This is a genomic window from Variovorax atrisoli (assembly GCF_014195185.1).
Lineage (GTDB): Bacteria > Pseudomonadota > Gammaproteobacteria > Burkholderiales > Burkholderiaceae_C > Variovorax > Variovorax atrisoli.
On sequence record NZ_JACIBG010000004.1, the window covers coordinates 507,554 to 564,262 of the forward strand.

The 56,709-nt window shown below is 68.6% G+C and carries 50 protein-coding genes (2 of these 50 only partly in view); 10 read left to right on the forward strand and 40 right to left on the reverse strand.

The features are described 5' to 3' along the window. The 17 genes from FHY06_RS17495 to FHY06_RS17575 all read right to left on the reverse strand — a co-directional run. On the reverse strand, positions 1-473 hold the 5' portion of the coding sequence (locus FHY06_RS17495) for an Hcp family type VI secretion system effector (RefSeq protein ID WP_019658414.1). 10 nt of this gene lie to the left of the window's left edge; 473 of the gene's 483 nt are visible here — the first part of the coding sequence; its start codon is at positions 471-473; its stop codon lies beyond the left edge, outside the window. Positions 474-522: 49 nt separating this feature from the next. Continuing rightward, a complete protein-coding gene (gene tssC, locus FHY06_RS17500) occupies positions 523-2,031 on the reverse strand; it encodes a type VI secretion system contractile sheath large subunit (RefSeq protein WP_019658415.1) in 1,509 nt (502 codons plus the stop codon). Between the two features lie 30 nt (positions 2,032-2,061). Next, positions 2,062-2,631 (reverse strand): type VI secretion system contractile sheath small subunit, encoded by a 570-nt coding sequence (gene tssB / locus FHY06_RS17505; RefSeq protein ID WP_019658416.1) that lies wholly within the window; start codon positions 2,629-2,631, stop codon positions 2,062-2,064. A gap of 81 nt (positions 2,632-2,712) precedes the next feature. Continuing rightward, positions 2,713-3,810: a type VI secretion system protein TssA gene (gene tssA, locus FHY06_RS17510; RefSeq protein WP_184605894.1), complete on the reverse strand. Its 1,098-nt coding sequence runs from the start codon at positions 3,808-3,810 to the stop codon at positions 2,713-2,715. 152 nt (positions 3,811-3,962) lie between these two features. Next, positions 3,963-5,144 carry a fumarylacetoacetate hydrolase family protein gene (locus FHY06_RS17515; protein WP_184605895.1) on the reverse strand — a complete coding sequence of 394 codons (1,182 nt, stop codon included), beginning with the start codon at positions 5,142-5,144 and terminating at the stop codon, positions 3,963-3,965. A gap of 100 nt (positions 5,145-5,244) precedes the next feature. Further along, a complete protein-coding gene (locus FHY06_RS17520; protein ID WP_184605896.1) occupies positions 5,245-8,997 on the reverse strand; it encodes a molybdopterin cofactor-binding domain-containing protein in 3,753 nt (1,250 codons plus the stop codon). Between the two features lie 49 nt (positions 8,998-9,046). Then, positions 9,047-9,547 (reverse strand): (2Fe-2S)-binding protein, encoded by a 501-nt coding sequence (locus FHY06_RS17525; protein ID WP_132800284.1) that lies wholly within the window; start codon positions 9,545-9,547, stop codon positions 9,047-9,049. Further along, positions 9,525-10,694: an ABC transporter substrate-binding protein gene (locus FHY06_RS17530; protein ID WP_260310493.1), complete on the reverse strand. Its 1,170-nt coding sequence runs from the start codon at positions 10,692-10,694 to the stop codon at positions 9,525-9,527. The genes FHY06_RS17525 and FHY06_RS17530 overlap by 23 nt, the downstream gene beginning before the upstream one ends. Before the next feature lie 55 nt (positions 10,695-10,749). Continuing rightward, positions 10,750-11,475 carry a bifunctional nicotinamidase/pyrazinamidase gene (pncA, locus tag FHY06_RS17535; protein WP_126184187.1) on the reverse strand — a complete coding sequence of 242 codons (726 nt, stop codon included), beginning with the start codon at positions 11,473-11,475 and terminating at the stop codon, positions 10,750-10,752. 162 nt (positions 11,476-11,637) lie between these two features. Further along, complete coding sequence (locus tag FHY06_RS17540) at positions 11,638-12,372, reverse strand: ABC transporter ATP-binding protein (RefSeq protein ID WP_126184188.1); 735 nt, start codon at positions 12,370-12,372, stop codon at positions 11,638-11,640. A 61-nt stretch (positions 12,373-12,433) separates the two neighbouring features. Next, the gene (locus FHY06_RS17545) at positions 12,434-13,222 is read right to left on the reverse strand and encodes an ABC transporter ATP-binding protein (RefSeq protein ID WP_132751848.1); all 789 of its coding nucleotides are present in this window, start codon (positions 13,220-13,222) and stop codon (positions 12,434-12,436) included. Continuing rightward, complete coding sequence (locus FHY06_RS17550) at positions 13,219-15,159, reverse strand: ABC transporter permease (RefSeq protein WP_184605897.1); 1,941 nt, start codon at positions 15,157-15,159, stop codon at positions 13,219-13,221. The genes FHY06_RS17545 and FHY06_RS17550 overlap by 4 nt, the downstream gene beginning before the upstream one ends. Positions 15,160-15,306: 147 nt before the next feature. Next, positions 15,307-16,512, reverse strand: a complete 1,206-nt coding sequence (locus FHY06_RS17555; protein WP_019658426.1) for an ABC transporter substrate-binding protein — start codon at positions 16,510-16,512, stop codon at positions 15,307-15,309. A gap of 79 nt (positions 16,513-16,591) precedes the next feature. Next, on the reverse strand, positions 16,592-17,176 hold the full coding sequence (locus FHY06_RS17560) for an amino acid synthesis family protein (RefSeq protein WP_184605898.1): 585 nt from the start codon (positions 17,174-17,176) through the stop codon (positions 16,592-16,594). Between the two features lie 36 nt (positions 17,177-17,212). Then, on the reverse strand, positions 17,213-17,854 hold the full coding sequence (locus FHY06_RS17565) for an amino acid synthesis family protein (RefSeq protein WP_019658428.1): 642 nt from the start codon (positions 17,852-17,854) through the stop codon (positions 17,213-17,215). 21 nt (positions 17,855-17,875) lie between these two features. Then, positions 17,876-18,793 carry a UPF0280 family protein gene (locus FHY06_RS17570; RefSeq protein WP_132751847.1) on the reverse strand — a complete coding sequence of 306 codons (918 nt, stop codon included), beginning with the start codon at positions 18,791-18,793 and terminating at the stop codon, positions 17,876-17,878. Between the two features lie 2 nt (positions 18,794-18,795). Continuing rightward, a complete protein-coding gene (locus tag FHY06_RS17575) occupies positions 18,796-20,409 on the reverse strand; it encodes a hypothetical protein (protein ID WP_019658430.1) in 1,614 nt (537 codons plus the stop codon). Between the two features lie 323 nt (positions 20,410-20,732). Between FHY06_RS17575 and FHY06_RS17580 the strand changes: the two genes are divergently transcribed. From FHY06_RS17580 to FHY06_RS17590, 3 genes are all read left to right on the forward strand, one after another. Next, a complete protein-coding gene (locus FHY06_RS17580) occupies positions 20,733-21,506 on the forward strand; it encodes a ferredoxin--NADP reductase (protein ID WP_019658431.1) in 774 nt (257 codons plus the stop codon). Positions 21,507-21,612: 106 nt separating this feature from the next. Further along, positions 21,613-22,380 carry a TetR/AcrR family transcriptional regulator gene (locus FHY06_RS17585; RefSeq protein ID WP_126184192.1) on the forward strand — a complete coding sequence of 256 codons (768 nt, stop codon included), beginning with the start codon at positions 21,613-21,615 and terminating at the stop codon, positions 22,378-22,380. Then, positions 22,335-23,534 (forward strand): amidohydrolase family protein, encoded by a 1,200-nt coding sequence (locus tag FHY06_RS17590; protein WP_019658433.1) that lies wholly within the window; start codon positions 22,335-22,337, stop codon positions 23,532-23,534. Before FHY06_RS17585 ends, FHY06_RS17590 begins: the two co-directional genes overlap by 46 nt. 30 nt (positions 23,535-23,564) lie before the next feature. Here FHY06_RS17590 and FHY06_RS17595 read toward each other — a convergent pair whose 3' ends face one another. From FHY06_RS17595 to metH, 4 genes are read right to left on the reverse strand one after another with little or no spacing between them, the layout of a single operon-like run. Further along, positions 23,565-23,975 carry a GtrA family protein gene (locus FHY06_RS17595; protein WP_019658434.1) on the reverse strand — a complete coding sequence of 137 codons (411 nt, stop codon included), beginning with the start codon at positions 23,973-23,975 and terminating at the stop codon, positions 23,565-23,567. After that, positions 23,972-24,991: a glycosyltransferase family 2 protein gene (locus FHY06_RS17600; protein ID WP_184605899.1), complete on the reverse strand. Its 1,020-nt coding sequence runs from the start codon at positions 24,989-24,991 to the stop codon at positions 23,972-23,974. Before FHY06_RS17600 ends, FHY06_RS17595 begins: the two co-directional genes overlap by 4 nt. After that, the gene (locus tag FHY06_RS17605; RefSeq protein WP_184605900.1) at positions 24,988-26,802 is read right to left on the reverse strand and encodes an ArnT family glycosyltransferase; all 1,815 of its coding nucleotides are present in this window, start codon (positions 26,800-26,802) and stop codon (positions 24,988-24,990) included. Before FHY06_RS17605 ends, FHY06_RS17600 begins: the two co-directional genes overlap by 4 nt. Positions 26,803-26,854: 52 nt before the next feature. After that, entirely contained in the window at positions 26,855-29,593 is a 2,739-nt protein-coding gene (metH, locus tag FHY06_RS17610) for a methionine synthase (protein WP_080647970.1), read from the reverse strand. 296 nt (positions 29,594-29,889) lie between these two features. Here metH and FHY06_RS17615 point away from each other — a divergent pair, with 296 nt between their 5' ends. Together FHY06_RS17615 and FHY06_RS17620 are read left to right on the forward strand one after the other, a co-directional pair. Further along, positions 29,890-30,807, forward strand: a complete 918-nt coding sequence (locus FHY06_RS17615) for an esterase/lipase family protein (RefSeq protein ID WP_184605901.1) — start codon at positions 29,890-29,892, stop codon at positions 30,805-30,807. A gap of 7 nt (positions 30,808-30,814) precedes the next feature. Then, positions 30,815-31,744 carry a lipase secretion chaperone gene (locus FHY06_RS17620; RefSeq protein ID WP_184605902.1) on the forward strand — a complete coding sequence of 310 codons (930 nt, stop codon included), beginning with the start codon at positions 30,815-30,817 and terminating at the stop codon, positions 31,742-31,744. A 25-nt stretch (positions 31,745-31,769) separates the two neighbouring features. Here FHY06_RS17620 and FHY06_RS17625 read toward each other — a convergent pair whose 3' ends face one another. Further along, the gene (locus FHY06_RS17625; protein WP_132751842.1) at positions 31,770-32,210 is read right to left on the reverse strand and encodes a PACE efflux transporter; all 441 of its coding nucleotides are present in this window, start codon (positions 32,208-32,210) and stop codon (positions 31,770-31,772) included. A 101-nt stretch (positions 32,211-32,311) separates the two neighbouring features. On the opposite strand from FHY06_RS17625, the gene FHY06_RS17630 reads away from it, so the two are divergent. The 3 genes from FHY06_RS17630 (at position 32,312) to FHY06_RS17640 (ending at position 35,038) form a co-directional block, all read left to right on the forward strand. Continuing rightward, the gene (locus FHY06_RS17630; protein WP_126184197.1) at positions 32,312-33,253 is read left to right on the forward strand and encodes a LysR family transcriptional regulator; all 942 of its coding nucleotides are present in this window, start codon (positions 32,312-32,314) and stop codon (positions 33,251-33,253) included. A 33-nt stretch (positions 33,254-33,286) separates the two neighbouring features. Then, positions 33,287-33,901, forward strand: a complete 615-nt coding sequence (locus FHY06_RS17635; RefSeq protein WP_184605903.1) for a TetR/AcrR family transcriptional regulator — start codon at positions 33,287-33,289, stop codon at positions 33,899-33,901. A gap of 90 nt (positions 33,902-33,991) precedes the next feature. After that, positions 33,992-35,038 (forward strand): NADPH-dependent curcumin/dihydrocurcumin reductase, encoded by a 1,047-nt coding sequence (locus tag FHY06_RS17640; RefSeq protein ID WP_184605904.1) that lies wholly within the window; start codon positions 33,992-33,994, stop codon positions 35,036-35,038. A gap of 27 nt (positions 35,039-35,065) precedes the next feature. Here the strand turns inward: FHY06_RS17640 and FHY06_RS17645 are convergent, their stop codons facing one another. The 15 genes from FHY06_RS17645 to FHY06_RS17715 all read right to left on the reverse strand — a co-directional run bounded on the left by FHY06_RS17645 (position 35,066) and on the right by FHY06_RS17715 (position 50,902). Continuing rightward, positions 35,066-35,800, reverse strand: a complete 735-nt coding sequence (locus tag FHY06_RS17645) for an SH3 domain-containing protein (RefSeq protein ID WP_019658444.1) — start codon at positions 35,798-35,800, stop codon at positions 35,066-35,068. A gap of 249 nt (positions 35,801-36,049) precedes the next feature. Then, a complete protein-coding gene (locus tag FHY06_RS17650; RefSeq protein WP_019658445.1) occupies positions 36,050-37,102 on the reverse strand; it encodes a homocysteine S-methyltransferase family protein in 1,053 nt (350 codons plus the stop codon). Positions 37,103-37,236: 134 nt separating this feature from the next. Further along, positions 37,237-38,052, reverse strand: a complete 816-nt coding sequence (hutG, locus tag FHY06_RS17655) for an N-formylglutamate deformylase (RefSeq protein WP_020723436.1) — start codon at positions 38,050-38,052, stop codon at positions 37,237-37,239. 11 nt (positions 38,053-38,063) lie between these two features. Then, positions 38,064-39,446: a formimidoylglutamate deiminase gene (locus FHY06_RS17660; RefSeq protein WP_184605905.1), complete on the reverse strand. Its 1,383-nt coding sequence runs from the start codon at positions 39,444-39,446 to the stop codon at positions 38,064-38,066. Continuing rightward, the gene (gene hutI / locus FHY06_RS17665; protein ID WP_184605906.1) at positions 39,443-40,681 is read right to left on the reverse strand and encodes an imidazolonepropionase; all 1,239 of its coding nucleotides are present in this window, start codon (positions 40,679-40,681) and stop codon (positions 39,443-39,445) included. Before hutI ends, FHY06_RS17660 begins: the two co-directional genes overlap by 4 nt. A 27-nt stretch (positions 40,682-40,708) precedes the next feature. Beyond that, a complete protein-coding gene (locus tag FHY06_RS17670) occupies positions 40,709-41,281 on the reverse strand; it encodes a HutD/Ves family protein (protein ID WP_184605907.1) in 573 nt (190 codons plus the stop codon). A 148-nt stretch (positions 41,282-41,429) separates the two neighbouring features. Next, positions 41,430-42,098, reverse strand: coding sequence for an amino acid ABC transporter permease (locus tag FHY06_RS17675; RefSeq protein ID WP_026346849.1), 669 nt, complete (start codon positions 42,096-42,098; stop codon positions 41,430-41,432). A gap of 108 nt (positions 42,099-42,206) precedes the next feature. Next, entirely contained in the window at positions 42,207-42,953 is a 747-nt protein-coding gene (locus FHY06_RS17680) for a transporter substrate-binding domain-containing protein (RefSeq protein ID WP_019658451.1), read from the reverse strand. A gap of 55 nt (positions 42,954-43,008) precedes the next feature. Next, positions 43,009-43,740: an IclR family transcriptional regulator gene (locus FHY06_RS17685; RefSeq protein WP_126184206.1), complete on the reverse strand. Its 732-nt coding sequence runs from the start codon at positions 43,738-43,740 to the stop codon at positions 43,009-43,011. A 149-nt stretch (positions 43,741-43,889) separates the two neighbouring features. Then, positions 43,890-45,620 (reverse strand): urocanate hydratase, encoded by a 1,731-nt coding sequence (gene hutU, locus FHY06_RS17690; RefSeq protein WP_184605908.1) that lies wholly within the window; start codon positions 45,618-45,620, stop codon positions 43,890-43,892. 27 nt (positions 45,621-45,647) lie between these two features. Beyond that, positions 45,648-47,207 carry a histidine ammonia-lyase gene (gene hutH / locus FHY06_RS17695; protein WP_145760344.1) on the reverse strand — a complete coding sequence of 520 codons (1,560 nt, stop codon included), beginning with the start codon at positions 47,205-47,207 and terminating at the stop codon, positions 45,648-45,650. 182 nt (positions 47,208-47,389) lie between these two features. After that, positions 47,390-48,127 (reverse strand): histidine utilization transcriptional repressor HutC, encoded by a 738-nt coding sequence (gene hutC / locus FHY06_RS17700; RefSeq protein WP_019658455.1) that lies wholly within the window; start codon positions 48,125-48,127, stop codon positions 47,390-47,392. Positions 48,128-48,137: 10 nt separating this feature from the next. Beyond that, complete coding sequence (locus FHY06_RS17705; RefSeq protein WP_126184210.1) at positions 48,138-48,920, reverse strand: ABC transporter ATP-binding protein; 783 nt, start codon at positions 48,918-48,920, stop codon at positions 48,138-48,140. A gap of 124 nt (positions 48,921-49,044) precedes the next feature. Next, entirely contained in the window at positions 49,045-49,950 is a 906-nt protein-coding gene (locus FHY06_RS17710; protein ID WP_019658457.1) for an ABC transporter permease, read from the reverse strand. Further along, positions 49,931-50,902 (reverse strand): ABC transporter substrate-binding protein, encoded by a 972-nt coding sequence (locus tag FHY06_RS17715; protein WP_019658458.1) that lies wholly within the window; start codon positions 50,900-50,902, stop codon positions 49,931-49,933. Before FHY06_RS17715 ends, FHY06_RS17710 begins: the two co-directional genes overlap by 20 nt. 294 nt (positions 50,903-51,196) lie before the next feature. Here FHY06_RS17715 and recQ point away from each other — a divergent pair, with 294 nt between their 5' ends. Both recQ and FHY06_RS17725 read left to right on the forward strand, forming a co-directional pair. Further along, positions 51,197-53,089 carry a DNA helicase RecQ gene (gene recQ / locus FHY06_RS17720; RefSeq protein ID WP_019658459.1) on the forward strand — a complete coding sequence of 631 codons (1,893 nt, stop codon included), beginning with the start codon at positions 51,197-51,199 and terminating at the stop codon, positions 53,087-53,089. 31 nt (positions 53,090-53,120) lie between these two features. Further along, complete coding sequence (locus FHY06_RS17725; protein WP_184605909.1) at positions 53,121-54,002, forward strand: LysR family transcriptional regulator; 882 nt, start codon at positions 53,121-53,123, stop codon at positions 54,000-54,002. A 19-nt stretch (positions 54,003-54,021) separates the two neighbouring features. Here FHY06_RS17725 and FHY06_RS17730 read toward each other — a convergent pair whose 3' ends face one another. The 3 genes from FHY06_RS17730 to FHY06_RS17740 all read right to left on the reverse strand — a co-directional run. Further along, on the reverse strand, positions 54,022-55,026 hold the full coding sequence (locus tag FHY06_RS17730) for a tripartite tricarboxylate transporter substrate binding protein (RefSeq protein ID WP_019658461.1): 1,005 nt from the start codon (positions 55,024-55,026) through the stop codon (positions 54,022-54,024). Beyond that, on the reverse strand, positions 55,016-55,855 hold the full coding sequence (locus tag FHY06_RS17735; RefSeq protein ID WP_311733705.1) for an amidohydrolase family protein: 840 nt from the start codon (positions 55,853-55,855) through the stop codon (positions 55,016-55,018). Before FHY06_RS17735 ends, FHY06_RS17730 begins: the two co-directional genes overlap by 11 nt. A gap of 130 nt (positions 55,856-55,985) precedes the next feature. Further along, on the reverse strand, positions 55,986-56,709 hold the 3' portion of the coding sequence (locus tag FHY06_RS17740) for a nucleoside hydrolase (protein WP_184605911.1). Its footprint extends 485 nt past the window's final position; the window shows 724 of its 1,209 coding nt (coding positions 486-1,209); its start codon lies off the right edge, out of view; its stop codon occupies positions 55,986-55,988.

The following is a 56,709-nucleotide window of genomic DNA, read 5'->3' on the forward strand; positions in this document are numbered from 1 at the left end:
TTGTTTTCCTTGATATTCCAGGCCAGAACCGTCTCGGCGCCCTTGCCGCCCTTGTCGGTCTGTTCCCAGTACTGCTGCTTCACCTTGGCGGCCTGGAAGGCGTATTGCACGAACACGGCGTCCGAGCCCTGCTCGGCCGTGTACTGCACCGAGGTGACCAGCACTTCCTCGAGCGTGACGCGGGTGTATTCGATCTGCGAGCCGCCGGCCTTGCACACCGACACTTCCACCTTGCTCAGGTGCTTGCCGCTCGCGCAGTTCTTCAGCACCGACGGTGCCGCCTTGTCGATGCGCGCCAGCACCTGCAGGTCGTTGAAGCTGGCCTTGCCGACGCCGCCGCCGCCACCGCTGACCATGTTTCCAGGCTGCGTTGCACCCCACGCAAACGACTTGATGTCCGTCCACTCCTTGTGGTTCGAGTCCTTCGATTCGCCGTTCGCGCCTTCAACGCGCATGAACATGTCTACTGCCATGATTTAAACCCCCAGAGTTATTTGCGCCCGATTCCGGAACGCCGTTGAATTAGCTGCTGTCCTTCTTGTTGGATGGCAGCTTCGAAACCAGCCGCAACGACACCGTCAGCCCTTCGAGCTGATAGTGCGGCCGGAGAAAAAACTTGGCGGCGTAGTAGCCGGGGTTGTCCTCGATGGCTTCCACCTGGACTTCCGCCGCCGCCAGCGGCTTCATCGCCTTGGTGTCCTGCGAAGAGGTGCCAGGGCTGCCGTCGACGTAGTTCATGATCCAGTCGTTGAGCCAGCGCTCCATGTCCTCGCGCTCGCGGAACGAACCGATCTTGTCCCGCACGATGCACTTCAGGTAGTGCGCAAAGCGGCAGCATGCGAACAGGTACGGCAGGCGTGCCGCCAAGTTCGCGTTGGCCGTGGCGTCGGCGTCGTAGTACTCGGCCGGCAACTGGAGCGACTGCGCGCCGATGAAGGCCGCGAAGTCGGAGTTCTTGCGGTGCACCAGCGGCATGAAGCCGTTCTTGGCGAGCTCGGCCTCGCGGCGGTCGCTGATCGCGATCTCGGTCGGGCACTTCATGTCCACGCCGCCGTCGTCGGTCGGGAAGGTGTGCGTGGGCAGGTTCTCGACCGCGCCGCCCGATTCGACGCCGCGGATCGAGGTGCACCAGCCGTACTGCTTGAACGAGCGGTTGATGTTCACGCCCATCGCGTAGGCCGAGTTGGCCCAGGTGTAGCGGTTGTGCGCCGCCGAATCGGTCTCCTCCTCGAACTCGAACTCGTCGACCGGGTTGGTGCGCGCGCCGTAGGGCAGACGCGCGAGGAAACGCGGCATGGCCAGGCCGATGTAGCGCGCGTCTTCCGAATCACGCAGCGAACGCCACGCGGTGTGCTCGGTGTTCTGGAAGATCTTGGTCAGGTCGCGCGGATTCGACAGTTCCTGCCACGAGTCCATCTGCATCACCGTGGGCGATGCGCCCGCGATGAACGGGCAGTGCGCCGCCGCGGCGATCTTGGCCATCTCGCCCAGCATCTCGACGTCGGGCGGGCTGTGGTCGAAGTGGAAGTCGCCGATCAGCGCGCCGAAGGGCTCGCCACCGAACTGGCCGTACTCGGCTTCGTAGATCTTCTTGAACAGCGGGCTCTGGTCCCAGCCGATGCCCTTGTGGCGCTTGAGCGAGCGCGCGACCTCGCGCTTCGATGCGCACATCACGCGGATCTTGAGCTGTTCGTCGGTCTCGGTGTTGTTGACCAGATAGTGCAGCCCGCGCCATGCGCCTTCGAGCTGCTGGAACTCCTCGTGATGCAGGATCTGGTTGATCTGCTCGGAGAGCTTGCGGTCGATCTCGGTGATGATGGCCTGAACGGTGCGATAGGCATCGTTGGAGACGGTGACGGTGCTCTCCAGCGCCTGCACGGCCAGCGTCTTGACGGCGTTCTCCACCGCCTCTCGGGCCTGGTCGGTCTTGGGCTTGAACTCGCGCTGCAGCAGGTTCGAGAACTCGTTCGGCTCCAGCGTCTCGACGGAGGCCGGTGCGCGCGCGGTGGTCTGTTTCGGTGCGGTGCTCATGATGATGGCGGTCCTTGCTGCTGCTCGCGCTTACTCGGAAGACGTACCGGGATTGCCGGCCTTTTCATTCGCGGCTTCCACCGCCTTGGCAACGGCCGGGTTGGGCGCCGAAGCCAGCGACTTCAGGAGTGCGGGGTTCTGCAGTGCCTGCGCGATCAGCTGTTCGGCACCGTTCTTGCCGTCCATGTACGAAAGCAGGTTCGACAGCTCGGTGCGCGCCTCGAGCAGCTGCTGCAGCGCACCGACCTGACGAGCGATGCGCGCGGGCGAGAAGTCGTCCATGCTCTCGAACGTGATGTCCACGTTCATCTGCCCGTCGCCGGTGAGCGTGTTGGGCACCTGGAAGGCGACGCGCGGCTTGATGGCCTTCATGCGGTCGTCGAAGTTGTCGATGTCCACGGGCATGAACTCGCGCTCGGCGAGATCGGGCATGGGGTCGACCTGCTTGCCCGCGAGATCGGCGATGACGCCCATCACGAAGGGCAGCTGGATCTTGCGCTCGCTGCCGTAGATCTCGACGTCGTACTCGATCTGCACACGCGGTGCGCGATTGCGCGCAATGAACTTCTGACCACTGTTTCTGACACGGTTGTCTGCCATAAGCTTCCTCTTGAATCTGTAATGCGTGTGGGCGCGACCCGGGCCGGCCGGCTCGCGAGGCCCGCAACGGCCTTCGCCTCGTTACTCCGCGCTGCTCCCGTTCAACGGACGTCCTGCAAGGCTTTCTATCTTTTGCAATCCCTCTGGCACGAGTTCTTCGATGATCTGGAAGAAGTTGAGCTCCATCAGCCGCTGCGCTCTGCGTATGAGCATGGGCGCCGGATGGCTGGGCTCCGTGCGCTCCATGAACTGGCAAGCCTTCTCGAGCAATACCTGCACATCTTCACGGCTCGATATTTCAATATCCTTAATAAGTACTTGACGTAGGCCGGTACCGCTATTTGCTGCAGTACCGCCCACAGCGCCGTTCGCCACTGCCGCGCTCACTCCCCCGTGCTGCACATCGGCGGCCACAGGAGCTTCGCCGGCTGCCGCCGTCGGTGTCTGCGGCTGCTCCGGCAGCAGCTGCGCCACGGTGCGCAGCGAACGCTCGAGACGCGAGAAGTCGGGCGCCCAGCTCTGGCCGAGCGCGCGCTCGCAGGTCTCACGGATGCGCTGCAGCAGCTCCAGTGCCGCGCGCAACGCCACCACCGGCGGTGCCGCCTTTTCCTGCGCGCGCCGCACTGCATCCTTCAGCCGGCCGATACCGCCCGGGTAGTCGATCTGATGGTCGGTCTTGCTCGAATCGAGCAGGGCCTCGACCTGGCGCAGGGTCATCGATGCGCCGCTTTCATCGAGCAGGCGCGCGTCGCGCACGCTGCGTCCGAGTCCCTCGGCTTCGGCCAGTGCGGCCAGCGCATTCATGCGTGGCAGAGGATCCTCGAAGCCGTCGTCGACAACGCGCGGATGCACGTCGTCCCAGAATTTCTGAAGCACAACGTCGACGAGCTGCAGGCCTTCCACATAACCGGGCAGGCCGCGGTTCTCGGTCCAGGCCAGCGTGAGAGGCACCAGCACGCGCAGGTCGCGCGTCCGCGTGCAAAGCTGCTTCGCGATACGCTCCACGCGGGCCCAGTCGGGAGGTTCGGCGGGAATGATCGTCGAGCCGAACTGCTGCTCGCGCTTGCCCGCTGTCGCCTGGTGCAACGCCATGAAATCGGGGTCGTACTCCAGGTCTTCACCGCAAGGTAGCGGGCCTTCTACAGGCTCCTGCAATAGATCGATCTCGGTCTGCGCCAACCTCTGCTCCCCTTGTTCAAACGTTTCCTAACAACAGCAATCTTGAGGGGAACAAGTGATGCGGTCAACAGCAACAGATTGCAACACGACGCGTATGAATTACTAAGAAGTACAACCTCTTTTGAAATTCAAACAGAACGACTACACGTCGTTCAAAGCAAATCGCGAGCGGCCAAATTGCGCATCAACGCACTGATACCAAAAGTCCACATCGGCGCCTTGTCCGCGTGTACCACGCGATTCACCAGCGCACCGAGTTCCGGTGCGGCAATGCGCACGCGGTCTCCCACGACATGGGTGAATCCTTGTCCCGGCCCATGACGATCTTGTGTCGGCGCGAACATCGTTCCGAGAAACAACATGAATCCGTCGGGGTAACCGTGATTTTTTCCTACTGTTTGGGCCACGAGGTCGAGCGGATCGCGGCTGATCTTCGACAGCGAACTCGATCCCTCGAGCGTGAAGCCCTCCGGCCCCGTCACTTCCAGTTCGACGGTGATGCGCCGCACGTCGGCGATGCCGAAGTGCTCGTCGAAGAGGCGGATGAACGGACCGATCGCGCAGGATGCGTTGTTGTCCTTCGCCTTGCCGAGCAGCAGCGCGCTGCGGCCTTCGAAGTCACGAAGGTTGACATCGTTGCCCAGCGCCGCGCCCCAGGTTTCGCCGCGGCTGTTGACGGCGAGCACCACCTCCGGCTCGGGGTTGTTCCACACCGAGCCCGGATGAATGCCGATATCCGCGCCGGTGCCGACGGCCGACAGCACCGGTGCCTTGGTGAAGATCTCCGCGTCCGGTCCGATGCCGACCTCGAGGTACTGCGACCACGCGCCCTGCGCGATCAGCACTTCCTTGACCTTCATGGCCTCGGGCGAGCCGGGCACGATGTCCGCGAGGTTTTCGCCGAGCACGCTGCCGATGGCCGCGCGCGTGGCTTCCGCCTTCGACGCATCGCCTCGCGCCTGTTCCTCGATCACGCGCTCGAGCAGGCTTGCAACGAATGTGACCCCGCTGGCCTTGATGGCCTGCAGGTCGCAGGGCGCGAGAAGCCAAGGCCTGCTCGCATCGCGCGCAGTCTCGTCGCTGTTGGCAAGGGCTTCTTCGAGCGATGCGATGCGGGGTGCGGCTTGCAATGCACGGCGGACGGCCTGTGCGGGCGCCTCCTTGCCTTCGAGCAGATCGCTCATGGTGGGCGCGAGCTCCGACAGGTCGTGCAGGCCACCTTCGTGAACGGCCACCAGCACGGGGCCGACACCGGGCTGCCAGAGGCGCCCGACAAGAGTGGCGCGTTCGGCGTCGCGGGGCAGGCTGGAAGTGGTGGAAAGATCGAGCGGCATGGCGGGTTGTCTCCGTGGTGAATGTGGCTGCTACGTCGAATCGTAGCGGCGCCCGACGAAAACAGCCTGCGCGGCCGCCCGGTCCTCCTGGTTTACGGCCTCAATGCTTCGATGCGCGCACGCGCGCCACCTCGGCAGGCAGGTCGGTCCACGCCGGCTCCTGCGGCGCGAAGCGAGCGCGCATGTAGCCTGCGAGTTCGGCGATCTGCCGGTCGTCGAGCACCTCGCGGAAGCCGGGCATGAAGCCGATGTCGCGGCTCGCGGGTTCGCGCACGCCGTCGAGGATGGTGCGCAGCAGGTTGTCGGGCCGCGCGCTGGTGAGGTTGCTGTTGAGCGCGAGCGGCGTGTTGACGCCCAGCAGCGTGGGGCCGTTGCCGTCGTGGTGGCAGGAGGCGCAGGCGCTGTCGAACATGCGCTGTGCGGGGCCCAGCAGCTGCCCTTGGGTACGCGCCGCGGCGTTCACGACCTGCTGCGCCGCCAAGCCGGGATCGGCGGCCGGTTTCGGATTGAACGAGCCGAGATAGGCGGCCATCGCACGGATGTCCTCGTCGGGCACCTGCGCGAGCTCGCGCACGACCTCGGCCATCGGCCCGCCCGCGATGCCGTGGCGCTGCGTATGGCCGTGGCGCAGGTAGCGATAGAGCTCGTCGGCATCCCACGGCACCGCCGACTTCGACGCCAGCTGCGTGAGCGCCGGCGCCTCCCATCCATCGACCATCGCGCCCGAAAGGAAGGCGCTGCCACCCTGCTCCGCGCCCAGCGCGTTGCGTGGCGTGTGGCAGGCGCCGCAATGCCCCAGGCCGTTGACGAGGTATGCGCCGCGGTTCCACTCCGCGCTCTGCGCGGCCACGGGCTGCATCGGCGACGGATCGTGGAAGAGCGCGTTCCAGCCGGCCATCAGCGGCCGGATGCTGAACGGGAACTTGAGCTCCGACTTCGGCGTTTCCGCGCGCACCGCGGGCAGCGACATGAAGTACGCATACAGCGCCTGCAGGTCGTCGTCGCTGGTCTTGGCGAAGGCGGTGTAGGGGAACGCGGGATACAGGTGATGGCCGTCGCGCGAAATGCCCTCGCGCATCGCGCGCTGGAAGGCGCTGAACGACCAGCGCCCGAGGCCCGTCTCCGCGTCCGGCGTGAGGTTGGTGGTGTAGAGCGTGCCGAAGGGCGTTTCCATGGCGCGTCCGCCCGCGTTGGCCGTGCCGCCGGGCGCGGTGTGGCACACGGCACAGTCGCCCACCGCGGCGAGCACACGGCCGCGTTCGATGGTGGCCTGGCTGTAGACCGGCGCGGTGAGCGACACCGGCGCGATGGCCGAGCGCCAGCCGAGCAGTCCAGCGATGACGCCGATGCCGCCTACGACCAGCGCCGCGCCCGTCGCCCACACGCCCTTGCGCCGAGGCCATGGCGCATCGCTCCTTCCCCCTTTGGGGGAAGATCGGGATGGGGGCACGGCAGCGTCGCCATCCGGGCGCCGCATGCCCCCACCCCCGCCCTCCCCCAGAGGGGGAGGGAGCAGACCCCGGTTCAACTCCGCGAGCACCGTCTCCGGCGTGAACGGCGGTGCCCTGAAGCGCACGCCGGTCGCATCGAAGATCGCGTTCGCGATCGCAGCCGTGCCCGGCACCGAAGAAGACTCTCCGGCACCCAGCGACGGCTCGCCGGGCCGCGGCATGTGCATCACCTCGATCACCGGCACTTCGCGGAAGTTGATGATCGGGTAGCTGCCCCACTCGCGGCTCGCGACCACGCCGGAAGGCAGCACGCCCGGCAGCTGCGCGTCCGCCGCCGTGCCTTGCTGTTGCTGCTGTTGCGGTGCGAACTGCACCTGCTCCTTGAGCGCCCGGCTCGTCGTCTGGATCACGTTGCCGTGCACCTGGTGCTCGACCCCCGCCGGGTTGATCATCAGGCCGGCGTCATGCCCCACCACCACGCGGCGCACATGCACCTCGCCGGTCTTGCGGTTGACCTCCACGTCGGCCACCCACGCGGCCCACGCCGCGCCGAAACCAGGCCACTTGCTGTGGATGTATCTCGCATAGGCGAAGCCCTGGCCGAAGAGGATGTCGCCGCCCTCGCCCAGTCCGCCATCGGCGTTCTCCTGCGGCCCGGTGCGCATGCGCCAGCCGGCCTTCTGCGCGGTGGCCTGAACGAGCTCGACGGCGCGCGGGTCCTGCAGGTGCCGAAGCCTGAACTGCACCGGATCGACACCCGCAGCCGTCGCCAGCTCGTCGATGTACGACTCGTGCGCGAACGAACTCGGCAGCGCCGACACGCCGCGCAGCCATGACGCGCGCACGATCGGCGCCATGTCGTTGACCTTCACGCGCAGGTTGTCGTAGCTGTAGGGCGGACGCGCGGTGCGGTCGCCCATCTCGAAGGCCTGCGCGACCGGCTCGATGGTGCGCGTGAGCAGCAGCGCGAGCGTTGGCGCGCCATTCGACGGGTAGGAGGTCTCGAAGTCGTAGGCTGCGACGCTGCCGTCGGCCATGAGCCCGCCGTCGATCTCCATGAGCTGCGCGGCGCCCTTGGGCTCCCACGCATGCTCCTGCTCGCGCGTGAGCTGCGCGCGCACCGGTGCGCCCGCTGCGCGCGCGAGCAGCGCCGCGTCGGCGGCCACGTCGTCGGCGCCGTTGCGGCCGTAGCAGCCGGCAGCCTCCATGCGGACCACGTCGACCTGCACGTCCTCCACGCCCATGAGCCTGGCGAGATCGGCGCGCAGCACGTGCGGGTTCTGCGAGCCGGCCCAGCATCGCAGTTGCATGCCGCTGCCGTCGGCGGGCTGCCATTCGGCCAGCGCGCACGACGGGCCGATGGACGCATGCATCTGGTAGGGCCACACGTAGGTGCGGTGCATGGGCTGCGCGGCCGCTTCGATGGCGCCGTCGACGTCGCCTTCATCGACCAGCAGCCGCTGTGTCGAGGGGTTGTCGCGCAGGGCCTGCGCGAGATCGCCGAGGTCGGGCATGCCGGGCCATGGCTTCCACTTCACGCGCAGCTCGCGCAACGCCTGCTCGGCGTGCTCCTCGCGCTCGGCCACGATGCCGACGAAGTCGCGGATGACCACCACCGCGCGGATGCCGGGGATGTGTGCGATCGACGACTCGTCGACCGATTCCAGCGTGTTGCCGATGAAGTCGCCATGGTCCGCACCCGCGTACGGCGGGCGCACCACGCGGCCGTGCAGCATGCCGGGCACGCGCATGTCGTGCACGAAGACGAGTTCGCCCGCGAGCTTGGCCGGGATGTCGACGCGCGCCTGGCGCGTGCCGACCACGCGATAGTCGGCCGGGTCCTTGGGCCTGGCCTGCGGATCGAGCTTGAGCACGGTGCGCTGGCCCGCGACGAGGTCGGCGTAGCTGACATGCCGGTCAGGCGCCTCCGCAACGCGCACCACGCCGTTGCGCACCTGCAGCGCGTCCTCGGTCACGCCCAGGCGTTCGGCCGCACGCGCCAGCAGCCATGCGCGCGCCTGCGCCGCCGCGAGCCGCAGCGGCTGCGCATGGATCTGGATCGACGCGCTGGCGATGGTCGCGCCCTGGTTGGGCGCGCGCGCGGTGTCGCCGAGCATCACGCGCACGCAGGGCATGCCGAGATCGAGCTCCTCGGCCACGATCTGGCCGAGCGCCGTCTGGATGCCGGTGCCCAGGTCGACGTGTCCGTTGAGCGCGGAGGCGCTGCCGTCGTCCCACACGGCGAGCAGCACCTCGTCGCCCTCGGCGGGGTTGCTGGCGATGAAGGCAGGCTGGCCCTTGGCCGGGGGCGGCGGCGGCGGGGTCTCGCGCAGCACCAGCAGCACGCCGGAGGCGGCAAGGAACTCGGCGCGCGTGCGCGGCAGGTCTGCGCGGCGCATCATGGCATTTGCTCCCTCTCCCGCTCGCGGGAGAGGAGACAAGACCAGCGGCTCATGGGTTGAGCTCCTCGCGCATGCGCACTGCCGCGCGCTGCACCGCGCCGAGGATCTCGATGTGCGTGCCGCAGCGGCACAGGTTGCCCGACAGTTCGGCGCGTATGCGCTGCTCGCTCGCCTGCGGATCGCGTGCGAGCAGCGCGGCGGCCTGCATCACCATGCCGTTGAGGCAGTAGCCGCACTGCGCGGCCTGCGCCTCTTCGAAGGCGGCCTGCACCGGGTGCCAGCTGCCGCGCGAGCCCAGGCCTTCGAGCGTGGTGATGGCGCGTCCCGCCACGCCGTGCGCCGGGATCACGCAGGAGCGCGCGGCCACGCCGTCGACGTGCACGGTGCATGCACCGCACTGTCCCAGCCCGCAGCCGTACTTGGGGCCGTTCAGCCCCAGGTCATTGCGCAGCAGGTGCAGCAGCGTCGCCTCGCGCGGCACGCCTTCGATCGATTGCGCCCGGCCGTTGACCAGCAGGCGCAGCGGCTCAGCGCCGCAACTGGCCGTCACGGGTGTACATCTCCAGATCGACGAAGGTCGAGCCGTTGTGGTTCTTAGCGCTGTACTCGACGGGGAAGTCGCCGAAGCGCGTGCTGCCGATGCTCTCCAGGCCCGCGATGAAGTTGTCGCGCGTGAGCGCCTTGCCCGCGCGGCGCAGGCCCTCGACCATCACGCGCGCGACGATGTAGCCCTCCAGCGCGGTGTAGCTGTCGATCTTCTCGCCGAACTCGGCGCGGTCGCGCTGGTAGTCGGCCACGATGGGCACGCGCTGCGCCTGCGGCGGCGGCACGATGCTGGCCGTGACCAGGCCCGCGAGCTTGCCGTCGAGCCGCTTGGCCGAACCGGCCGCATCGGTGATGCCGACCGACAGCGTGTACAGCGGCGAGCCCACGGCGCTGGCGCGGTAGTCGCGCATGAACACTTCCACCATGCGCCCAGCCATGATCATCACGACCGCGCCCGGCTTCGTCTCCGCGAGGCCGGCGACGACCTGCTTCGCGTCCTCGGCCGCGATGGCCAGCGGGAAGGTCTTGAGCACCTTCACCTTGTAGTCGGCCGCGAGCTCCTCGCAGGTGGCGAGGTTCGACTTGCCGAAGGCGCTGTCCTGGTAGACCACCGCGATCGACTGGATGCCGATGGTCGAGAGGTGGCTGATGATCTTGCGCAGCTCCAGGTCGTAGCCCGCGCGCACGTGGAACAGGTAGCGGTTGACCTTGGTGCGGAACGACGTGGTGCCCACCAGCGGCGCGAACATCGGCACGCCGGCCTTCTCCGCGAGCGGCATCGCCGCCGTGAGATTGCCGGTTGCCACGTAGCCGGTGAGCGCGAAGACCTTGTCCTCGTCGATCAGCTTCGCGGTGTTCACGGCCGTCTTCGCGGGGTCGTACGCGTCGTCGTAGGTCACCAGCTCGATCTTGCGGCCGTTCACGCCGCCCGATTTGTTGACCCGGTCGAAGTAGAGCTTGATGCCCGCGCGGTAATCGATGCCGAAGTCCTTGGCCGGTCCGCTGAAAACGGCCGACTGGCCGATGCGGATGGTGGTGTCGGTCACGCCGGTCGTGCCGTTGTCCGCGCGTGCCGGCCGCAGCAGGCCGGGGCCGAGCGCCAGGGCGGCGGCGCTCGCCACCATGGCACGCCTTGAGATCGAGGGCTTCATGCGTCGTGGGTCCCGTGTTCCTGTTGCTCTTTCAGAGTCTTGCGGCGATGCGCGCTCAGGCGGTCTGGATGTCTGCCGACTGGATGCGCTTGACGCCCTTGGCCGTCATCTGCTTCCAGGCCGCGGCCAGCGAGCCGTTGAGGTCGATGCCGCGCGTGGCGTCCTCGATCACGTAGGCCTCGAAGCCGGCCTTGCGCGCATCCATCGCGGTCCAGGCCACGCAGAAGTCGGTGGCCAGGCCGGTGACGAACACGGTCTTGATGCCGCGCGCCTTCAGGTAGCCGGCCAGGCCCGTGGCCGTCTTGTGGTCGGCTTCCTCGAAGGCCGAGTAGCTGTCCATGTCCTTGTGGAAGCCCTTGCGGATGACGAGCTGCGCGGTGGGCACCTTCAGGTCCTTGCCGAGCGCCGCGTCGTCGGTGCCCTGCACGCAATGGTCGGGCCACAGCACCTGCGTGCCGTAGCTGAGCTTGGTGGTCTCGAAGGGCTTCTTGCCGCTGTAGGTGCTGGCGAAAGATGCATGGCCCGCCGTGTGCCAGTCCTGCGTGACCACGATGTTCTCGAAGGCCGGCGCGAGCGCGTTGATCACCGGGATGACTTCGTTGCCGCCCTTCACCGCGAGCGTGCCGCCGTCGAGAAAACAGTTCTGCACGTCGACCACGATCAGCGCCGCCTTGGCGCCGGGCTTGATCTTGCCGGCCGCGAAGGCGTTGAAGGCGACACTGCCGAGGCCACCGGCCAGCCCGAGGGCGGCGGCGGATTTCACGAGGGTTCTGCGATGCATGGCGTGGACTCCTGGTAGGACTGGAAGGGGAACTTGAATCAGGACAAGAGAAACTTTCCAGGAACACCACGGAACCGGCTTTGCCGGGCCGTCGGTGTTGCCCCCTGCAAGGGGGTTGGCGAAGCGACACGAAGTGCGCGAAGACTGGGGGTGTGCTTCATGCTAGACGCTCAGGTAGGCACGGCGGACTTCGTCGTTCGCCGCCAGCTCGGCCATCGTGGCGTGATAGCGGATCTGCCCCTTCTCGAGCACATAGGCACGGTCGGACACCAGTTCGGCGAAGTGCATGTTCTGCTCCGACAGCAGGATGCTGACGCCCTGCGCCTTGAGCTCCAGGATCATGTTCGCCATCTGCTCGACGATCACCGGCGCCACGCCTTCGGAAGGTTCGTCGAGCAGCACGAGGTAGGGGTTGCCCATGAGCGTGCGCGCGACCGTGAGCATCTGCTGCTCGCCGCCGCTCATGCGCCCGCCCGGGCGGTTAGGCATCTCGCCGAGGTTGGGGAAGAGCTTGAACAGCCGCTCGGGCGTCCACAGCGGCGCGTCGCTGCCGTCGGCCCAGCGGCGCGCGGCCTGCTTGCCGACCTCGAGGTTCTCCATCACCGTGAGGTCGGTGAACACGCGGCGGTCCTCGGGCACGAAGCCCAGGCCCAGGCGCGCCGCGTGGTGCGGCTCGCTCTTCGAGATGTCGTGACCCAGGAAGCGAACGGCGCCGCGGCGCTTGGTGAGCATGCCGATCAGCGCCTTCAGCGTGGTCGACTTGCCCGCGCCGTTGCGGCCCATGAGCGCGACCACTTCGCCGCGGCGCACTTCGAGATCGACGTCGTAGAGGATCTGCGCGGCGCCGTACCAGGCGCACAGGGCCTTGGCCTGCAGGAGGGGTTCATGTGTGCTCATCAAATTGCCTCCGTGCTTCGCACTGCGGTGCTGGCTTGCTTGGGGCGGCCCGGCGCTTCGCTCATGCGGCTTCTCCAACGGCTGCGGCCTTCTTCTCGAATGTCTTGCCGGTGCCGAAGTACACCTCCTGCACCTTGGGATGGTCGCGGATCTCCAGCGGCTTGCCCTGCGCGATGAGGCGTCCGCGCGCGAGCACGATCATGCGGTCGGCGTACGCGAACACCACGTCCATGCTGTGCTCGGTGAAGAGCACGGCCATGCCGCGCTGGATGACGAGTTCCTTGGTCAGCGCCATGAGCGAGTTGCGCTCCTTGGGCGCCATGCCGGCGGTGGGCTCGTCCATCAGCAGCAGCTTGGGCGAGTTGGCCATCGCGATGGCGAGCTCGACGCGTTTCACGTCGCCGTATGCGAGCACGCTGCAGGGCCGGTCGGCCTGCGACTTCATGCCGACCTGGTCGAGCAGCGCCAGCGCTTCCTCGCGCTTGTGGTCGGCGGCGCGGCGCCACGTGGAGAAGAGCTTGCGGTCATGCGACAGCAGCGCCATCTGCACGTTCTCGACCACGGTGAGCGAGGCGAAGGTCTCGGCGATCTGGAAGGTGCGGCCCACGCCCATGCGCCAGATCTCGCGCGGCTTGCGGCCCACGAGTTCGTGGCCGTCCAGCGTGATGGAGCCCTGGTCGGCCTTGAGCTGGCCGTTGACCATGTTGAAGGTTGTCGACTTGCCGGCGCCGTTGGGCCCGATCAGCGCGAGCAGTTCGCCGGGCGGCAGCTCGAAGCTGATGCCGTCCACCGCCTTCACGCCACCGAAGGACTTGCCGAGGTTCTCTACCTTGAGGAGCGTTCCGGTCATGCCTTCACCTCCTCGAGCTTGGCCTTGGCTTCGGTCCTTGCAGCTTCATCTTCCTTCGGCGCGCGCCAGCGGTCTGCAAGCTGCTTGATGGAGCCCGCGATGCCCTGCGGGAACAGCAGCACCAGGATCAGGATGATGGCGCCCAGCATCGCGCGCCAGTAGTCGGTGTTGCGCGCCACGGTGTCGTGCAGCCAGGTGAAGGTGACGGCACCGACCACCGGCCCCGCGAGCGTCTGAATGCCGCCGAGCAGCACCATCACGAGGCCGTCGACCGACTTGCCGACCGACAGCGTCTCGGGCGAGATGCTGCCTTTCGAGAACGCAAAGAGCGCACCCGCCAGGCCCGCCACGGTGCCCGCGATGATGAACGCCACCCACTGCATGCGCTTGACGTCGATGCCGATGGCGTCGGCGCGCAGCACCGAGTCGCGGCCCGCGCGCATCGCGTAGCCGAAGGGCGAGAACAGCACGCGCCGCAGCCACCACACGCCCGCACCCACGAGCACCAGCGTGAGCCAGTAGTAGGCCCGCTTGTCGGAAAGCCACTCGGAGGGCCACACGCCGGTCAGGCCATTGCTGCCGCCGGTGAAGCTGTCCCACTGGTAGGTGATGGCCCATGTGATCTGCGCGAAGGCCAGCGTGAGCATGGCCAGGTACACGCCCGACAGCCGCACCGCGAACCAGCCGTAGACGAAGGCGCCGAGCGCGGCCACCAGCGGCGCGACGATCAGCGCCAGTTCCATGGGCAGGTGCAGCGCACGCACCAGCAGCGCCGCGCCGTACGCGCCGAGGCCGAAGTACGCGGCGTGGCCGAAGGAATGCATGCCGGCCGGCCCCATGATGAAGTGCAGGCTGGTGGCGAACAGGGCCGCGATCATCAGGTCGATCATCAGCACCGTGGTGTAGGGCGAGTTCACCGTGAGGAAAGGCACCACGGCCAGCAGCAGCGCGAACGCGGCGGCCACCACCATGTAGGCGTTGCCCGGGCGGCGCAGCGGTTCTTCCTGCATGCCCACGTAGCGGCTCGGCGCCTGCGGACGGCCGAACAGGCCCCAGGGGCGCCACACCAGCACGATGGCCATCACGAGGAAGTCGACCATCAGCGTGAGCTTGGAGAACGAGACGTCGATGCCGAAGATCTGCACCACGCCGAGCCAGATGCACACGGCCTTGATCTCGGCGATGAGCAGCGCGGCCATGTAGGCGCCGGGCAGCGAGCCCATGCCGCCCACCACCACCACCACGAAGGCGGCGCCGATGGTGTTCAGGTCCATCTCCAGCGTGGCGGGCTCGCGCGGCAGCTGCAGCGCGCCGCCGAGGCCCGCGAGCAGCGCGCCGAGCGCGAACACCGCCGTGAAGAGCCAGGCCTGGTTGACGCCGAGTGCGCTGACCATCTCGCGGTCTTGAGTTGCGGCGCGCACCAGCGTGCCGAAGCGCGTGCGGGTGAGCAGCAGCCACACGAGGCCCAGCACCACCGGGCCGACGACGATCAGGAACAGGTCATAGGAAGGAAACTGACGCCCGAGGATCTCGACCGAGCCCCTGAGGCCGGGCGCGCGGGGGCCGAGCAGTTCGTCGGGCCCCCACAGCCAGAGCACCGCGTCCTTGATGACGAGGACCAGCGCGAAGGTGGCCAGCAGCTGGAACAGCTCTGGCGCCTTGTAGATGCGGCGCAGCAGCACCACCTCGATGATGGCGCCGAGCACACCCACCGCCAGCGCGGCGATCAGCAGCGCGGGCCAGAAGCCCAGGCTCGAGCCCAGCTTGTCGACGAGCGTGTACGCGAGATAGATGCCCACCATGAAGAACGAACCATGGGCGAAGTTGACGATGCGCGTCACGCCGAAGATCAACGAGAGACCGGCCGCCACGAAGAAGAGCGAGGACGCGCCGGCCAACCCGTTGAGCAACTGAACAACAAAACCTGAAAAACTCATCAAGGATCCTTTGCTCGCCCCCAGGCTTGCCCACTTCGTGTGGCCGCCACCCCCCTACCGGGGGCTATACCAGCGGCCCGGCAGAGCCGGTTCCGCGGTATTCCTGGAATGGTCCGCTTTCAGTGAAGATGTTGGTCTGTTGCGCGATCAGTCCGCAGGGCGCATCTTTTTCACTTCGTCGTCGCTCGGCTGGAACTTGGCGCCGTCGAGGTAGACATAGTCGACCATCACGCCCTTGCCGCCGTCGTTCTTGGTCTTGCCGACATAGGCGCCCATGGTGGACTGGTTGTCCTGCGCGCGGTAGCTGATCTTGCCGAAGGGCGTGTCGACCTGCAGGCCCTTGAAGGCGGCCACGAGCTTCTCGGTGTCGGTGCCACCGGCCTTCTTGATGCCGGCCGCGATCGAGTGGATGGCGCTGTAGCCGACCACCGAGCCCAGGCGCGGATAGTCCTTGAACTTGGCCTGGTAGGCATCGAGGAAGGCCTTGTGCTCGGGCGTCTTCACGCCGTTCCAGGGATAGCCGGTGACGATCCAGCCGTTGGGCGCCTCGTCCTTCAGCGGGTCGAGGTACTCGGGCTCGCCGGTCAGCACGCTCACCACCTCGCGGTCCTTGAAGAGGCCGCGCGTGTTGCCTTCGCGCACGAACTTGGAGAGGTCGGCGCCGAAGAGCACGTTGAAGATGGCGTCGGGCTTGGCATCGGCCAGGGCCTGCACCACGCTGCCCGAATCGACCTTGCCCAGCGGCGGCGCCTGCTCGGCGACGAACTCGACGTCGGGCTGCGCAGCCTTCAGCAGCGTCTTGAAGGTGGCGACCGAAGACTGGCCGTATTCGTAGTTGGGGTACACGAGCGCCCAGCGCTTCTTCTTGAGCTTGGCGGCCTCGGGCACCAGCATCGCGACCTGCATGTAGGTCGAGGGGCGCAGGCGGTAGGTGTACTTGTTGCCGTTGCTCCAGACGATCTTGTCGGTGAGCGGTTCGGCGGCGAGATAGAAGAACTTCTTCTGCTTGGCGAAGTCGGTCAGCGCCAGGCCGGTGTTCGACAGGAAGGCGCCGGCCAGCACGTCGATCTTCTCGCGCGAGATGAGCTCCTCGGCCACGCGCACGGCGTCGCCGGGGTTGGCGTTGTCGTCGCGGCTGATGAGCTCGATCTTCTTGCCGTTGATGCCGCCCTTGGCGTTGATCTCGTCGACCGCGAGCTCCATGCCCTTCTTGTAGGGCTCGAGGAAGGCGGGCTGCGCCTTGTAGCTGTTGATTTCGCCGATCTTGATCACGCCCTGCGCGTGCGCGGGAACGAGGGCCGTGGCCAGCGTGACGACGGACGCGGCGCAGAAAACATGGCGCAATGGATTCATCGAGAAGCTCCTAGGGGTTAAGGCAGAAAGAATTCGAGTTGTACGGGCGCGGGGCTTTGGATGGACGATGCGGCGCGTCTCAGCGCAGGCCGTCTTCGCCCTTGATCTCGGAGACCTGCAGGCCGCCGATGCGCGGCAGCGGACGGCCGCTGTCGGTGACGGCCACCGCCACCACGATCTCGTTGGCGCGCGGCGCGTCGCTCACGCGGGCTTCCACCGCGTCGAAATGGCTGCGCACGAAGGCGGCGTCCTTGTGGCCCAGCGGCACGTCGATCGCGGTGCCCAGCGTGCCCTGCTTCTTGGCCGAGGGCACGAGCGCCGCGCCCTTCTCCACCGCCACGCGCAGCGGCGCGCCCAGCTTGGGATGCAGAATGGCGGCGGCATGTTCGAGCTCGCCGCGCTCGCCCACGATGGCGGCCTTGCCGTAGCTCTGCGCCTGGCCGGGCTCGATGCCCAGCGCCTTCACGGCCTTCTGGCCCAGCAGCGCACCGAGTTCCTCGCCGATGGCGATCAGGTCGTCGAGGTTCTCGCTGTAGCGGCCGGCGTAAGGGTTCTCGATCACGGCGATGGCGATGGCGCGGCGCGTGGGCGGCGTGATGTCCTTGCCCATTTCGCGGCGGGTTTCATCGACCTGTACTACGAGCTTGCGGATGTTGGCGGTCATGTTCTGTGTTCCTTGTCTCTGTATGGATGCTGCGGCTCAGCGCAGGCCGTCCCATTTGCTGATGTCTTTGGCGAGCAGGCCACCGACGCGTGCGTGGACGCGATACCCGGTGCTCATCGCGAGGATGAAGACGATCTCGTCGGCCGCCGGCGCGCCGGGCACGCGCACTTCGATGGCGTCGAACTGGCCGCGCACGTAGCTGGCGTTGATGTTGGTCAGCGGCACGTCGAGCGCGGCGCCGGGCGGGCCGACCTTCTTGGTCGAGGGCACGATCGAGAGCGCATTGCCGGGCTGGCCGGTCTTCTCCTCGGCCTTGCCCGCGGTGTAGGCGGCGCGGCTGCCCTTCCAGCCGAGCAGTTCGCGCATCGCGTAGCCGCCGGGCACGTGCCACAGCGCGCCGTGCTCCAGTTCGCCGTCGGCGCCGACGATGGCGCCCTTGCCGTAGGTGGCGATCTGCTCCAGCGGCACGTCCATGGCGGCATGCAGCCGGTGCGCCATGTCGACGCCCACCGGGTCGAGCAGCGCCATCATCGGCAGGATGTCGGGCTCGTAGCGGCCGGCGAACGGATTGGTCAGCACCGCGCCGATGGCACCACGCACCAGCGGGGTGTCGGCACGCGGTCCGAACTCGTGGTGAATGTGCTCGACCTGGGTGAAGACGCGGCGTATTTCGATCATGAAAAAGAACCTTGCTTTTCGTTAAGCAAATACTGAACCAACTGATTTCGGCAGCTCTGTGTCGAGCGCCTTCGAGCATAAGGGCTCGACGAGTTTCCACTGCCCCTGGCAAACGAGTAGAGCAGCCCAGACGAGCCCTCCTTTTTGCAGGACCTTGGCGCAAACCACGCCCGTATCGAGTGCGCTGCGCACCTGCGCGGGGGCCAGCTCGGGCACGTCGACGGTGACGAGCGTGTCGCCCAGGTCGCTGTCGTCCTTGCACTCGTTCGCGGGGCGGCGCGCGATGGCCTCGTCGTCCACGTCGACGGCGTTGGCGATCACTGTCGCGGCGGCATCGGCCTGCGCTGCGGTGGCGGCCAGCACCGTCACGCTGTCGGCAATGCCCAGCGAGAAGCTGCGCCCGCGCCAGCCGCTGGTGGCGACGCCGCGCACGGGCTGGTCGGCGCGCAGCTCGAACTGGCCGTCGGTGGTGAGGATGCCGCCTTCGCCGGCAAGATGGCTGCGCAGGTCGAAGCGCGCGATGTCGGCGAACACGCCCACGCGCGCGGACTGCCCCGGCGCGAGGTGCAGCGCGATGTCGCCGCCGTTGTTGATCCACGCGCGTTCGATGCCGGGGCGTTCGTAGAAGGCGATGAGCTCCTGCGCCACCGAGCCGGCCACTGCCGCCATCGGCGTGATGAACATCGGCGAGAACGCGGCGCAGGCGTCCCACATGCGGCGCGCCACCACGTTGCGCGGGCGCATCCTGTCGGTGACGGGCAGGCGCAGCAGCGGCAGCTCGCGCACCAGCTCGTCGAGCACGTGGACGAAGCGCGCCCATGCCGCATCGTGCGCAGCGGCCACGGCATACGGGTCGCCGTGCGCCTCGGCCACGATGTCGATCGGGCCGTGGTTGAAGTGCCAGCGGCTCTTGTCGAGCGCACTGCGTTGGGCGGACATGATCAGCCCAGCATCGGGGCGTGGCCCAGGGGCCACGGGTTGGCGTCGTCCACCGCGAGCCATTGGCGCGCAAGCGGTGCGCCGTCTTCCTGCCATGCACCGCGCGCGAGCGCCTGTTCGAGCGGGAAGATGTGTTCGACGTGGCCGCCGAGCGCCTCGTAGTCGTCGCGCCGCATGCTGAACTCGATGGGTGCGACGATGGCAGGCGTGGGCACGGTGCCGAAGCTGTTGTCGGGCATGCGCATGACGTCGGCCATCACGGTGATGCCGCCGCCTGGCCACACATAGGCCGGCGCGCCGCCGCAGGTGACGTTGACCAGCGCGCGCTTGATGGCGCGCGTGAGCAGCACCGGGTTCTCAGTGACGCCCGCGCGCAGGCTGCCGCCCGCACCACCGAGGAACAGCACCGTGCACAGCGACGGTTCGCAGTTCTCGCCGATTCGATCGACGATGCGCTTCACCTCGGGCGGCATCGGCTGCTCGACGGGCTTGAGCGCGTCGTCGAGCACGTACCACTGCGCATGCTCGCCGGTGGTCGACGTCATGAGCAGGCGCAGGCCCGGGCGCGCGACGCCCTCTTCCCAGCCTTCGATGATCGCGAGCGGATCGGCGATGTCGGTGCCGCCCCAGCCGTTGCCCGGGTTCGCCACCTGGAAGTAGCGCCCCGGCGTGGACTTGCGCCCCAGCATCTGGATGCCCGAGGGCGCCATGTCGAGGCAGCGGCCGGCCTGGTGCTCGGTGAGCACGCCGGTGATGTGGTCGTCGACCACCACCACCTCGTCGGCCACACCGGCGAACTGCCGCGCAAAGATGCCGACCGCGGCCGAGCCGCAGCCCACGCGCATGCGCTGCTCTTCCACGCCGTTGACGATGGGCGCCTTGCCGGCCTGGATGACGAGGGTGGAGCCGCCGTCGATGGTGCACTCCACCGCCTTCTTGTTGCCCAGCAGCTGCATCAGCTCGGCCGTCATGCGGCCTTCCTTCTTGCTGCCGCCGGTGAGGTGGTGCACGCCGCCCAGCGAGAGCATCTGCGAGCCGTATTCGGCCGTGGTCACGTGGCCCACGACCTCGCCGCGGTAGCGCACGTTGGCCTGCTCGGGGCCGAGGAAGCGGTCGGTGTCGATCTTCACCTTGAAGCTGCAGTAGCTGAAGATGCCTTCGGTGACGACGGTGACCATGTCCACGCCCTGGGCCTTGGAGGCCACGATGAAGGGCGCGGGCTTGTAGTCGGGGTAGGTGGTGGAGGAGCCCACGCCGGTGACGAAGACTTCGTCGGCGTGCAGCAGGTCGCCGTTCCAGTCGGGGGCGGCATCGCCGGCCTCGGCGCCGGGGCGGTCGAAGGGCACCAGCGCAGGCGCCTCGCTCTCGATCGTGCGGCGCAGCAGCACGACGGGATCGACGCGCACCAGCACGCCCTCCTTGTTGGCGTAGCGGTCGCAGGCGCCGCTGCGGCCCTCGGAGATCTGGCACAGCACCGGGCAGGCGTTGCACTCGACCTTGGCGGAGCTCATGCGCTCGTTGCGCAGCGGTGCCTTGCCGAAGGCGCTGCTGCCGGCTTCGGCCACCACGGGCATGTCCATGCCGGGGAGGCCGTCTGTCTTGGTGTGTTCTGTCATCGGGGCGATCTCGTGGGCGTTCGGTGTTGGGCGAAGTGCGAATCCGGGCTGTCGGGGTTTGCAACAAACGTGCCGTCCGCCCGCTTGTGCATCGACTTCCGTTTGTGTAGCATTCCCTACACTTTCATGTTGCATTCACTACATCAAAGGTCAATGTAGCAAACGGGCCCGATGCTTGCAATGGTGTTTTCTAGCGGCGTTCATCGGGGTTTCTCCGACCAACGACAATGGAGGGTTCGGAGCCGGCCGGCGGCTTTCGCCCCAAAGGCGTGCGCGCAGGCTCAGCCAACCTCCCCTGTTACCAACCAACTCTTGAGTTCCGTATGAGTGCATTCAGCGAAGAACGCGTCCTGAGCGTCCACCACTGGACCGATCGCCTGTTCACCTTCACCACCACGCGCGACCCGGCCCTGCGCTTCTCGAACGGTCATTTCACGATGATCGGCCTGAAGGTCAACAACAAGCCCCTGCTGCGCGCCTACAGCATCGTGAGCCCGAACTACGAGGAGCACCTCGAGTTCCTGAGCATCAAGGTGGAAGACGGCCCGCTGACCTCGAGGCTGCAGCACATCCAGGTGGGCGACACCATCATCGTGGGCCGCAAGCCCACCGGCACGCTGCTGATCGACTACACGCTGCCGGCCAAGCGCCTGTACCTGTTCGGCACCGGCACCGGCCTCGCACCGTTCATGAGCATCATCCGCGACCCGGACACCTACGAGAAGTTCGAGCAGGTCATCCTGGTGCACGGCGTGCGACAGGTCGACGAGCTGGCCTACCACGACCTCGTGACCGACCACCTGCCCAAGCACGAGTTCCTGGGCGAGATGATCGAGAAGCAGCTGCTGTACTACCCCACGGTCACCCGCGAGGAGTTCCGCAACCAGGGCCGCATCACCGACCTGATCGAGAGCAACAAGCTCACCGACGACCTGGGCCTGCCGCCGCTGAACGTCGAGGAAGACCGCGTCATGCTGTGCGGCAGCCCCGGCCTGCTGGTGGACCTGAAGCACATCCTGGAAAAGCGCGGCTTCAAGGAAGGCAACACTTCCACGCCCGGCGACTACGTGGTCGAGCGCGCCTTCGCCGAAAAGTAATGTCAATGTCGGCCCCCCGGCTTTTCACGCGCTTCGCGCGTGTAACTCCACCCCCCGAGGGGGAGGCGCCGTCCGCCTTGGGGCGGCCCGGCGGCGACCGCCTGTAATGGAACGCAAGGCTGCCGTCACCAAGCCGCAGCGCCGCACGGGTGTGCGCGAGGCGGCCGCCCAGGCCACGCGCGACAGCATCCTGAAGGCCGCGACCAAGGTCTTCGCCAAGTACGGCTACGACGGCGGCAGCGTGGAGAAGATCTCCAAGGCCGCGAAGTCGTACGACCGGATGATCTACTACTACTTCGGCAGCAAGGAAGGCCTCTTCATCGCGGTGCTCGAAGGCATCTACCAGCGCATGGACGATGCCGAGGCCGCCATCGCGCTCGACACCTCGCGGCCGGTGGACGCGCTCACCGAGGTCATCCGCTTCGTGCTGGGCTACTACCGCAAGAACCCCGAGTTCGTCACGCTGCTGAACACCGAGAACCTGCACAAGGGCCGGCACATTTCGAAGTCGCTGCGCGCGCGCGAGTACTCGTCGCGCGCGGTGGCGATCATCGCGGAGATCCTGGCGAGCGGCGCCTCGCAGGGCCTGTTCCGCAAGGACCTGGTGGCGCGCGACATCTACCTGCTGATCGCGTCCACGGGCTACTTCTACACATCCAACCGGCACACGCTCACCGCCTTCCTCGGCGAGCCGCTGGAGTCGCCCGACGCCATCGCGCACTGGGAAGACTTCGTGATCGAGACGCTGCTGCGCACCGTGCGCGCCGACGCCGACGAGCCGCAGGACGAAGAGAACAACTCCACCCCATCCCACGAGGACACATCGAAATGGCAGAAATCGCAACCGGCGGCAAGTCGGGCAAGGTCGTCATAAGGAACATCGGGCTGCTGCTCTCGGGCGACATCGACAAGCCCATCCTCGATGCCGACACCATCGTCGTGAACGACGGCCTGATCGTCGCGGTCGGCAAGGAAAAGGACTGCGACCTCGAAGGCGCCGTCACCGTCATCGACGCGAAGAAGACCTGCGTCGCCCCCGGCCTGATCGACAGCCACGTGCACCCGGTGTTCGGCGACTGGACGCCGCGCCAGGGCCAGCTCGGCTGGATCGACTCCACCATGCACGGCGGCGTGACGACGATGATTTCCGCCGGCGAGGTGCACCTGCCCGGCCGCCCCAAGGACATCGTGGGCCTGAAGGCGCTGGCCATCACCGCGCAGCGCGCCTTCGACAACTTCCGCCCCGGCGGCGTGAAGGTGCTGGCGGGCGCGCCCGTCATCGAGAAGGGCATGGTCGAGAGCGACTTCAAGGAACTCGCCGAGGCCGGCGTGGGCCTGCTCGGCGAAGTGGGCCTGGGCTCGGTCAAGGCCGGCTACGAGGCCAAGGAGATGGTGGCCTGGGCGCGCAAGTACGGCATCCAGAGCACTATCCACACGGGCGGCCCCTCGATCCCGGGCTCGGGCCTGATCGACAAGGACGTGGTGCTCGAGGCCGACGCCGACGTCATCGGCCACATCAACGGCGGCCACACCTCGCTGCCCGAGGCGCACGTGTGCGAGCTGTGCGAAAAGAGTTCGCGCGCGATCGAGATCGTGCACAACGGCAACGAGAAGGTCGCCATTGCCGCCGCGAAGGCGGCGCTGGAGCTCAAGTGCCCGCACCGCGTGATCCTCGGCACCGACGGCCCCGCGGGCTCGGGCGTGCAGCCGCTGGGCATCCTGCGCATGGTGGCGATGCTGTCGTCCATCGCGAACATCCCGGCCGAGCTGGTGTTCTGCTTCGCGACGGGCAACACCGCGAAGATCCGCAAGCTCAACTGCGGGCTCGTCGAGGTGGGCCGTGCCGCCGACTTCGTCTTCATGGACCGCGCGCAGCATTCGCCGGCGCCGGGGCTGCTCGAGAGCGTGCAGCTCGGCGACATCCCGGGAGTGGGCATGGTGATGATCGACGGCATCGTGCGCTGCGGCCGCAGCCGCAACACGCCGCCTGCGACCGAGATCCCGGTGGTCGTCTCGGGCGCGCACTGAGCGAACGCCCCTCGCCGCCGCCGGCTGGCTTCAGCCGCCGCGGTGCGAGCGGAAGACGAGATAGCGCGCCGACAGGAAGTTGGCGCCCATGCCCGCAACGCTGCCGATCGCCACGCCGAGCGCCGCAGCCCATCGGCCTTCCACCCAGTGCAGCGTGAGCACGTAGGCGCCGTAGTTGAGCACTGCGCCCGCGGTCATGGTCGCGAGGTAGCCCAGGTATTCGCGCCAGACGGAACGGCCGGATGCGGCGCTGGCCGCGCTCGCAGCGAAGGTGTAGCGGCGGTTGAAGGCCCAGGTGGTCGTCGCCGCCGAGAGGAAGGACACCACGCGCGCCGCGTACCAGCCCAGCAGCGGCGCCAGCAGGTAGAGCACCACCACGTCGACCACGAGCCCGATCACTCCGACCACCGCGAAGGCGAGGAACTCGCGGCCGATCTTCATCGCGGACCGCCCGCCGCGCGGGCCGCACGTTCGCGCACGCTGGGAATCGCGAGATAGCTCAGCCGCTTGGCCTCTCGCCGCCCCAGGGTGATGGCCTGCATGATGACGCCGCACACGAAGGACAGCATCGCCGCCAGCATTGCGCCGGTGGCCAGCACCGCGGTGGGGAGCCGGGGCACCAGGCCGGTGTGCACGTAGGTCATGACGACCGGCACGATCAGCACGATCGACATCAGCGCCAGCAGCGCGCCGATGATCGAGAAGAACTGCAGCGGCCGTTCGCTCACGAACAGCTTGCAGATGGTCTTGAGGATGCGCCAGCCGTCGCGGTAGGTCGAGAGCTTGCTCACCGAGCCTTCGGGCCGCGTGCTGTAGGCCGTGGCTTCCTCCGCATAGGGCATGCGCAGCTCGAGCGCGTGCACGGTGAGCTCGGTCTCCGTCTCGAAGCCCCGCGACAGCGCCGGGAACGACTTGGCATAGCGCCGCGAGAACACTCGGTAGCCCGAGAGCATGTCGGTGAGCCCGCCGCCGAAGAGCTGCGCCACCGCGCCCGTGAGCATGCGGTTGCCGAAGCGGTGGCCGGCGCGGTAGGTGTGTGCGTCCTGGCCGTCGTCCACGCGGCTGCCGACCACCATGTCGAGGTTGTCGCGCACCAGGCGCTCGATGAGGCGCGGCGCGGCGCCCGCGTCGTAGGTGGCGTCGCCGTCGGCCATCACGTAAACGTCGGCATCGACGTCGGCGAACATGCGCCGCACCACGTTGCCCTTGCCGCGCAGGGCAACGTGGGTGACCGTGGCGCCGGCCGCGCGCGCCACGCCTGCCGTGTCGTCGCTGGAGTTGTTGTCGAAGACGTGGATGTCGGCTTCGGGCAGCGCGGCGTGAAAGCCCTGCACCACCTGCTCGATGGCCAGCGCCTCGTTGTAGCAGGGGATCACCACGGCGACGCGCAGGCCGCTGCCGACATTGCCGCCGGGGCCTTGCCGGATGCTGTTGGAGATGTCTGCGGCGTCGTTCATGGTGCGGCGGGAAGGATACGGTAGACCCGGCTGCCGTCCTGCTGGTATTGCACGGCGAAGTACTTGTCGAAATCGACGCGCGCGGTGAACACCGGCACCACCGTATCGGGCAGCACCACCGCGACGAAGCCCATGCCCGAGAGCTTGCGCGCGAGGTCGCCGCCCGACAGCTTGCCGAAGTCGGTATAGCGCCAGGGCCCGAGCGTGTCGCCCCAGATGGGGTTGGGGCCGTAGTAGATCGCCTCGTTCAGCGCGATCTGGTAGACGCGGCCCTTGGCGGTACGCCGCAGGTAGTCCATGACCGCATAGCCCGGCACGTGCTTGCGCAGCACGGCTTCGCGGGCCTCGGGGGTGGTCGCGATCAGCGCGACCTTGGTGGCCGTCTGGCGCACGGAAACCGCGGCCAGCACCGCCAGCAGCAGCACGATCGCCCAATCGCCCACGCGGGCCGGGGTGCGCGCAGTGACGGCTGCGGGAGGCACGTCGGCCGCCGAAGCCCTGGCCCCGGCCAGGCGGCGAAAGCCCGCGACGATCCAGCCGAACACCACCTGCCAGCCGACGGCCGCGATGGCCGCCAGCAGCGGGAACGAGGCCGTCAGGTAGCGCGGATAGCGCGAGGTCACGACCCAGACGATCACCGAGTACAGGCAGAACCAGCCGGCCGCGCGCACGGCGGCGGAGCGCTTCCACAGCGGGCTGAACGGCGCGAAGAACACCGACCACAGCAGCGCGTTGGGCAGCTCGGCATGCACGCGCACGTCGGCCACCTGCTGCACATAGTCGGCCGGCGTCCATTCGGTGAAGCCGAACACGCGCGCGCCGATGGGGTTGAAGGGGTCGCCCGTCATGATGGCGTTGCGCGCGTACCAGTACACGCAGGGCAGCAGGAAGCAGGCGAACACCAGCGCCCAGGCCTTGAGGCTGCGCTCGTGGCGGAAGACGAAGGGCGCCACCAGCGGCAGGAAGATCAGCGCCTGGTACTTCGAGCCGGCCGCCAAGCCCAGGCAGAAGGCCGCGACACCGAGCCAGCGGATGCCGCCGTGCGCCGGCTTGCCGACCTCGGATTCGCGCCACCACCACAGCGCCACGCAGGCCGACAGCACGAAGAGCGCCACGCCCATGTCGATGAGCGCGTTGGAATAGTCACCGAGCCCCAGCCAGATGGCCGCGCCGATGCATGCGGTGAGCCGGTTGGCGTGCAGCATGCCGAGGCGGTAGATCATCACCACCGACAGCGCGCCGGCCAGCCCGTTGAGGAAGTGCGGCAGCACGTCGTCGCCCAGCTGCAGCGCGCCGGCGTACAGCAGGTTGTAGTTGTACGGGAACCAGGGGTAGCGCAGCCAGTCGTGGATACCCAGCGAGCCCTGCTCCGCGACCTGCCGCGCATAGGGCAGGTGGTACATCAGCTCGTCGAAGGCGATGGGCGGCGCGAGCGGTGCGGCCAGCGCGGGCAGCACGACCAGCGCCAGCGCGATCGCCGCGACGCGCTCGACGTAGCTCCAGGGCGCCGCCGGCGGGTTCGCAAGCAGCAGCGCGCGCCGCTCGCGCAACCATGAAGGCAGCTGGAGCGCCGCGGCCACCACGCCCACGGCGACGACCGCCGCGGTCGCGCCCGTCCTGAAGGCGCCGAAGATGGCCAGCGCCTGGAAGGCGCAGATGAAGATTCCCACGCCCAAGGCCACGGCCATGGCGGCTTCGAGCCCCGCGTCGCGGCGCGGGGGCGGCGCGAGGCGGCCCAGCAGCGCACGTCCATAGCCCCAGCAGCCCGTCACGAAAACCGCCAGGGCCGCGTAGTGCGCGGCTGCAAACATCAGCTTCTGAATAACGACTCCCGGTGCCGGACGGCCGCGCCGGCCGGCAGGTTCAAAGGTTGGGCGCGAGCAGGCGCTCGAGGTCGGCTTCGCTTTCCTTGCGCCGCGCAGCCTGGTCCTGCAACTGGTCGTATCCGATCTTGCCGACGTTGAAGTACGTCGAATCGGGGTGGCTCAGGTAGAACCCGCTCACGCTGGCGGCGGGCATCATAGCGAGGCTTTCCGTCAGGCTCATGCCAATGTCCGCGCAGTTCAGAAGGTCGAACATGGGCTTCTTCACACTGTGGTCGGGGCAGGCCGGGTAGCCGGGCGCGGGGCGGATGCCGCGGTACTTCTCCGCGATCATGTCGTCGTTGCTCAGGCCCTCGTCGCTCGCGTAGCCCCACAGGTCGGTGCGCACGCGGTGGTGCAGCGCCTCGGCGAAGGCCTCGGCCAGCCGGTCGGCCAGGGCCTTGAGCATGATGGCGGAGTAGTCGTCGAGGTCGTCGACGAAGTACTTCTCCTTCTTCTCCACGCCCAGGCCGGCGGTGACGGCGAACATGCCGACGTAGTCCTTCACGCCGCTGCCCTTCGGTGCGACGAAGTCGGCCAGGCAGCGGCTCGGGCGCATCACGCCGTCGATCTCGTGCTTCTCGGTCTGCTGGCGCATGCCGTACCAGGTGAGCGCTACCTCGCTGCGCGACTCGTCGGTGTAGAGCTCGATGTCGTCGTCGTTCACCGTGTTGGCGGGCCAGAAGCCCACCACGCCGCTCGCGCTGAGCCAGCGGCCCTCGATGAGCCGCTTGAGCATGCGCTGGCCGTCGGCATACACGCGCACGGCCTCGGTGCCGACGATCTCGTCCTTCAAGATGGCCGGGAAGGGGCCGGCCAGGTCCCAGGTCTGGAAGAACGGGCCCCAGTCGATGTACTTCGCGAGCTCGGTCAGGTCGAAATTCCTGAACACGCGCCGGCCGATGAACTTGGGGCAAGGGGGCAGGTAGTTCGCGAAGTCGATGGGCGTCTTGTTGGCGCGCGCCTTCGCGAGCGGCCACAGCGGCACCTGCTTCTTGTTGGCGTGCTGCTCGCGCACCTTGACGTAGTCGGCGTTGATCTCCTCGATGTAGGCGGCCGCCTGGTCCGACAGCAGCGACTGCGCCACGCTCACGCTGCGCGAGGCGTCGGGCACGTAGACCACGGGGCCCTCGTAGTGGGGCGCGATCTTCACGGCCGTGTGCACGCGGCTGGTGGTGGCGCCGCCGATCAGCAGCGGGATCTTGCGGATGCGGAAGTGGTCGTCCTTCTGCATCTCGCCGGCCACATACTGCATCTCCTCGAGGCTCGGCGTGATGAGGCCCGACAGGCCCACGATGTCCGCGCCCTCGACCTTCGCCTTCGCGAGGATCTCGTGGCACGGGACCATCACGCCCATGTTCACCACCTCGAAGTTGTTGCACTGGAGCACGACGGTGACGATGTTCTTGCCGATGTCGTGCACGTCGCCCTTCACGGTGGCGATGATGATCTTGCCCTTGGAGCGCACGTCGCGCCCTGCCGCCTCGTCCTGGCGCTTCTCCTCCTCGATGTAGGGAATGAGGTGCGCCACGGCCTGCTTCATCACGCGCGCCGACTTCACCACCTGCGGAAGGAACATCTTGCCCTGGCCGAACAGGTCGCCCACGACGTTCATGCCGTCCATCAGCGGGCCTTCGATCACGTGCAGCGGGCGGCCGCCCTTGGCGAGGATCTCGCGGTAGGCCTCTTCGGTGTCCTGCGTGATGAACTCGGTGATGCCGTGCACCAGCGCGTGCGACAGGCGCTGCGCCACCGGCACGGGCTGCTCGGGCGTGCCGCGCCATTCGAGCTTCTTGCTGTCGTCCTTGGCCGCGCCCTTGGCGCTCTCGGCGATCTCGACCAGGCGCTCGCCGGCGTCGGGGCGCCGGTTGAGCACCACGTCTTCCACGCGCTCGCGCAGCGTGGGCTCGACCTCGTCGTACACGCCCACCATGCCGGCGTTGACGATGCCCATGTCCATGCCCGCCTTGATCGCGTGGTACAGGAACACGGTGTGGATCGCCTCGCGTACCGGGTCGTTGCCGCGGAAGCTGAAGCTCACGTTCGAGACGCCGCCCGACACCTTGGCGCCCGGCAGGTTCTGCTTGATCCAGCGCGTGGCCTCGATGAAGTCGACCGCGTAGTTGTCGTGCTCCTCGATGCCGGTGGCGATGGCGAAGATGTTCGGGTCGAAGATGATGTCCTCGGGCGGGAAGCCCACCTCGTCCACCAGGATGCGGTAGGCGCGCTCGCAGATCTCGATCTTGCGCGCGTAGGTGTCGGCCTGGCCCTTCTCGTCGAAGGCCATCACCACGGCGGCGGCGCCGTAGCGCTTCACCAGCATGGCTTCGTGCTTGAACTTGTCGACGCCCTCCTTCATGGAGATGGAGTTGACGATGCCCTTGCCCTGGATGCAGCGCAGGCCCGCCTCGATGACCTCCCACTTCGAGCTGTCGACCATCACCGGCACGCGTGCGATGTCGGGCTCGCTGGCGATGAGGTTGAGGAAGCGCACCATCGCGGCCTTGCTGTCGAGCATGGCCTCGTCCATGTTCACGTCGATCACCTGCGCGCCGTTCTCGACCTGCTGGCGCGCCACGGCCAGCGCTTCTTCGAACTGGCCGTTGAGGATCATGCGCGCGAAGGCCTTGGAGCCCGTGACGTTGGTGCGCTCGCCGATGTTGACGAACAGCGTGCCTTCGCCGATGGAGACCGGCTCCAGGCCTGAGAGCTTCATGGGAGGCGGCATTGGGGAAGACATGGTTGGACTCGGAGGCAAAAGCGGTTATTCGTGCGCGGGTTGGGGGAGTCTATCGCCCTCGCCTGCGCCGCAGGTGCTGCAGGAGTAAGTCCGATTCATGAAAGGGAAAGTCCGGATCGATCCGGCCCGGTCGGTTTCGCAGAATGAAAAGTGCACGTTCGTTCGTTTTTTGCGTGCCCCCAAACCGATCAACCCACTAGGGAGCTCCGATGATTCGACTGGCGAAGAGGATTGCGGCTTCGAGGACAAGGACGAGCACGAAAACGACACGCAGCAAGGACGGCACGGTCCGGCGGATGGCCGGCGCGCTGCTCGTGGGCGGCATGCTCGCGCTCGCGCCCCTGGCGCAGACGGCGCAGGCGGCCGGCACCAGCGCGCAGTCGGCCTATCCGATCGTGCTGGTGCACGGCATGCTGGGCTTCGACACCATCGCCGGCATCGACTACTGGTACGGCATTCCGGGCGAGCTGCGCGCGCAGGGCGCGAAGGTCTTCGTGGCCGAGGTGGCGGCCACCAACAGCAGCGAGGTGCGCGGCGAGCAGCTGCTCAAGCAGGTCAAGGACGTGCTGGCGCTGACCGGCGCGAGCAAGGTCAACCTGATCGGCCATTCGCACGGCGGCCCCACGGCGCGCTACGTCTCGGGCGTGGCGCCGCAGCTGGTGGCCTCCGTCACCACGGTGGGCAGCCCGCACAAGGGCAGCAAGGTGGCCGACCTGCTGGGCAACACGCTGCCCGAAGGCAGCCTGAGCCGGGCGGTGGTGGTGAGCGCGGTGAACGCCTTCTCCAGCCTCATCGGCATCCTTTCCGGCAACAACACGCCGCAGAGCGGCCTGGGCGCCCTCGAGTCGCTCAACACCGCCGGCTCCGCGAAGTTCAACGCCAAGTTCCCCGACGGCGTGCCCACCACCGCCTGCGGCAACGGGGCCGAGCTGGTCAACGGCGTGCGCTACTTCTCCTGGTCGGGCACGCAGCCGCTGACCAACGTGTTCGACGCCTCCGACTACCCGCTGTCGCTGCTGAGCGTGGTGCACGGCGAGGCCAACGACGGTCTCGCCTCGGCCTGCAGCTCGCACCTGGGCACCTACCTCGGCAGCTACAGGCAGAACCACCTGGACGAGGTCAACCAGATGCTCGGGCTGCGCGACCTGTTCTCGGTGAGCCCGGTGACGCTGTACGTGAACCAGGCGGCGAAGCTGAAGCAGCTCGGCCTCTGAGGAGACGATGCCCCGCAAGCTCCTGTGGCCGCTCGCGACGGCGTTGGTGGTGGCTGCGGGCGCGGCGTGGTGGCTGGCCGGGGGCGAGGAGGCACCGGCTCCCGCGGTCGCATCCGCGGCCCTGCCGGCCGCATCGTCCGCCCAGCCGGCCGTTTCCACCGCCGCGTCCGGCACGAGCCCCCACGCCCCCGATCCGCTGCTGACGCCCGCCCTGCTGCGCACCTTCGAGCAGATGCTCGACGGCAGCCAGGCCCGCGACCGGGAAGGCCTGATGGCCGAGATGCGCGCGAAGATCGACAGGTACCTGCCGCCCGAATGGCGGGTGCGCGCACTGGGCCTGCTGGAGCGCTACATCGACTACCGCACCGCGCTCGAGGCGCTGCCCGCGGCCAGCATCGGCGACCCTGCCGGGCTGCGCCGGATTCTCGATGCGCGCGCCGGCATCCGCTCGCGCTACTTCGCACCCGAGGAGGTGGAGGGCCTGTTCGGCGCCGAGGAGAAATTCGACCGCTTCAGCGTCGAGAAGCTGGAGATCGAGCGCAACGCGAACCTCACGCCCGAGCAGAAACGCCAGGCGCTGGCCAAGACCGAGGAAACCTGGCTCACGCCCGAGCAGCGCGCCGACCGCACGGCCTCCGTCGCGCAGCTGGCCGTGGGCGAGCAGACCGCCGCGCTGGAAGCACGCGGCGCCAGCCCGCAGGAGCGCTTCGAGGAACGCTCGAAGCAGTACGGCCACGAGGCGGCACAGCGGCTCGCCGCGCTCGACCAGCAGGAGCAGGACTGGCAGAGCCGCCTCTCGCGCTACGCGGCCGCCGACGAGGCCACACGGGCGCAACTGCAGGCCGAGCTCTTCACGCCGCAGGAGGCGCTGCGTCTGCAGGCCGCGCTGGAGATGCGCGCGGCCGACGCAAGGAAAAAGGCGGCCGCGCCGCCTTGATTTCTGCCCTTTGCCTGTGCGGCGATCAGGCCGCCAACGGCACCTTCGCCGCGGCCGAAGCCGGCAGGCCGAACACGCGGTCGAAGGCCCAGTTGAAGACGAAGGTGTAGACCAGGAAGAACACCACCAGCCCCAGGTCCATCACCAGCGCCTGCCAGAGCGACACGCCCAGGCCCCAGGCGAACATCGGCACCAGGAAGGCGATCAGGCCGCCCTCGAAGCCGATGGCGTGCGCGATCCGGCGGCGCAGGCTGCGTCCGCGCACGGCCTGGCGCGACTCCCAGCGCTCGAAGAGCGAGTTGAAGACCAGGTTCCAGATCACCGCGATGACCGACGCTGCCACCGCCAGGACGCCCGAATGGCCCAGGCCGGCGTCCGTCATCAGGGCCAGCCCGGCACTGGCGGCCACGATAGCGATCCCTTCATAGAGGGTGATATAGACGATGCGGCGCTGAATCCCTTGCATGACTTTCTCTCTGTGTTCGTTGATGCGATGACTGGACTTTATTTGTCATCTGCTGATATAAAAAGTTAACTTGTTTCAGTTTGACTGATAGATCGGGCGCCATGGCTTTCTCCAGCGACAACGTCGAAGTCTTCCTGGCCGTGATCGACCACGGCTCCTTCTCGGCCGCCGCGCGGGCGCTGCGCCGGGTGCCGTCGGCGGTGAGCATGGCCATCGCCAACCTCGAGGCCGAGCTCGACCTGCAGCTCTTCGACCGCAGCGGCCGCGAGCCCCAGCCCACGGCCGCCGCACGATCGCTGGAGCCGCAGGCGCGGCTGCTGGCGTCGCAGCTCAAGCAGCTGCAGGTGCAGGCACTCGCCCTCACCCAGGGGCTGGAAGACCGACTCACCCTGGCCATCGCGCCCGAGCTGCTGGCCGCGCCGTGGACGGGCCCGCTGTCGGAGCTGGCGCGGGAGCATCCGCTGCTGCAGGTCGAGGTGCTTGCCGCGCCGCAGGCCGACGCGCTGGCGCTGCTGCACAGCGGCCGCGCGCAGCTCGCGCTGGTGTTCGAACGGCCCAGCCTCGACGGGCGCGAGGGCTTCCAGGAAGTGGGCAGCGAACTCATGGTGGCGGTGATGGCGCCCGACCACCCGGTGCTCGCAGCCAACGGCGGCCGGCTGCGCGAGGACCACCTGACCAACACCCGCCAGATCGTGGTGGCCGGGCGAGACCTCGCCACCAGCGACCCGCGATTCGTCTTCGCGCGCCACGTCTGGCGCTCAGACAACGCGTTGGCCGCGCTGAGCCTGATCACCGCCGGACTGGGCTGGGGCTGGCTGCCGCGCAACTTCGCGCGGCCGCACGTGGCGGCGGGTGCGCTGGTCGAGATTCCCTTCGAGAACCTCAGCAATGGACTCGACCTGTGGGTGGACGTGGTGTGGTCACGTGAGCGCCCACTCGGCCTGGGAGCCCAGCATTTCGTGAATCTGATCGCCAAGGGACGGGCCGCGGCGGGCGAGTGCAGCCCCAAGGTCAGCGGCGAAACTGCCGGCCCGACGAACTAGACGACTGGTCTAATAGACGCTAGAGTGCGGCCCATGAACGCCGCCGCTCCCACCACCGACGTCCGCCAGCACATCCTCGACGTGGCCCATCCGCTGCTGCTGCGAAAGGGCTTCACCGGCGTCGGGCTGGCCGAAGTGCTGGCCGCGGCGAAGGTGCCGAAGGGCTCGTTCTATCACTACTTCGGCTCCAAGGAAGTGTTCGGCGAGGCGGTGCTGGAGGCCTACTTCGGCGAGTACCTCGGGCGCACCGACGCCCTGCTGACCGAGGGTTCCGGCACCGCCGCCCGGCGCCTGATCGCCTACTTCGACGACTGGCTCGACTCCCAGACCGGCGAGGAAGCGCAGAGCCGCTGCCTCGTCGTGAAGCTCGGCGCCGAGGTCTGCGACCTGTCCGAGAGCATGCGCGCGGCGCTAGCGCGCGGCACCCGCGGCATCACCGACCGGCTCGCCGGCTGCATCGAGGCCGGCCACGCCGACGGCTCGATCAAGGCGATGCCACAGGGACAGGACGCCCAAGGGGTCGCCGTCGCGCTCTACCAGCGCTGGCTCGGCGCCAGCCTGCTGGCCAAGATCACGCGCGACCGCTCGTCCCTGGACGCGGCGATGCGCGACACCCGGCAGCAGCTGGGCCTGTCTTCGGACCACTGAAGGAAATCACCAGGCGGGAGGCGAACGCGCTCCCGCTTTTTTTCGGCCATCTACTAGACGACTGGTCTATTAACCAAGGAGCCACGCTACATGTCCCAGCGCAACACCGTCGACACCGTCAACCGCCGCATCGTCCTCGCCGCCCGGCCGCGCGGCCTTCCCACGCCGGAGAACTTCCGCCTCGAGGAAGCCGCCGTTCCCGCGCCCGGCGAGGGCCAGGTGCTGCTGCGCACGCTGCACCTGTCGCTCGATCCCTACATGCGCCAGCTGATGGACGAGGTGCCGCCGCTCTACGCGCCCGCCTCGGTGCAGGTGGGCGAGCCGATGCCGGGCGGCACGGTCAACCGCGTCGTCGAGTCCCGGAATCCGCGCCTGCGGCCCGGGGATCTCGTGCTCGGCAACGCCGGCTGGCAGGACTACGCGCTGTCCGACGGCCAGGACCTGATGCCGCTCGGCGACATGGCCCAGCCCTCGCTCGCGCTGGGCGGGCTCGGCATGCCGGCCTTCACCGCCCACGTCGGCCTGCTCGACATCGGCCAGCCCAAGGCCGGCGAGACGGTGGTGGTGGCCGCCGCGACCGGCGCGGTCGGCTCGGTGGTCGGGCAGATCGCCAGGCTGAAGGGCGCGCGCGTGGTCGGCATCGCCGGCGGTGCTCAGAAATGCCGCCACGCGGTCGAGGTGCTGGGCTTCGACGCCTGCATCGACCGCCACGATCCGGAGTTCGCAGCGCGCCTCGCGGCCGCCTGCCCCCAGGGCATCGACGTGTACTTCGAGAACGTCGGCGGCGCGGTGTTCGACGCGGTGCTGCCGCTGCTCAACATCGGCGCGCGCGTGCCGGTGTGCGGGCACATCGCCGACTACAACAGCGAGGCTCTGCCCCCGGGGCCCAACCGGCTGCCGCTGCTGACGGCGGCGCTGCTGCAGAAGCGCATCCGCATGCAGGGCTTCGTCATCCTCGACCACTACGGCGAGCGCTTCGATGCGTTCCGGCGCGAGATGGACGGATGGGTGGAGGCCGGGAAGATCACGCTGCGCGAGGACCGCATCGACGACCTGGAGAACGCGCCGGCCGCATTCATCGGCCTGCTCCAGGGCCGCAACGTCGGCAAGCGCGTGGTGCGCGTCGCCGGGGATTGAGACGGACGGGCGGTGCCGTCAGTGCCGTCAGTGCCGGTGCCCGCCGCCGTGGCCGCCGCCGCGGCCTTCTCCATGTCCACCATGGCCGCCCCCGCGATGCCCTCCCCCGCCAGGATGCGGATGCGGCATGCCCGGCGGCGGCCCCGGGCGGAACCCCGGCTGCGGGCGCGGCGGCCTGACGCCGGGATCGATCGGCGGACGAACGCCGGGCGGATGCGGCGGCCGGAACCCGGGACCGGGCGGCGGGCGGAACCCCGGACCGGGAGGGCGGAAACCGGGCCCCGGCTGCCACGGATGCGGCTGCCATCCCGGACGCACCGGCGGCGGCGGACGCCAGCCCGCCACGGGCGGCGGGGGCGGCCGGTTGCCCCACCAGCGCCGGTCGCCGTACCAGGGCCGGTCGCGGTAGTAGTCGGCCCAGTAGCTGCCGATCGCGAAGCCGATGATCGGCACGCCGATCAGCGCGCCGTACGTGGCCAGCGGCACGCGCTGCTCCTGGTAGGCGTAGTCGATGCTGCGCGCCCAGACCCAGCCGCGCCCGCCGTCGGGCAGCACCACGTCGCACCAGCCGTAGCCGCTCGTGCAGCCGACCACCTCGAGCGGCTGCCCCGGCCCGAGCCGCGCCACCAGCGGATAGTCGCCCGACGGACCCGCACGCAGGTTGACCCCGCCGCGCGTGAAAGCCTGCTGCGCCTGCGCCGCGAGCGGAAGCGCCAGGGCCAGCGCGCCCACGGCAGCCCAGCGATGTGCGAGTGAGTTCATCGCCCCAGCCTAGGCCGGGGGCTCCAGCCCGTCAATCAGCGCACACCTGATTCCAGAAACACCACAGAACCGGCTCCGCCGGCCCGCAGACGTCACCCCCGGAAGAAGGCCGCGCAGCGCCACGAAATGCGCGAAGCCCGCAGGAGAGCCAGAAACACCGCGGAACCGGCTTCGCCGGGCCGCAGGTGTTGCCCCCGGAAGGGGGTTGGCGCAGCGACACGAAGTGCGCGAAGCCTGGGGGAGAACCAGCTACGCCGCTTCCTTGTAGAAACCAGCCGCGTTGCTGCCCAGCACCCGCCCGGCCATCGGCTCGACCGCCTTGCCGATCGCCGCGATGTGGTCGGGCGTGGTGCCGCAGCAGCCGCCCACGATGTTCACCAGCCCTTCCGATGCGAACTCGTGCAGCAGGCGCGAGGTGACCTCGGGCGTCTCGTCGAAGCCGGTGTCGCTCATCGGGTTGGGCAGGCCGGCGTTCGGGTAGCAACTGATGAAGGTGTCGCCGGCCACGCGCGCCAGTTCCTGGATGTAGGGGCGCATCAGCGCCGCGCCCAGTGCGCAGTTCAGGCCGATGGCCAGCGGCTGCGCGTGGCGTACGCTGTGCCAGAAGGCGGTGACGGTCTGGCCGCTGAGGATGCGCCCCGACGCGTCGGTCACCGTGCCGCTGATGATGAGTGGCAGGCGCTGGCCGCTGTCGTGGAAGTACTCGTCGACCGCGAACAGCGCGGCCTTGGCATTGAGCGTATCGAAGATGGTCTCGACCAGGATCACGTCGGCACCGCCTTCGACCAGCGCCGCGGTCTGCTCGTAGTAGGCCGCGCGCAGCTCCTCGAAGTTGACGTTGCGTGCGCCCGGGTCGTTCACGTCGGGGCTGATGCTCGCCGTCTTAGGCGTCGGGCCGAGGGCGCCGGCCACGAAGCGCGGCTTGTCGGGCGTGCTGAACTTGTCGCAGGCCGCGCGCGCGAGCCTGGCGGATTCGAGGTTCATCTCGCGCGCGAGATGCGCCATCTTGTAGTCCTCCTGCGCGATGGTGGTCGCGCCGAAGGTGTTGGTCTCGATGAGGTCGGCGCCGGCCGCGAGGTAGCCCTCGTGGATGTCGCGGATCACGTCGGGCCGCGTGAGCGACAGCAGTTCGTTGTTGCCCTTCACGTCGCGCTCGAAGTCCTTGAAGCGCTCGCCCCGGTACTGCTCCTCGGTGAGCTTGAAGCGCTGGATCATCGTGCCCATGGCGCCATCGAGGATGGCGATGCGCTTGGCGAGGATGCCGGGCAGGGCCTGGCCGCGGGTGTAGACGAGGGGCTTCATAACCTCATATTCTCGCTCGCCCCCAGGCTACGCGCACTTCGTGTCGCTTCTCCTCCCCCCTACCGGGGGCAACGCCAGTCGCCCGGCAAAGCCGGTTCGACGGCGTTCCACCTGAACACCCAAGGCCGTTGACGTCAACGGCCTTCGACGAAGTCCAGCACCGCCTCGATCATCCGCCGCACGTGCGGCTGCACGCCCGCCGCCACCTCGGGCAGGTAGTCGAAGGGCAGCTTCTCCTGCATGTAGCTCGACTGCGTCATCTCCAGCTGCACCGCGTGCACGTTCTGCGCGGGGTTGCCGTAGTTGCGCGTGATGTAGCCGCCGGTGAAGCGGCCGTTGAGCACGCCCGTGTAGCCGGTGGCGCTCTCGGCGATGCCCAGCAGCGTCTGCGCCAGCGCCGGGTCGCAGCTGATGCCCTTGCCGGTGCCCAGGTTCAGGTCGGGCAGCTTGCCGTCGAAGAAGCGCGGCAGCACCGAGCGGATCGAGTGCGCGTCCCACAGCGCGGCCACGCCGTGCTGCGCACGGATGCGGGCGAGTTCCTCGGCCAGCCTGGCGTGGTAGGGCTGCCAGATGGCGTCGCGGCGCTCGGCGATCTCGGCCTCGCCCGGCACGTCGGCAGGGTTCGCGTACAGCGGCGTGTCGTCGAAGGTGTCGACCGGGCACAGGCCCGTCACGCTCTGGCCGGGGTAGAGGCTCGCGCCGTCCGGCGGACGGTTCAGGTCGATCACGTAGCGCGAGTGCGTCGCCACCAGCACCGAGGCGCCCAGCTCGTCGGCGAAGTCGTAGAGGCGCTCGAGGTGCCAGTCGGTGTCGGGCACCTGGCGCGCCTCGTCGGTCAGGCGCGCGGCCAGCGCGGGCGGCACGTGCGTGCCGACGTGCGGCATCGAGATCAGCAGCGGGCGGGTGCCCTGGCGGAAGCGGAAAGGCGGTTCGGCGGTGGTGAAGGCCATGGTGGGGTCGATCAATCCTGGAGTAGCTGGGTGCGCGCGGCCACGAAGGCGGCGGCGGCTTCGTCGTGCAGCGCGTGGCGTCCGGCCGAGACGCGCGGGCGGCCTGCCACCCAGACGCTGTCGATGGCCGAGGTGCGGTGGCTCGCGAAGACGTGGGCGGAAAGCATATCGGGCGCGGACAGTCCCTGCAGCGCGATGTGCGAGGCATCGAGCACCGCGAAGTCGGCCTGCAGCCCTGCCGCAAGCCCGCCCGTGGCGCGGCCCGAGGCCCTCGCCCCGCCCTGCACCGCCTCCAGCGTGAGCGCGGTGGCCACATGCGGCTGCGCCGCGCTGGCGCCGACGTTGCGCTGGCGCCTGGCCAGGCGCTGGCTGTATTCGAGCATCAGCAGTTCCTCTGCCGCGTTGACGCTGGCGTGGCTGTCGGAGCCCACGCCCCAGGCGCCGCCGTGGCTGCGCCACTTGGCGAAGTCGAAGATGCCGTCGCCCAGGTTCGCCTCGGTGGTCGGGCACAGGCCCGCGACCGCGCCGCTGCGGGCCGCGTATTCGTACTCGGCGTCGTTCATGTGCGTGGCATGCACGAGGCACCAGCGCTCGTCCACCGGCGCGTGGTCGAGCAGCCATTCAACGGGGCGCAGGCCGCTCCAGGCCACGCAGTCGTCCACTTCCTTGGTCTGCTCGGCGATGTGGATGTGGATGGGCGCGGTGCGGTCGATGGCCTCGAGCCCCGCGACGGCCTCGCGCAAACCTTCCGGCGGAACGGCGCGCAGCGAGTGCGGCGCGAGGCCCAGTCGCGCGCCCTGCGCGTCACACTGCGGCTTGAGCGCGTCGAGCAGGCGCAGCATCGATTCGGTGGAGCGCACGAAACGGCGCTGCCCCTCGGTGGGCGGCTGCTCGCCGAAGCCGCCGGTCTGGTAGAGCACCGGCAGCAGCGTGAAGCCGATGCCCGCCTTCTTCGCCGCGCGCAGCAGCGCCAGGCTCAGCGTGGCGTCGTCGGCGTACGGGCGGCCGTCCACGTCGTGGTGCACGTACTGGAACTCGCACACGCCGGTGTAGCCGGCTTCGAGCATCTCGGCATAGAGCCAGGTCGCGATGGCTTCCATGTGCTGCGGGCCCAGGCGCGCGGCGAAGCGGTACATCAGCGTGCGCCAGCTCCAGAAGCTGTCGTGCTGCTCGGCGCGGTGTTCGGTGAGGCCCGCGAAGGCGCGCTGGAAGGCGTGCGAATGCAGGTTGGGCATGCCGGGGATCACGGGGCCGGTGGCGGCCTGCGTGTCGACGGGGCGCTGCGCGCCGGGCTGCACCTGCGTGAGCCGGCCCGCGTCGTCCCACGCCAGCAGGACGTCTTTGGCCCAGCCCTCGGGCAGCAGCGCATCGGCCGCGAAAAGAGTTTGTGTCATGCGTTGCCTCCAATGGCGATGCGCCCCTGCCGCACCACGGCGCGCACGGGCTGCTGTCCGAACCAGTAGGCGAGCTCGGCCGCTTCGCGCACGTTCCACAGCACGAAGTTGGCGGGCATGCCGGGGGCGATGGCGCCGTGCGTGTCCTGCAGGCCCAGCGCGCGCGCGGCGTGCACGGTGACGCCGTCGAGCGCCTCGGGCACCGTGAGGCGGAACAGCGTGCAGGCCATGTTCACCATCAGCAGCAGGCTCAGCGCGGGCGAGGTGCCGGGGTTGTGGTCGGTGGACACCGCCATCGGCACGCCCGCGGCGCGCAGAGCGGCGATGGGCGGCAGGTGGGTGTCGCGCAGCGTGTAGTAGGCGCCCGGCAGCAGCACGGCCACGGTGCCCGAGCGGCGCATCGCCTCGATGCCCTCGGCCGACAGGTGCTCGATGTGGTCGCACGACAGCGCGCCGTAGCGCGCGGCCAGAGCGGCGCCGCCCATGTCCGAGAGCTGCTCGGCATGCAGCTTCACCGGCAGGCCCAGCGCCTTCGCGACCTTGAAGACCTGCTCGGTCTCGGCGAGCGAGAAGGCGATGCGTTCGCAGAACACGTCCACCGCGTCGACCAGCCCTTCGGCCGCGAGCGCGGGCAGCATCTCATTGCAGACGAGGTCGATGTAGTCGCCACTTCCATTGGCTCGACCCGCGTACTCCGGCGGCAGCGCATGCGCGCCGAGGAAGGTGGTGCGCACCGTCACGCCATAGGCCTCGCCCAGGCGCCGCGCCACGCGCAGCTGCTTGCGCTCGTGCTCCAGCGAGAGGCCGTAGCCCGACTTGATCTCGATGGCGCATACGCCGTCGGCCAGCAGCTGCTCGAGCCGCGGTGCGGCCTGTGCGAAGAGCGTGTCTTCATCGGCCTCGCGCGTGGCGCGCACCGACGAGACGATGCCGCCGCCGGCCTTCGCCACTTCCTCGTACGTGGCGCCTGCCAGGCGCATCGCGAACTCGTTGGCGCGCTGGCCCCCATAGACCAGGTGCGTGTGACAGTCGACCAGCCCCGGAGTGACGAGTGCGCCGCCGCCGTCGTGCGGCTTCAGTCCGGCGAATTCAGCCGGCAGCGCGCTTCGGGCGCCGACCCAGCGGATCGCGCCCTGCGCCACCACGATGGCGCCTTCCACGTTCGCATCGGTGGCGAGGCGGATGCCGCTCCAGAGGCCGTCGGCGGAGGGAAATTCGTTGATGACGGGTTTCATCGTCGTTCCTGTTGTTGCGCCTGCAGGTTACGCCGGCAGGATGCGCACCGCGAGCAGCCGCGCGTCGGCGCCTTCGGGCGTCGCATGCCAGGCCCGTGTCGCATCGGACCACTGCAGGCCCTCGCCTTCGCTGCAGGCTTCATCGTCGAGCCGCCATGCGCCGCGCAGCGCCAGCAGCACGCCGTGCGGTGCGGCCTCGATGGCCGCGGCGCGGTCCAGCACGCGCACGTCGGCGCGCCACTGGCCGCGCCGCGTCATCACGTTGAAGTCGTTGGAGGCGCCGCCGAGCAGCGTGCAGTCGATCGGCTCGTCGCCGCTGAAGGCGAAGGGCTGCAACGGAACGTCGAGCCGGTGCTCGATGCGCCCGTCGTGCGTGAAGAGCCGAACGCCGTCGCCTTCGAGCAGCGTGATGCTGCGGTCCACGCCCGCGAACACCGAAAACGGCCCCGCCGCCGCGATGGTGGCGATGCTCACGCGCCAGCCGAAGCTGTCGAGCCCTGCGCCCTGCGGCCAGCTGGCGACTTCCCGCGTGGTGCCACCGCCGTTCTTCCATGGCGTGGCGGGCAGCGAGGCGCGCGAGAACCGGAACACGCTGCTCATGAGCGCCCCTCTTGCTCCTTCCCCCTCTGGGGGAAGGTTGGGATGGGGGCAGTGCCCAACGAGCGCTGTGATTGGTTAGAGGCCGTCGTGCCCCCACCCCTGCCCTCCCCCAGCGGGGGAGGGAGGAAGACAAATTCCATCGCGCCGCTCATCGCACCATCCCGCCCTGGCGCAGGCGCTGCTCGAAGTGCCTCAGCACCAGCGTCATCGTGCCGGTGAGCACGAAGTACACGACCGCGATGGCGAGATACACCTCCAGCGAGCGATACGACACGCTGATGATCTTCTGCCCCTCGTGCATCACGTCGTGAATCGTCAGCAGCGACACCAGCGCCGAGTTCTTGATCAACGCGATGAACTCGTTGCCCAGCGGCGGGATCATGCGCACCACCGCCTGCGGCAGCACGATGTGGCGCATCGCGAGGCCGGGCGTCATGCCCAGCGATTGAGCAGCCATGGTCTGGCCTTTGTCGATCGACTGGATCGCGCCGCGCACGATCTCCGACACGTAGGCGCCCGAATACACGCCGAGCCCCAGCACACCGCACACGAAGGCCGGCAGCAGGATGCCGAAGTGCGGCAGGCCGAAGAACAGGATGAACAGCTGCACCAGCAGCGGCGTGCCACGGATGGCCGCCACATAGGCCGTGCATGCGCCGTAGAGCCAGCGCCTCTTCGGGTTCAGCCGGCCGATGCCGACCAGCAGGCCGAGCACGCAGCCCAGTGCGAGCGCGCAGGCGGTGATCTCCACCGTGACCAATGCGCCGCGCAGCAGGTCGGGCCAGCCCTGCCAGACTGGCGAGAAATCGAGATCCATCATCAATCCTTCCTGCGGCCGGGCGCCGGGCCGCCCCAAGCCGGCCGCGCCTCCCCCCGGGGGGTGGAGTTACACGCGCGCAGCGCGTGAAAAGCCGGGGGGCTGTCATTACTTCGTGCTGAACCACTTCTTCACGATCTGGTCGTAGGTGCCGTCGGCCTTCAGCTTCTCGATCGCGCCGTTCACCGCCTTGGTCAGCTCGGGCGTGTCCTTGCGGATGGCCATGCCGTATTCCTCGGTGGTGATCTGCTCGGGCAGCACCTTCAGGCCGCCGCGCGTGCGCACGTACTGGTAGGCGGCGGGCTTGCCGGTCACGGCGGCGTCGGCGCGGCCGATGTCGACGAGGTTGAACATCTCCTGGTTCTTCTCGACTTCCATCAGCTGCACCTGCGGGAATTTCTCCTTGGTGTAGCTCACCGACTTGGTGCCCACCTGCACGCTGACCTTCTTGCCGTTGATGTCGGCCGGCGTCTTGATCGCCGTGTTGCCGTCCTTCACCATCACGACGAGGCCGCCCGCGTAGTAGGGCACGGTGAAGTCGACGACCTTCCTGCGCTCGTCGGTGATGTAGATGGCCGAGACGGCCATGTCGAAGCGCTTCGAGATGAGCCCCGGCACCAGGCCCTTGAAGTCGATGTCGATCCACTCGACCTTGCGGCCCAGCGTCTTGCCGATGGCCTCGACCAGCTCCACGTCGAAGCCGGTGCGCTTGCCGTTCTCCACGAACTCCATGGGCGGGAAGGTGGCGTCGGTCGCCACGCGCAGAGGCTCGCCCTGTGCGTGCGCGGCGCCCGCGAAACCGAGGATGGCAAGGCCGGAAAGAGCGGCGGCGACGATGGTGCGGCGGGTGTTCATGGCAGGGGACTTTCGTGGTGGGAATGAAGGAAGAAGAAAGAAAAAGGCAGCGCGGCTACTGCAGCGCCCGCGAGATGCGCGCCGCCGTGACGACGGTCATGTGCAGCAATGCAGCTTCCATGCCCTCGACGCGCGTGAGCGGCGCCATCAGCGTGATCGCGCCGCGCAGGCGCCGGCCCGAAGAGAGCACCGGCGCGCTCGCACCCCACACGCCGGCGTCGACCTCGCCGTGGGTCACGGCATGGCCGGCCTCGCGGATGGCGTCGAGTTCGGCGGCGCGCTCGGCGCGGCGCTCGGCGCTTTCGCCGAGGCCGTCGAGCAGGGCGTCGCGCTGGTCGACCGGCATGTGGGCCAGCAGGCACTTGGCGCTGGCGCCATCGCGGGCAGGCACGCTGCGGCCGCGGTCGAAGGAGCAGCGCAGCGACTGTTCGCTGTCGATCATCTCCAGGCACACGACGCGGTCGTTCACCGCCGTGACCAGCGCCACGCTCTCGTGGCTTTGCTGCGCCAGCAGGCGCATGTCGGCGCGCGCGGCGATCACGAGGTCGGAGTTGCCGTCGAAGCCGGTGGCCAGCTGCACGCTGACCGGGCCTGGCGAGTAGCGGCCGTCGGACTCCATCACGAAGCCCCAGCGGCGCAGCGTGGCGATCTGCCGGTACAGCGTGCTCTGCGACAGGCCGGTGGCCCGCACCAGCTCGGCCGCCGTCATCGCCGCCTTGCTCTGCGCCAGCACCGACAGCACGAAGAGCGCGCGGTCGTTGGCGGGGGCGTCGGTCGGGGGCGTCATGCGATCGGTCGGAGGAATGGAACCGGCGTGCAGTATCTTGCCCGCCGTTCCCACTTCCAAGCCCATATTCCCAGGGAGTGGGAATGGGCCTGCTTTTTCTTTCTACCTTCGGCTTAAGGTCGCGCCCTTCTTCATGGCGGCGCCTGCCCTCACTTCACCATCGGCAGCTTCAGGCCCTGCTTCTTCGCGGTGGCCACGGCGATGTCGTAGCCCGCGTCGGCATGGCGCATCACGCCGGTGGCGGGGTCGTTGAAGAGCACGCGCTCGATGCGTTTTGCAGCGGCATCGGTGCCGTCGCACACGATCACCACGCCCGAGTGCTGCGAGTAGCCCATGCCCACGCCGCCGCCGTGGTGCAGGCTGACCCAGGTGGCGCCGCCTGCCGTGTTGAGCAGCGCGTTGAGCAGCGGCCAGTCGCTCACCGCGTCGGTGCCGTCCTTCATCGCCTCGGTCTCGCGGTTGGGGCTGGCGACCGAGCCGGTGTCGAGGTGGTCGCGGCCGATGACGATGGGCGCCTTCAGCTCGCCCTTGCGCACCATCTCGTTGAAGGCCAGGCCCGCGATGTGGCGCTCGCCCAGGCCCAGCCAGCAGATGCGCGCCGGCAGGCCCTGGAAGGCGATGCGTTCGCGCGCCATGTCCAGCCAGCGGTGCGTGTGCTTGTTCTCGGGGAACAGCTCCTTGATCTTGGCGTCGGTCTTGTAGATGTCCTCCGGGTCGCCCGACAGCGCCACCCAGCGGAACGGGCCCTTGCCCTCGCAGAAGAGCGGACGGATGTAGGCCGGCACGAAGCCGGGGAAGTCGAAGGCGTTCTTCACGCCCTCGTCGAAGGCCACCTGGCGAATGTTGTTGCCGTAGTCGACCGTGGGGATGCCCATGGCCTGGAAGTCGAGCATGGCCTGCACGTGCACGGCGCACGACTTCGCGGCGGCCTTCTTCAGCGCATCGTGCTGCGAGGCGTCCTTCATGGCTGCCTGCCATTGCGGCACGCTCCAGCCGGCAGGCAGGTAGCCGTTGATGAGGTCGTGCGCGGAGGTCTGGTCGGTCACGAGGTCGGGCTTCAGGCCGCCGGCCTGTCCTGATTTCACGCGCTTCACCAGCTCGGGAAGGACCTCGGCCGCGTTGCCCAGCAGCGCGATCGACACGGCTTCCTTCGCGTCGCAGTGCTGCTTGATGAGCTCGAAGGCGTGGTCGATGTCGCGTGCCTGCTTGTCGACGTAGCGGGTGCGCAGGCGGAAGTCGATGCTCGACTGCTGGCACTCGATGTTCAGTGACACGGCGCCGGCCAGCGTGGCGGCCAGCGGCTGCGCGCCGCCCATGCCGCCCAGGCCGGCCGTGAGGATCCACTTGCCCGCGAGGCTGTTGTTGTAGTGCTGGCGGCCGGCCTCGACGAAGGTCTCGAAGGTGCCTTGCACGATGCCCTGGCTGCCGATGTAGATCCAGCTGCCGGCCGTCATCTGGCCGTACATGAAGAGGCCCTTGCGGTCGAGCTCGTTGAAGTGCTCCCAGTTGGCCCACTTCGGCACGAGGTTCGAGTTGGCCAGCAGCACGCGCGGCGCGTTCTCGTGCGTCTTGAAGACGCCCACCGGTTTGCCCGATTGAATCAGCAGCGTCTCGTCGTCGTTCAGTTCCTTCAGCGAAGCGAGGATCTGGTCGAAGCAGGCCCAGTCGCGCGCGGCGCGGCCGATGCCGCCGTACACCACCAGGTCCTGCGGGCGCTCGGCCACCTCGGCGTCGAGGTTGTTCTGCAGCATGCGGAAGGGGGCCTCGGTGAGCCAGCTCTTGCAGTTGAGCTCGCTGCCGCGCGGGGCGCGGATCACGCGCGTGGGATCGTGGCGCGGGTCGGTGGCGGTGTTCAGGGCGAATTTGTCGGGAGCGTTCATGGGGGGTTCTCCTAATCGGGGTGTGTTTTACGAGTGGCTGGGCAGGATGTCGAGCAGCGCGGCCGGCAGATCGGCCTTCAGCGCCCACTGGCGCATGGCTTCGATGTCGGGGGCGAGGTAGCGGTCGGTTTCGAGGAAGGCGACCTGCTGGCGGATGGCGGCGAATTCGGCTTCGACCAGCGGCGAGCTCCTGAGCTTGCGTTTGAGTTCGATGCCCTGAGCGGCGGCCATCGCTTCGATGCCCACCACCACGGCCGTGTTGTTGACCATGTCGGCCAGGCGGCGACCTGCGAAGGTGGCCATCGACACATGGTCTTCCTGGTTGGCCGAGGTCGGCAGGCTGTCGACGCTGGCGGGGTGCGCGAGCGACTTGTTCTCCGAGGCGAGCGCCGCGGCCGTGACCTGCGCGATCATGAAGCCCGAGTTGAGGCCGCCGTCGCGCACGAGGAAGGGCGGCAGGCCCGACAGGCCGCTGTCGAGCAGCAGCGCGAGGCGGCGCTCGGAGATCGCGCCGACTTCGCTCACGGCCAGCGCCACGATGTCGGCCGCGAAGGCGACGGGCTCGGCGTGGAAATTGCCGCCCGAGATGACCTCGCCGGTGTCGGTGAAGACCAGCGGGTTGTCGGATGCGGCATTGGCCTCGATGACCAGCACGCGCGCGGCGTGCGCGAGGTTGTCGAGGCAGGCGCCCATCACCTGCGGGATGCAGCGCACGGAATACGGGTCCTGCACGCGGCCGCAGTCGGCGTGCGAGGGAACGATCTCGCTGCCTTCGAGCAGCGTGCGCACCGCGCCCGCCACCGCGATCTGGCCCGGCTGGCCGCGCGCGGCGTGGATGCGCGCGTCGAAGGGCTTGATGGAGCCCTGGATGGCTTCGAGCGACAGCGCCCCCGACATCAGCGCCGAGGCGAACACGTCTTCCGCACCGAAGAGGCCCGCCAGTGCGAGCGCGGTCGACACCTGCGTGCCGTTGAGCAGCGCAAGGCCTTCCTTGGGGCCGAGCACGAAGGGCTCGAGGCCGATGTGCTTCATCGCCTCGGCGCCGCTGACCACGCGGCCGTCGGGCAGCGTCGCCTCGCCTTCGCCGATGAGCACGCAGGCGAGGTGAGCCAATGGCGCGAGGTCGCCCGAGGCGCCGACCGATCCCTTGGCGGGGATGCGCGGCATCACGCCCGCGTTGAACAGTGCCAGCAGCGCATCGGCCAGTGCCGGCCGCACGCCGGAGTGGCCGCGCGCCAGGCTCACGGCCTTGGTCGCGAGGACCATGCGCACCACCGGCGCGGCCAGCGGCTCGCCCGTGCCCACGCTGTGGGAGAGCACCAGGTTGCGCTGCAGCTCGGCGAGGTGGTCGTTGCCGATGCGCGTGCTCGCGAGCTTGCCGAAGCCGGTGTTGATGCCGTAGACGACCTGGTCGTTCTCGACGATGTGGCGCACGGCGGCCTCGGCGCGCTGCATGCCTTCGCGCACCGATGCGTCGAGCGCGAGCTTCACGCCGCCGGCCTGGATGCGGCGCAGCGTCGCGAGGTCGACCTGGCCGGGCACGAGGGTCAGGGTGGCGTCTGGATGGGCGGTGTGTTTGCTTGGCATGTAAACCTGTCTATACAAGTAGTTGCGAGTGAAAGCTGAGTCGATGGCGACGACAAAAAAAGACCTACGGCCCTTCGCGGAACACCGCGGAACCGGCTTTGCCGGGCCGCACGTGTTCCCCCCGGCGAGGGGGTCGGCAAAGCGACGCGAAGTGCGCGAAGACTGGGAGAGAGTTCATTGCTTCAGCCGAAGCTGGGGTTGCCGTCGGCCTTGAAACGGCTGCCCAGGCTGTAGCGCGAACCGGGGTGCAGGCAGCGCACCCACGTCACGGGAACGTTGCGCGACCAGGTGCGGCGCGTCAGCAGCAGGCAGGGGTCGGTGGGCGTCATCGCGAGGCGCTCGGCCTGCTCGGCGTTGGGCAGCACGGCGTCGACCACGTGCTCGATCTGGTCGAAGGGCACGTTGCGCACCAGGTACTCGCTGGGCGGCATCGCGGTGAAATCCTGCTCGAGGTAGTCGGGCACCACCTGCGGGTTGACGTAGCGCTCCTCCAGCTGCACCGGCGTGCCGTTCTCCAGGTGCAGGCACACGCTATGGAACACCGAGTCGCCGGCGCGCTTGTCGAGCCACGCGGCCACGTCGGTCGAGGCGGCGAGGCGCTCGACCGCGATCATCTCGCAGCGGTAGTCGTGCCCGCGCTGGCGGATCTCGCTGGCGATGTTGGCGATCTGCAGCAGCGTGGACTGCGGCTTGTTCTCCGCCACGAAGCTGCCGACGCCGGCCACGCGCACGATGCGACCCTGCTCCACCAGCTCGCGCAGCGCGCGGTTCACCGTCATGCGCGCCATGCCGAACTGCGCGACCAGCTCGTGCTCCGACGGCAGGCGGTGGCCGGGCGGCCACGTCCCGTCCTGGATCTTGCGGGAGATGTGATCCATGACTTGCGCGTAGAGCGCGAGGGTCGGCAGGTCGCGTTTCATCGTGTCTTCGTCAGTGCTCCGCCGCGGCCATCGATTCGGCGCGGATCTCTTCGGTCAGGCGTGCCTTGATCTCCATGAACTCCGGCGAGGTCTTGATGGTGTAGCTGCGCGGGTGCGGGAAGTCGACCGCGATCTCGGTCTTGATGCGCCCGGGCCGCGCGCTGAACACCGCCACGCGGTTGGCCATGAAGATCGCCTCGTCGATGTCGTGCGTGACGAACAGCACCGTCTTCTGCGCCGACTCCCAGATGCCCAAGAGCAGCTCCTGCATGAGCACGCGGGTCTGGTTGTCGAGCGCGCCGAAGGGCTCGTCGAGCAGCAGCATCTTGGGGTCGTTGGCCAGCGCGCGCGCGATGGCGGTGCGCTGCTGCATGCCGCCGGAGAGCTGCTTCGGGAAGTGGTTCTCGAAGCCGCGCAGGCCCACCTTGGCGATGAAGAACTCGCTGCGCTCCTTCTGGTCGGCCTCGCTCATGCCGCGCTCGCGCAGGCCGAAGCGGATGTTCTGCGCCACGGTGAGCCACGGGAAGAGCGTGTAGCTCTGGAACACCACGCCGCGGTCGGCGCCGGGGCCCTCGATGCGCTGGCCGTCGAGCAGCACCTGGCCGCTGGTCGGGAAGTCGAGCCCCGCCACGATGCGCAGCAGCGTCGACTTGCCGCAGCCCGAGGGGCCGAGGATGGTGACGAAGTCGTTCTCCTTCACCTCGAAGTCGATCGGCTGCAGCGCCTGCGTGCGCTGGCCCTTGGTGCCCGTGAAGACGCGCGAGACGCCCTGGATGGAAAGCTGATTGCTCACAGCGCGTCCTTCGTCTGCGATTCATTCGGGGAGTGCCGCGGAACCGGCTTTGCCGGGCCGCAGGCGCTGCCCCCTGCAAGGGGGTTGGCGAAGCGACACGAAGTGCGCGAAGACTGGGGGTTGTTCATAGTGACGCCCATGCAAACAAGCGGCGGTTGATTGCCTTGAAGGCGAAGTCCGAAAGCAGGCCGATGACGCCGATCACGATGATCCCGAAGATGATCTGGCCGGTGTTCAGCAGCGCCTGGCTGTCGGTGATCATGTGGCCGATGCCCGAGGAGGAGCCGATCAGCTCCGCCACGATCACGTAGGTCCATGCCCAGCCGAGCACGAGGCGCAGCGTCTCGGCGATGCCTGGCGCGGCGCCCGGGATGAGCACGCGCGCCACGATGCCGCGGCTGCTGGCGCCCAGCGTGTAGGCGGCCTCCACGAGGTCGCGCCGCGCGCCGCCCACGGTGACGGCCACCATCAGCACGATCTGGAAGAAGGAGCCGATGAAGATCACCAGCAGCTTCTGCATCTCGCCCAGGCCCGCCCACAGGATGAGAAGCGGGATGAAGGCCGAGGCCGGCAGGTAGCGGCAGAAGGAGACGAAGGGCTCGAAGAAGGCCTCCACGGCCTTCCAGGTGCCCATGGCGATGCCCAGCGGCACCGCGAACACGGCCGCCAGCAGGAAGCCGCCGAACACGCGCCACACGGTCATGCCGATGTCGCCGATGAAGCCGTACTCGGTGAAGAGCAGCCAGCCTTCCTTGACCATGGTCGGCGGGCTCGCGAGGAAGGTCGGCGGCACGAAGCCGCCGAGCGTGGCGATGGCCCACACGAGCACGAAGACGACGAAGAACGCGAGCCCCAGCAGCACGCGCGCTCGCGTGCCGATGGGCTCCAGCGGCGCGAGCGCGCGGCGGCGGGCCGGCGCGGCGACGGGCGCCGCGGCCTTGGCGGCCTGCTGCGGCGCAGGCGCCGCGACCGCTGCGGCGGAAGGCATCTGCTGCATCTGGGCCACGTTCTTACTTGACGAAGCTTGCATCGAAGGTGGCCGAGAAATCTTCCGGCGCCTTGCGGATCACGCCGGCTTCCAGAAGGATGGGCGTGGCCTCCTTCATGAAGCTGGTGAGCTCGCCCGCGAAGAACTTCTGGTTGGCCGCCTTGTCCTGCCAGCGCAGGAAGGCCGCCGACTTGGCGAACTGCTCGCCGCTCTGCTTCACGGCGGAGCCCATGAGTTCGTTGGACTTCTCGGGCTCGGCCTTGATCATGTCCAGCGCGTCGAAGTACGACTTGGTGAGCGCGGCGGCGGCCTTGGCATTGGCCTTGAGCCAGGTGGGCGCACAGCCGACGGTGTCCATCACCATCGGGTAGTCGAGCGTGGTGGCCAGGATCTTGCCGGCGGCGGGATTGGCGCGCACCGTCGAGAGGTAGGGCTCGTAGGTCATGGCGGCGTCGTTCTGGCCGGCCACGAAGGCCTGGGCCGAGGCCTGCGGCGACAGCGTGGTGGTCTTCACGTCCTTCAGCGACATGCCGTTCTTGCTGAGCATCCAGGCCAGGCCGAAGTAGGGCGCGGTGCCGGGCGCGTCGACGCCGATGGTCTTGCCCTTGAGGTCGGAGAACTTGGCGATGTCGCCGCGCACCGCGAGGCCGTCGGCGCCGTAGGACTTGTCCATCTGGAAGATCTGCACGATCGGCACGCCGTTGGCGTTCCAGGCCACGTGCGTCTCGACGGTGGTGGCCGCGCACTGGATGGCGCCGGAGGCCAGCGCGAGGTGGCGGTCCTTCTGCGGGATCATCTTGAGTTCGACGTCGAGCCCGTTCTTCTTGAAGATGCCGGCCTTGTCCGCCAGCGAAAGCGGCGCGAAGCCGGTCCAGCCGGACATGCCGAGCGAGATCTTCGTCAGATCCTGGGCGGCGGCCGTTCCGGCCATGCCCGCCGCACATGCGCCCGCTGCAACCAGCGAGGCGAACTTCACAACTACCGTCTTGACCATGGGTACTCCTGGGGTCTGTTCTTGGGGGAAAGGCTCGGCGGTGCCGCCCGATGGCCGGGTCACGCACGCCTCGCATTGTTGCCAGGCGCCCCAACTTGTATATACAGGATAACCCGAAAGCTCGTTTCTGGTGCATTTGCTTGGGAAATGCACCTTTTTGCTGTCTAGACAAGAAGGGCGCAGGACGGCGGCAACCATTGCAAAGCTCGTGCCACAGTCATATCGGCGGCACTGGGGGACAATCGACGGCCGCCCTCCTCCCTCTTCTTTTCCGACCTCCCCCGCCCGCCGCCTGTGTCTTCCCTCGCCCCCCGCCCCATCGACATCTCCGGCAGCAGCGCCCCCTCCGACATCCTCCACGAGGTCTTCGGCTACGCGCAGTTCCGGGGGGCCCAGCAGGACATCGTCGACCACGTGGTGGGCGGCGGCGATGCGCTGGTGCTGATGCCCACGGGCGGCGGCAAGTCGCTGTGCTACCAGATCCCGGCCATCGCCCGGCAGCGCGCGGGCAAGGGCGTGGCGATCGTGGTGTCGCCGCTCATCGCGCTGATGCACGACCAGGTGGGTGCGCTGCACGAGGCCGGCGTGAGCGCGGCCTTCCTCAACTCCACGCTCGACTGGGAAGAGACGCAGGACGTCGAGCGCCGCATGCTGCGCGGCGAGATCACGCTGCTGTACGCGGCGCCCGAGCGGGTGAACACGCCGCGCTTCCTGTCGCAGCTCGATTCGCTGAAGGAACGCGGCAAGCTCTCGCTCTTCGCCATCGACGAGGCGCACTGCGTGAGCCAGTGGGGCCACGACTTCCGACCCGAGTACCGCGCGCTCACCGTGCTGCACGAGCGCTATGCGGGCGTGCCGCGCATCGCGCTCACCGCCACGGCCGACGCGCTCACCCGGGCCGACATCGTCGAGCGGCTGCAGCTGGAGGACGCGCGCCAGTTCGTCTCCAGCTTCGACCGGCCGAACATCCGCTACACCATCGTCGAGAAGAAGGACGCCACCACGCAGCTGCTGCGCTTCATCGAGCGCGAGCACGAGGGCGACGCGGGCGTGGTCTATTGCCAGTCGCGCAAGCGGGTGGAGGACGTGGCGGTGCAATTGCGCGACGCGGGCATCAACGCCCTGCCCTACCACGCGGGCCTGGACGCCGCGGTGCGCCAGCAGCACCAGGACCGCTTCCTGCGCGAGGAAGGCATCGTGATGGTCGCGACCATCGCCTTCGGCATGGGCATCGACAAGCCCGACGTGCGCTTCGTCGGCCACCTCGACATGCCCAAGAACATCGAGGGCTACTACCAGGAGACCGGCCGCGCCGGCCGCGACGGCGGCCCCGCCGATGCCTGGATGGCCTACGGCCTGCAGGACGTCGTCAACCAGCGCCGCATGATCGACGAGAGCCCCGCCGGCGAGGAGTTCAAGCAGGTGATGCGCGGCAAGCTCGACGCGCTGCTCTCGCTGGCCGAGGCCAGCGACTGCCGGCGCGTGCGCCTCCTGGGCTACTTCGGCGAGAAGAGCACGCCCTGCGGCAACTGCGACAACTGTCTGAACCCGCCGCAGGTGTGGGACGGCACCGATGCCGCGCGCAAGCTGCTGAGCACCATCTACCGCGTGCAGCAGTTGAGCGGCATCAGCTTCGGCGCCGGGCACATCATGGACATCCTGCGCGGCAAGAGCACCGAGAAGGTCAAGCAGTTCGGCCACGAGCGCATCAGCACCTTCGGCATCGGCGCCGAGTTCAGCGAGGTGGCGCTGCGCGGCGTGCTGCGCCAGCTGATCGCCACCGGTGCGCTGGCGGTGGACGCCGAGGCCTTCAACACGCTGAAGCTCACCGAGGGCTCGCGCGCCGTGCTCAGGGGCGAGACGCCGGTGACGCTGCGCGAATCGGTGTCGTCGCCCGCGGAGCGCAAGCCCCGGCGCGAGAAGGCCGCCAAGGGCGCGCCGCCGCCGGCCGCGGCCAAGCTCGACGAGGCGGGCCGCAAGCGCTTCGACGCGCTCAAGGCATGGCGCGCCGAAGTGGCGAAGGAACACAACCTGCCGGCCTACGTGATCTTCCACGACGCCACGCTGGCCGCCATCGCCGAGCGCGCGCCCGCCTCGCTCGAAGACCTGCAGGGCATCAGCGGCATCGGCACCAAGAAGCTCGAAGCCTACGGCAGCGAGGTGCTGCGCGTCTGCGAGAACTTCTGACGGCCCGAAGAACAGAAAAAGGGGCGCCGCGATGGACACCCGCCAGATGCGCTGCGTGATCACGATAGCCGAGGCGGGCAGCCTCACGAAGGCGGCCGAGCGGCTGGGACTGGCACAGCCGGCGCTTACGCAGACGCTGAACCGGCTCGAGAAGGAGCTCGGCACGCTCCTCTTCACGCGCACGCGCCGCGGCGCCGCGCTCACCGATGCGGGGCAGGCCGTCATCGACGACCTGCGCGCCAGCCTGGCCTACGGCGATGCGGCCACCGAGCGTGCACGCGCGATGGGCGCGGGCCGCGCGGGACGGCTCACGATAGGCTTCGTCACGCATGCGGTCTACGAGGTGCTGCCGAACGCGCTGCGCCGGCTGCGCGCCGAACATCCGCAGCTCGACGTGGTGCTGCGCGAGATGAGCAATGCCGAGCAGGTGGCGGCGCTCGAAGGCGGACGCATCGACATCGCGCTGCTGCATCCGCCGGTGTCGGTCACGGCCCGGGTGCACGAGCTGCGGCTGGGCGAGGAGCCGCTGATCGCCGCGCTGCCCGCCGCCTGGGCGCTGGATGACGACGGCTGCGTGTCGCTCGCCGACGTCGCGCGGCACGGCATGGTCTGGTTCCCTGAGCAGCAGATCCCCGCACTGCGCGCGCAGCTGCTGGGCGCGATGCGGCGCGCCGGCCACGAGACGCGCGTGGTGCAGGACGCCAACCGCACGCTGACCGTGCTCTCCTGCGTGGCCGCGGGGCTGGGCTGGTCGCTGCTGCCGCGCTCGGTGCGCGCGCTGCAGCACGAGGGCGTGCGCTATGCCGAAGTGCGCGACGGCGCGGGGCTCCCGGCCTTCGAGCTTTCGGCGCTGTGGCTGGCGCGCTCGCGGCCCACCTTCGCCGACGCGTTCGCCGCCATGCTGCGCGGCTGAGGCGGCGGCCTCAGCCCACTCAGTCCAGCTGGATCCTGTTGTCCTTGGCGAGCTTGGTCCACTTGGCGATCTCGGCACGGCGGAAGCTGTCGAGCTCGGCCGGCGTCGAGCCGATCACCTCCGCTCCCAGGGCTTCGAGCCGGCCGCGCACTTCCGGGTCCTTGAGCGCGGCGGCGAACTCCTTCGACAGGCGCTGCGCCACCGGCGCGGGCGTGCCGGCCGGCACGAACACCGCGTTCCACTCGTAGACCTCGTAGCCGGGCAGGCCGGCCTCGGCCACCGTGGGCAGCTGCGGCAAGGCGGGCGAAGGCGCCTTGCCGGTGACCGCGAGCGCGCGCAGCTTGCCGTCCTTGATGAAGGGCATGCTGGAGGCCAGGCTCGCGAAGAACACCGGCACATGCCCCGACATCACGTCGGTGAGCGCGGGACCGCCGCCCTTGTAGGCCACGTGCGTCATCTGCACGCCCGCCATCGATGCGAACAGCTCGCCCGCCAGGTGCTGCGCCGAGCCGTTGCCCGACGAGGCGTAGTTGATGGCGCCCGGCTTCGCCTTGGCCTGCGCGATCAGGTCCGCGACGTTCTTGAACGGCGCCGACGGGTTCACCACCAGCACGTTGGGCACCCTCACCAGCAGCGACACCGGCGCGAGCTCGCGCAGCGTGTCGAAGGGCATCTTGCGCAGCGCCGGGTTCTGCGCGTGGTTGGACGCGTCGAGCAGCACGGTGTAGCCGTCGGCCGGGCTCTTGGCGACGAGGTCGCCGCCGATGGCGCCGCCCGCGCCGCCGCGGTTGTCGATCACCACCGGCTGGCCCAGCTTCGCCGAGAGCTTGGGCGCGATGATGCGCGCCACCGCGTCGACGGTGCCGCCGGGCGGATAGCTCACGACCAGCCGCACGGGCTTGGACGGCCACGCCTGGGCGTGCGCGCCCAGGCTGCCCAGCAGCAGGGCCGCACCGGCGAGTGCGAGCGGAACGGCGCGCAGCAGCCTCGCTCGAGTGATTTCGCGGGTGATTTCATTGGTCATCGGTGATGTCTCCTGTCTTGAACTTGAAAAGCCGCGCCGGCGTGTCGACCAGGATGCGGCGGCGCTCGGCGGCGTCGGGCACCCAGTCGGCCAGCGCTGCATGGGCGGCGGTGTAGTCGGCGATCTCGCGGTGCTGGGTATGCGGCCAGTCGCTGCCCCACACGAGGCGCCCGGCGCCGAAGGCCTTCAGCAGCGCCTGCGCGGCATCACGCGCGTGGGCTTCGGTGGCCGTGGGCCAGTTGCGGTAGGCGGCTGAGAGCTTGACCCAGATGCGCCCGCAGTCCGCGGCGCGCAGAAGCCAGGCGAAGCCTTCGTCGTCGGCGGGTGCCGATGCGGGACGGCCGAAATGGTCGACCACCAGCGCGCACCCGGCATCGAGCACCGGTTGCGCGGCCAGCGCGAGATCGCGCGATTCGCGATGCAGCTCCACATGCCAGCCCAGCGCATTCACGCGGGCGAAGAGCCGTTGCCAGTCGGGCCGGGCGAGATCGGGCAGCGGCATGCCCACGATGTTGAGGCGGACGCCGACGACGCCGGCTTCGGCCATCGCCTGCAGCGTGGCGTCGTCCACGAACGGATCGACCACCGCGACGCCGCGCAGGCGCTCCGGGGCAGCGCGCAGCGCGTCGATCAGGAAGCCGTTGTCGGTGCCCAGGAAGCTGGGCTGCACCAGCACGCCGTGCGAGACGCCGTGCGCGCCGAGCAGCGCGAGGTATTCGGCCAGCGTCGCGTCGTAGTCGGGTGCATGCCGCCGCGCCGCGGCAAGCGGCAGGCCGCGCACGAACACGTGGGCGTGGCCGTCGATGGCGGTGATGGGAGCGGAAGGCACTGCGTCGTTGTCTCTGTCGGATTCTTCGTGCGTCCGCCGCAAAGCGGACGTGGGCGAGTATCCGGAGCACGGCGCCTTCCGGGAACCTGTCTCCCGGTTGTGTTTGGATAAGCGCGGCTTATGACGCCGTTCAGTTCGCCGTGACGGGAAGCGTGATGGGCACCGGCCGCGTCAGCAGGTCGACGTACAGCTCGAAGAAGCGCGCGTTGTCGAACTTCTTCACCACGGTCATCTTCTGCAGCGTCGGGCCGGGCGGCTGCGACGAATAGCCGATGGAGCGGCCGTTGTCGGCGGCGCCCGGCTTGGCGATCACGTCGACGTAGCGGTCCACCGTCTGCGTGGCATAGCTCGAATCGATCAGGTAGGCCAGGGTGAGCGTGTCCCAGATGTTCTGCGTGTAGTTCGGATTGGTCTCGAAGCCGTTCTTGCCGTCGAAGCCGTAGCCGTTGAGCTTCTGGAACACGTCGGTCACGGCCGTGGGCTTGGCCGGGTGGGCGATGCGGTCGTAGATGGGCTTGGTGAGGAACACGGTGTCGGTCACGTCCAGCGGCACCACCACCTGCGGGATCGGCAGCCGCACCACGAACTGCGCGGCATCGGGGTCGAACCACCAGTTGAACTCGGCGGCCTTGGTGGTGTTGCCGGGCACGTCGATGGCGCCGCCCATGTAGATGATCTTCTTGATGAGCGGCACGATCTCGGGGTTCTGCTTCACCGCGAGCGCGATGTTGGTGAGCGGGCCGATGGCCAGGATGGTGATCTCGCCGGGGTTGGCCTTCACGGTGTCGACGATGAAGTCGACCGCCGTCTTGCGCTGCACGACCGTGTGCTTCGCGAAGCCGTCCGGCGAGGGC

Coding starts and splice junctions, on each gene's coding strand:
- tssC (WP_019658415.1), bottom strand. CDS start 2,031: ATGAGCACCGCACCGAAACAGACCACCGCGCGCGCACCGGCCTCCGTC.
- tssB (WP_019658416.1), bottom strand. CDS start 2,631: ATGGCAGACAACCGTGTCAGAAACAGTGGTCAGAAGTTCATTGCGCGC.
- FHY06_RS17515 (WP_184605895.1), bottom strand. CDS start 5,144: ATGCCGCTCGATCTTTCCACCACTTCCAGCCTGCCCCGCGACGCCGAA.
- FHY06_RS17520 (WP_184605896.1), bottom strand. CDS start 8,997: ATGATGCGCCGCGCAGACCTGCCGCGCACGCGCGCCGAGTTCCTTGCC.
- FHY06_RS17530 (WP_260310493.1), bottom strand. CDS start 10,694: ATGAAGCCCTCGATCTCAAGGCGTGCCATGGTGGCGAGCGCCGCCGCC.
- pncA (WP_126184187.1), bottom strand. CDS start 11,475: ATGCATCGCAGAACCCTCGTGAAATCCGCCGCCGCCCTCGGGCTGGCC.
- FHY06_RS17540 (WP_126184188.1), bottom strand. CDS start 12,372: ATGAGCACACATGAACCCCTCCTGCAGGCCAAGGCCCTGTGCGCCTGG.
- FHY06_RS17545 (WP_132751848.1), bottom strand. CDS start 13,222: ATGACCGGAACGCTCCTCAAGGTAGAGAACCTCGGCAAGTCCTTCGGT.
- FHY06_RS17550 (WP_184605897.1), bottom strand. CDS start 15,159: ATGAGTTTTTCAGGTTTTGTTGTTCAGTTGCTCAACGGGTTGGCCGGC.
- FHY06_RS17555 (WP_019658426.1), bottom strand. CDS start 16,512: ATGAATCCATTGCGCCATGTTTTCTGCGCCGCGTCCGTCGTCACGCTG.
- FHY06_RS17560 (WP_184605898.1), bottom strand. CDS start 17,176: ATGACCGCCAACATCCGCAAGCTCGTAGTACAGGTCGATGAAACCCGC.
- FHY06_RS17565 (WP_019658428.1), bottom strand. CDS start 17,854: ATGATCGAAATACGCCGCGTCTTCACCCAGGTCGAGCACATTCACCAC.
- FHY06_RS17570 (WP_132751847.1), bottom strand. CDS start 18,793: ATGTCCGCCCAACGCAGTGCGCTCGACAAGAGCCGCTGGCACTTCAAC.
- FHY06_RS17575 (WP_019658430.1), bottom strand. CDS start 20,409: ATGACAGAACACACCAAGACAGACGGCCTCCCCGGCATGGACATGCCC.
- FHY06_RS17580 (WP_019658431.1), top strand. CDS start 20,733: ATGAGTGCATTCAGCGAAGAACGCGTCCTGAGCGTCCACCACTGGACC.
- FHY06_RS17585 (WP_126184192.1), top strand. CDS start 21,613: ATGGAACGCAAGGCTGCCGTCACCAAGCCGCAGCGCCGCACGGGTGTG.
- FHY06_RS17590 (WP_019658433.1), top strand. CDS start 22,335: ATGGCAGAAATCGCAACCGGCGGCAAGTCGGGCAAGGTCGTCATAAGG.
- FHY06_RS17595 (WP_019658434.1), bottom strand. CDS start 23,975: ATGAAGATCGGCCGCGAGTTCCTCGCCTTCGCGGTGGTCGGAGTGATC.
- FHY06_RS17600 (WP_184605899.1), bottom strand. CDS start 24,991: ATGAACGACGCCGCAGACATCTCCAACAGCATCCGGCAAGGCCCCGGC.
- FHY06_RS17605 (WP_184605900.1), bottom strand. CDS start 26,802: ATGTTTGCAGCCGCGCACTACGCGGCCCTGGCGGTTTTCGTGACGGGC.
- metH (WP_080647970.1), bottom strand. CDS start 29,593: ATGTCTTCCCCAATGCCGCCTCCCATGAAGCTCTCAGGCCTGGAGCCG.
- FHY06_RS17615 (WP_184605901.1), top strand. CDS start 29,890: ATGGCCGGCGCGCTGCTCGTGGGCGGCATGCTCGCGCTCGCGCCCCTG.
- FHY06_RS17620 (WP_184605902.1), top strand. CDS start 30,815: ATGCCCCGCAAGCTCCTGTGGCCGCTCGCGACGGCGTTGGTGGTGGCT.
- FHY06_RS17625 (WP_132751842.1), bottom strand. CDS start 32,210: ATGCAAGGGATTCAGCGCCGCATCGTCTATATCACCCTCTATGAAGGG.
- FHY06_RS17630 (WP_126184197.1), top strand. CDS start 32,312: ATGGCTTTCTCCAGCGACAACGTCGAAGTCTTCCTGGCCGTGATCGAC.
- FHY06_RS17635 (WP_184605903.1), top strand. CDS start 33,287: ATGAACGCCGCCGCTCCCACCACCGACGTCCGCCAGCACATCCTCGAC.
- FHY06_RS17640 (WP_184605904.1), top strand. CDS start 33,992: ATGTCCCAGCGCAACACCGTCGACACCGTCAACCGCCGCATCGTCCTC.
- FHY06_RS17645 (WP_019658444.1), bottom strand. CDS start 35,800: ATGAACTCACTCGCACATCGCTGGGCTGCCGTGGGCGCGCTGGCCCTG.
- FHY06_RS17650 (WP_019658445.1), bottom strand. CDS start 37,102: ATGAAGCCCCTCGTCTACACCCGCGGCCAGGCCCTGCCCGGCATCCTC.
- hutG (WP_020723436.1), bottom strand. CDS start 38,052: ATGGCCTTCACCACCGCCGAACCGCCTTTCCGCTTCCGCCAGGGCACC.
- FHY06_RS17660 (WP_184605905.1), bottom strand. CDS start 39,446: ATGACACAAACTCTTTTCGCGGCCGATGCGCTGCTGCCCGAGGGCTGG.
- hutI (WP_184605906.1), bottom strand. CDS start 40,681: ATGAAACCCGTCATCAACGAATTTCCCTCCGCCGACGGCCTCTGGAGC.
- FHY06_RS17670 (WP_184605907.1), bottom strand. CDS start 41,281: ATGAGCAGCGTGTTCCGGTTCTCGCGCGCCTCGCTGCCCGCCACGCCA.
- FHY06_RS17675 (WP_026346849.1), bottom strand. CDS start 42,098: ATGGATCTCGATTTCTCGCCAGTCTGGCAGGGCTGGCCCGACCTGCTG.
- FHY06_RS17680 (WP_019658451.1), bottom strand. CDS start 42,953: ATGAACACCCGCCGCACCATCGTCGCCGCCGCTCTTTCCGGCCTTGCC.
- FHY06_RS17685 (WP_126184206.1), bottom strand. CDS start 43,740: ATGACGCCCCCGACCGACGCCCCCGCCAACGACCGCGCGCTCTTCGTG.
- hutU (WP_184605908.1), bottom strand. CDS start 45,620: ATGAACGCTCCCGACAAATTCGCCCTGAACACCGCCACCGACCCGCGC.
- hutH (WP_145760344.1), bottom strand. CDS start 47,207: ATGCCAAGCAAACACACCGCCCATCCAGACGCCACCCTGACCCTCGTG.
- hutC (WP_019658455.1), bottom strand. CDS start 48,127: ATGAAACGCGACCTGCCGACCCTCGCGCTCTACGCGCAAGTCATGGAT.
- FHY06_RS17710 (WP_019658457.1), bottom strand. CDS start 49,950: ATGCAAGCTTCGTCAAGTAAGAACGTGGCCCAGATGCAGCAGATGCCT.
- FHY06_RS17715 (WP_019658458.1), bottom strand. CDS start 50,902: ATGGTCAAGACGGTAGTTGTGAAGTTCGCCTCGCTGGTTGCAGCGGGC.
- FHY06_RS17725 (WP_184605909.1), top strand. CDS start 53,121: ATGGACACCCGCCAGATGCGCTGCGTGATCACGATAGCCGAGGCGGGC.
- FHY06_RS17730 (WP_019658461.1), bottom strand. CDS start 55,026: ATGACCAATGAAATCACCCGCGAAATCACTCGAGCGAGGCTGCTGCGC.